The following is a 57427-nucleotide window of genomic DNA, read 5'->3' on the forward strand; positions in this document are numbered from 1 at the left end:
CCGCCATGACAAGGAAGCTGCCCGGACGCATTGTGGGGGAGACAACGGACAGCCGGGGTGAGAGGGCGTTTGTCCTTACGCTCCAGGCCAGGGAACAGCATATCCGCAGGGAAAAGGCCAGTTCCAATGTGTGCTCCAACCAGGCGTGGTGTGCCCTGACCGCATCGGTGTATATGACGGCCATGGGGGCAGACGGCATGGAAAAGGCTGCCATGCAGTGTATGTCCAAAGCGCATTATTTCAGGGATGTGCTGAAGCTTGCAGGATTAGAGCCCAGGTATGACCGTGAGTTTTTCCATGAGTTTGTAACAGTAAGCCCGGAGGGCGCATGCAGTGGCAGCGCCCATATCCTGGGCGCCCTTGAAAAACAGGGAATCCTGGGCGGCCTGCCCCTGTCCGACAGGGAGATACTCTGGTGTGCCACGGAGATGAACACAAAAGAGGAGATGGATGAAGCTGCATCCATTGTCCGGAATGTGCTGGAATGCGGACATAAGGAGGTGTGCGGCTCATGAAACTTGTATTTGAAAAAGGATCCCAGGGACGAAGGCTGGACCTGATCGGTGAATGGGATGTGCCCATGGTATCATTTGAACGGGACCATTTAAGAAAGTCAAAACCGCGCCTGCCCCATATGTCGGAAAATGAGATCAGCCGCCATTACACGGAGCTGGCAAAGCGCTCCCACGGTGTCAATGACGGGTTCTACCCCCTTGGCTCCTGTACTATGAAGTACAATCCCAAGGTAAATGAACAGGCCGCTGCATTAAAAGGCTTTCAGCGCGTCCACCCCCTGCAGCCCCAGGATACGGTCCAGGGCTCCATGGAGGTGCTGTATCTGGCTGAGAAATACCTCTGTGAGATCACCGGCATGGATGCCATGACCTTCCAGCCCGCGGCCGGCGCTCATGGGGAGTTTACCGGACTGCTTCTGATCAAGGCTTACCATGTGCACAGGAATGATACAAAGCGGACAAAGATCATTGTGCCGGATTCCGCTCACGGAACCAATCCTGCCAGCGCTTCCATGTGCGGCTATGACGTGGTCAGCATTCCGTCCAGGGAGGATGGATGCGTGGACCTGGAGCAGCTGAGGGCAGCCGTAGGTGAAGATACGGCAGGCCTTATGCTTACCAATCCCAATACAGTGGGGCTGTTTGACAAGAATATACTGGATATAACAAGAATCGTCCATGAGGCGGGGGGACTCTGCTATTATGACGGAGCAAACCTGAATGCGGTCATGGGGATCGTGCGTCCCGGCGACATGGGATTTGATGTGGTGCACCTGAACCTGCACAAGACATTTTCCACACCCCATGGCGGCGGCGGTCCGGGCAGCGGGCCTGTGGGCTGCAAATCATTCCTGGAGCCGTATCTGCCCGGTGTGAGAGCAGTGAGATGTGAGGATAAGGGACAGGGCAGGTACGTGTTCCAACGGGGCGGGGAATCCATCGGGGATGTTAAAATGTTCTACGGCAATTTCCTGGTGGTGGTAAAGGCCCTGGCATATATCATAACCCTTGGCAGGGAAGGAATCCCTGAAGCGTCCTCCAATGCGGTCCTGAATGCCAATTACATGAAGGTAAAGCTTTCCGATGTGTATGACATGGCATATGATGAGACATGTATGCATGAGTTTGTAATGAGCCTGGAGAACATGAAACATGAGAATGGTGTTACGGCCATGGATATTGCCAAGGCATTGCTGGATTACGGCATCCATCCGCCCACCATGTACTTCCCTCTGATCGTCCATGAGGCCCTGATGGTGGAGCCAACGGAGACAGAGTCAAGGGAGACATTGGATGAGGCCATTGAGGTATTCCACAGGATCTACCAGGATGCCCTGAGCGCGCCGGAGGAACTTCACGGCGCGCCTCACACCACGCCCATTGGAAGACCGGATGAAGTGACGGCTGCCCGCAAGCCGGTGCTGCGCTACACCTGGGAAAGTGAATGAACATAGGGTGAACTGTCTGCCCGGACAGCGGGATACGTTGTCCGGGCAGGTTTTTCATTCCATAGGTACGTGCTCCTATAACAGGATTCTTTTTATATGAAAGGTGACGGTATGATTGACAGGATCATGTGGATCGACACAGAGAATACATATCCCTACAGGAATCTGGCCATGGAGGAATATATGACTATCCATGTGCCGGAGGGGACCTGCATCCTTTTCCTGTGGCAGAACCGCCATACGGTGGTAATCGGCAGGAACCAGAATTGCTGGAGTGAATGCAAGGTGAATTTCCTGGAGGAGGAAGGGGGATATCTGGTCCGGCGCCTGTCCGGCGGCGGAGCGGTGTTCCACGATCTGGGGAACTTAAACTTTACATTTATTGTAAAGAAAAAAGACTATGACGTATCAAAGCAGCTGGATGTGATCCTGGAGGCGGTCAGAAGCCTGGGGCTGAAGGCGGAGAAAACAGGGCGCAACGACATTACCGTGGACGGGCGCAAATTCTCAGGCAATGCATTCTATCATTCCGGTGACTGCTGTTACCATCACGGAACCGTGCTTCTGAATGCGGACAAAGAGTATATGTCCCGGTATCTGAACGTGCCCAAGGAAAAGCTGGCATCCAAAGGGGTTTCCTCCGTGAAGGCGAGAGTGGCAAACCTGTGCGAATTCTGCCCGGACCTGACTGTGGGCAGGATGAAGGAAGCCCTGGTAGGAGCATTTTCCCGGGTTTATGGGCTGGATGCTGAAAGAATGTACGAAAGCAGCCTTCCGGAAGATGAGATCGGGACCATGACAGGAAAGTTTGAATCCTGGGAGTGGAAGTATGGAAGAAAGATCCCCTTTGAATATGAGATGGGACGCAGGTTTTCCTGGGGCGGTATCCAGATGCAGTTTCATGTGGATGAGGGAAAGATACGGGAAGTGAATGTGTTTTCCGATGCAATGGAGCAGGAGATGATCGGAGATCTGGCAGTCTGCCTTAAGGGCTGCCCCTATGATGAAGCCGCTGTGTGCGGTGGGATGGAGAAGGTGGGCCGGACTCATGGGGAGGGCGCCAAAATAAGTGACATCATAACACTTGTTAAAGAGTGTATGTAAGGAAAAAGGTGAGTAATTCTGTACATATAGGGTAAGCTTAAAGGGAAGAGAGGTTTGGATATATGGCGGACAGACTGAATCTGGTGGTGATCGGGGCCGGACCGGGAGGGTATGAGGCTGCGATCGAGGGTGCAAAAAAGGGAATGAAGGTCGCATTGGTGGAGAACAGGGAGTTGGGAGGTACCTGCCTGAACAGGGGGTGTATCCCTACAAAGACCATCCTGCACACGGCTGATCTGTACCATGAACTCCAGGCAGGGCCTTCCATAGGGCTTGCGGTATCCGGTGCGGAGGTTGATATGAATGCGGTCCAGATACGCAAAGGCGAGGTACTGGAACAGCTGCGAAAGGGCATTGCCTCGCTGATGAGAATGAATAAAATATCCGTGTATTACGGCACGGGCACCATTATAGACAGAAATATGGTAAAGGTAACCATGACAAAAGGGGAAGCTGCAGAGGACCCTGTGATGCTGGAGACGGATCACATTTTAATCGCAACCGGCTCCGTGCCCGCCTGCCCGCCTATCCCGGGTTCTGATCTGCCCGGGGTGGTGACCAGTGATGGACTGTTGGAAAAAACAGACATGTTTGAACATCTGGTCATCATAGGCGGCGGTGTTATTGGGATGGAGTTCGCCTCTGTTTACACCGCCCTTGGACGTAAGGTTACTGTGATCGAGGCACTGGACCGGATCCTTCCGGGAATGGATAAAGAGATTGCCCAGAACCTGAAAATGATCCTTAAGAAGCGCGGGGCAGAGATCCATGCCGGTGCAAAGGTGGAGTCCATCCAGGCAGCAGGGGATGGATCCGGCCTCATATGCCGGTATGTGGAAAAAGAAAAGCCCTGTGAAGCCAGGGCGGATGGAATCCTCATAGCCACGGGCAGGAAGGCATATACAGAGGGGCTTATTACACAGGAGAGCAGCCCTCAGATACAGTCCATGGCCATGGAACGGGGCAGGATCGTTATCAATGAATACTATGAAACCAGTGTTCCCGGTATATATGGGGTGGGTGATGTCACGGGCGGCATTCAGCTGGCCCATGCTGCCACTGCCCAGGGCCGAAACGCCGTATCCCATATGGCGGGAGAGATCATGGAGATCCGCACGGAGGTGGTGCCCTCCTGCGTTTACACCAGCCCTGAGATCGGATGCGTGGGCATCAGCGCGGATGAAGCAAAGGAGCAGGGGCGTCCGGTCATTACAAAGAAATACCTGATGTCTGCCAATGGGAAGTCCGTTCTGTCCCAGCAGGAGCGGGGATTGATCAAGGTGGTGGCTGACAGCGAAAGCCACAGGATCCTGGGCGCCCAGATGATGTGTGCCAGGGCAACGGACATGATCAGCCAGTTTGGGGTGGCTATTGTAAACGGCCTGACGCTGGAAGATGTGGCCAGGGCCATTTTCCCCCACCCCACGTTCAGTGAGGGGATCCTGGAGGCTGTGCGGGATTAAGAGTATATGACTGAGTAAATCTATGAATGATGACAGGAGGTGCCGGGATGTGCGGAAGATATCACTTCAGCTTTGATCTGATGGATGAGGTGGCAGGGCTGGTGGAAGGGACGGATTGGAAGCTGGAGCTGGGCCTGATGGATAAGGATATCCATCCAGGGGAAGTCGCTCCTGTGATCACGGTCCGGACAGAGGCGGCATATGGCGGGGAATATCAGAAAGGCGCCCCCGAAATCCAGAACCACAGGCAGGAAACCGGCGCCCCCGAAATCCAGGACCACAGGCAGGGAACCGGCGGTCCCGGACTTCAGATCCGCAGGCAGAGATGGGGATTTCCCGGACCGGGAGGCAAGGGGCTGGTCTTTAACGCCAGGTCGGAGTCGGTAACGGAAAAGCCCATGTTCCGGGAGGGCGTGGCCAGGAGACGCGTGGCTGTCCCGGTGTCCTGGTTTTATGAGTGGAATAAGAGCAAGGAAAAGTATACTTTTACCAGGGAGGGCAGCAGGGTGCTGTTCCTGGCGGGTTTTTATAATAGGTACCAGGACGGGGAGCATTTTGTGATTCTCACAACAGAGGCCAACAGTTCCATGGCTCCGGTCCACAGCCGTATGCCTCTGATCCTTGATAAGGACCAGGTCAGGGACTGGATCCTTGACAGTGACAGGACAAGGGAACTGCTGGGGCAGGTGCCCCCTGAGCTATTAAAGTCATGTGAGTATGAGCAGCAAACCCTTTTTTAGGGAAAAAATCAGTTAGTTGGAAAACTCTGTCATTGCCTTCCCGCCTTATTTCAATTATACTATTTGAAACGGCCGGGTTTTGGCCCGGGTATTAAGTGCCGGTGATCGCGGAGGATACTATGACAGAAGAGAAATCCAAGTTCCATGACCGGGAACAAAGGGCGGAAGGAAAGGCGGTCAATATGCAGTTTGCGCTCCTTTCCGCCCTGGGAATGTTCTTTGTGGTGGACGGACATCTGAATAACAGTTATCTGGATATTGGGGGTCTGTTTCCCTATTATTCATTCCATATGCCCTTGTTTGCTTTTATATCAGGGTATTTTTACAGGCCGGGCAGCGAGGAACGGATAGGGGAGTATGCCAGGAAAAAGATACTGCGCCTGCTGGGCCCGTATATGGCGTACAACCTGATCTACGGGATCGCGGCACAGTTCCTCCACGGGGCGGGCTTTTCTTTTGGGGGCAGCCTCAGCTTCAGGAGCCTGTTCCTGGAGCCGTTTATGACAGGGCATCAGTTTGAATATAACCTGGCGGCCTGGTTTGTTCCCGCCCTGTTCCTGGTGGAGATGGCCAATGTGCTGCTGCGCCGGGGAGTGAAAGGACTTAGAACGTCCGGGACCGCGTGGAATGAGTATGGTATCACGGTTCTGTACCTCCTCATCGGTGCAGGGGGGATCTCCATTGCCATGAGCGGACGGTTCCAGCAGGGATGGCTGACCCTGGTGCGCATGATGTTCCTGCTTCCCTGCTACCAGTGGGGAACTCTGTACAGGCAAAAACTGGAGGAAAAGGACCGGGCCGGAAGTCTCCTGTATATGGGAGTACTGATCGCCATCCAGTTCATTCTCGTGCTGTCGGGCCGGCCCCTGATCTACTCCGTGGCGTTCTGCAACGGCTTTACCGGGCTGCTGCTGCCTTATGTGACGGCTGCCACAGGGATCGCCTTCTGGCTGAGGGTGTCCCGCATAGGCGCCGGGGTGGTGAAGAACAGCGCCGCCCTGCGGTATTTCGGCGGACATACATATGCGGTGATGATGCACCATGTCATGGCACTGATGGTGTTAAAGACCCTATTTGCCGCATTTGCGAAATATACGTCCCTGTTTATGGGATTTAGTTTTGAACAGTATAAGACAGACCTTTGGTACTGTTATTTTCCCAAGGACCTGCCTCAGTTCCGTGTGCTATATTTAATCTGGGCCATTGCCCTGCCGCTTGTGTTCCAGTACCTGTTAGACCGGGTCAAAGGTGTGTGCCGGAAAGGGTGGATGCCCTCTTCCTGGGCTCCGCCGGCTTGAGAGGATAGCTGTGGTGGAGTACCAGATTATTCACCGTGTCCCGGCGTGTCTCATAATAGATCTTGATAACACGCCGGGCTATTTTTTCCGTATCTTCCCCGGATACGCCGGATACCATAACCAGATATTGGCAGCTGCTGTACTGGGTATAAATATCTCCCATGCGCAGGCTGTTTTGCAGTTCCTTACCAAGCAGGTCCATTTCCCGGTCGCGGATGTCCAGGGAAAGAAATTCATTATTCTGATCCGTTAAGGTAAAGAGAATGATGTATACGCTGCGCCGTTCCCTGGCCAGCCTTCGTTCAGTCAGACGGTATACCTGTTTAAATGTTTCGTAATCCTGGCAGTATGCGCCGGGTATGATATCTTTTTCTTCTATTTCCCCGGCGATCAGGTCCATATCCAGATTGATGCTGCCAGGGGCGGTTCCTGATTTTGTGCGGGGTGTCCCTGTGTTGCGCTGCCGTTTCATTTCCATTATTTTCTGATCCGCACAGTCAAAGATATTCTTATACCGTTGTTTCCCAAGACTGTCTGCACCTGCTATGGTGATAGATAGTTTGATGAGAATGGAGTTTTTCAGGCGGATCTCCTGGAAACGGCTTTTGATCCGCTCAAACAATTCTTCCATATCCTTCGCGGACATGAGACGGGGCATGAAGATAACAAACTCATCGCCGCCAACTCTTCCCACCAGGCTCTGACGGCCGGACATCTTGTTCAGGATCGTGGCCACACTGCAGAGAAGTTCGTCTCCTATGATGTGTCCGTATCTGTCATTGACTTGCTTAAAATGGTCCAGGTCCAAAACGATCATGGTTCCGGGCAGTTTCTTTTTCAGATATTCATCGACCCTGCATTCCATGGCGCCCCTGTTGTACAGGCCGGTAAGCCAATCACGGTCCGCAATATACTGAAGCCGGCTGTTTTCTGCCTCCAGCTGTTTTTTTGTCATCCTGCCGGGATCTGTGTATTTGGACTGTCTCATATCTCATTCCTCCTCATATATTCCCCCTTATGTCTTATTCCCCTCCATGCGGGACTGTTGGTTGCTGCCCGAAGGACTCCATACAGCGGTCCATAGCACGCTCCACTTTTGAATAGGATATAGGTTTCATACAAAAATAGGTGATGCCCATGCGGTAGGACTGGGCTGCAAAATCCAGGTCAGAGATCCAGATGAGGTCAGGAGCCAAAGGCTGGGCGCCGGTAACCGTATCCAGACCGCGGACACCGTCTTGAGCTACCAATACCACATCCGTCCGGCTCTGCTGCAGGGACTGGGCCAGGTCGGGCCAGTTTTTACATTGGTCAATGTGCACAGGGATATCCCTGGCTGTACAGTATTGGGTGATATGATCTGTGAGTACGTACAGTTCTGCTTTTTCCTGGGTGCAAATAATAATATTCAAGCCACGGTCCTCCTATACTCAGGTAATCTGTATCCTCAGCGTACAAGGGTACAATACCAACATAACGGATTCATCGGCATTTTTCAATCATGTGGCTTGAATCAGCAGATTTTGGCCTGTTTTTGCATTTGATTTAATGGGGAGATTTTTGTAGAATTGTAGTAGATGCAACTGTTTGTTAGGAGATGGGATTATGCGAGCTGCCATTATAGATGATCTTGCCATGTGCAGGAAAGATATAAAGGAATGTCTGATACGATACCTGGAGGATCATTATGCGGGGGAGCTTCCTGTGATAGAGGAGTTTGGGAGTGGAACTGCATTTCTGGACAAATTCCTCCCGGATGCCTATGATATCATCTTTATCGATCAGTATATGGAGGAGATTTCGGGAATTGAGACCGCAAAGCAGATCCGGCAAAGGGACAGCCTTACGGCACTGATCTTTGTCACTACCAGCCATGACCATGCGGTTGAAAGCTACGGGGTGAGGGCAAGCGGTTATCTGATAAAGCCCCTGTTGTACAAGGACTTTGAACAGGCTATGAGTCTGGCGCATGTGGAGAAGATCCTTCAGGCCAGGTTTATTTCCATTGACGGCAATAAACTTCTTTTGCGGGATATCCTGTGGTGTGACAGGGATGAGCACTATGTACGGATCCATATGGGCATTCATGGAATCATACGGTACCGTATTCCGTTCAACGGACTGGAGGCGCTTCTGGAGCCGTATCCCCAGTTTCTTTCCTGCTATCGCGGCCTGATCGTAAATATGGACCGGGTGCAGAGGATGGAGCAGATGGATTTTTGGATGGATACGGGGGAACGGGTTCCATTTCGCAAGCGGGACCGGGCAGATATCAAGGACCGGTTTTACCGCTATATGTTTCAAAAAGAGAGGGAGGGCAGTCTGCTATGACAAATACCCTGATGACACTTCTGTTTCCGTTTCTGGATTTTATTCCCTTTGGACTGCCCAGGTATTGGCTGCACCGGGAGCGGCTTCGTATCCCCTTTAGGTATGTTGTAGTGATGTTTCTGGTAATCTCATCTGTAAACAGTGCTGCATTTTATTATATAAATCTGGGCGGCTATGAGACGGCTGCCAAATATACCACGCTGATGCGCTATGGATTTATGCTTCTGAACCTGTTCCTTTCCTTTGCACTGATACGGGAAACATTTTCCAGAAACATGTTCTCCTATTTGCTTCTGCTGTCCTGGTCCTTTTTTGTATTTGGAAACGCAAATTTTATTGAGAGCCGTTTTTTCTGGGACTTCTCAGACCGGCATCCTTATCTGGTATACAATGTGTGCCGGATCATCCTTTTAATGGCGACCTATCCTTTTATGCTGCATTTCCTCAATAACACGGTGACCGCTGCCCTGAGGATCAGGGATGACGGCATGTGGAGATATATGTGGAAGATACCGCTTTTTTCCACCCTGTTCGGACTTTTGTACTGTACTGTTACGGATGTCTATGCCTTTGCATCCTGGCAGTTTCTTGTTTCACGGTACCTGATGCTGTTTGGCACCTGCTATGTATCCTATGTGGTGCTGAAAGTCCTGGAAATATCTGACCAGAGGACCGTTCTGGAGTCCGCCCTTAAATATGCGGACAGGAGCCTGATGGCCCAGAAAAAGCAGTTTGACAGCCTTGCAGCCCATATGGAGGAGATGAAAAAGGCCAGGCATGATCTGCGCCAGCACCTGGCCGTGGTGCAGTCCTATATCAGCCGGGATGACAGGGATGGCTTAAGGGAATATATTGAGATCTATAAGACGGAACTTCCTCCGGATATCACAGAGGTTTACTGCCGCAACCAGGTGATCAACGCTCTGGTCTGTTATTACGCGGCACTGGCCAGAAAGGACCGGATCCAGTTTGACGCCCAGGTGAGTTATCCGGATAACTGTCCGGTATCAGATACTGAGGCCACGGTGATCCTGGGTAATATGCTGGAAAATGCAGTGGAGGCGTGCCAACGGGAGAGTGGGACAAGGAAAATCATCCGTCTGCGCATCCGCCAGAGAAAGGAGAGCAGTCTGCTCTTTCTTACTGATAATACTTGTACCGTGCCGGACCGTTTTACCGAGGATATGAAAGTACCCCTTTCCTCCAAACGGAAAGGGGCGGGAATCGGTATTATGTCGATCCGGGAAATTGCAGATCGATATGACGGGGACGTTCGGTTTGAGCAGAAGGAGGGTATGTTCTATGCTTCCGTATCCCTGCAGTTTCCCTATGAGGATTCCTCTATATCTGGCTGTCATTCATGGGAATGATCAGCGCAGCGATGAAATAGGCGATGATTCCGGGACCGGAGCATATAAAGATGGCCCAGATCAGTCGGACGATGGTGGGGTCAATATTAAGGTATTCCCCCAGACCGCCGCATACGCCGCACAGCATTTTGTTGTTATTGGAACGGTATAATTTTCTATCCATAGTATTCACTCCTCGTATTATAAATGTTCATCAAAATTGACCAGTATGGACCCTACGCCGCATTCAAGTTCCATGGTGTAGGGGGCGTTATTGTTCACATGGGTCTCATGGGACAGCATGGTGTAGTGTGAGCTTCCCACCTGAATGGTCCCCACTCCACATTCGATCTTGTAATTGTAGTCACTTTGGCGGCCGGACAGGTTGAGGACCACGTCCCCCACGCCGGTCTCCAGTTCCACATCCCCGGTAACGGTTCCGGTAAAGGTAACGGCACCCACTCCGGTGTCAATATCCAGCTTGGATGTGTGGATCTGGCTGATCTGGCATGCGGCGGCGCCCATGTCCACGGATACCTTGTCAAACTGGTAACCGGAGGGAACCAGGACTTCTATCCGGGGATCGTCCACCCTGTGCCGCAGCTCATCCCGTTTGATTTTTAAGGTTTCTTTGTCCATATAGCACTGGGTTGCATTGAATCGGTCCGTGACATTGATCTCAATCTGGGAAATGCCCTCCGCTTCACGGATCCGGAGGGAACCGCGGTCCACATCCACATCCAGCTTCCTGGCATTCCTGAAGTCATCGTTTGCCCAAGTCTGCTGTGTTCCATTGATTCCGGAGACATCCGTAAAATCATCATCCGTGTAGTCATCATCCGTGTAATCATCATCTGTAAAATCCCAGTCATCCCACTGGGCCCAGTGGTGACCGCCTCCGTAATACCAGATCCTGTTCCATATACGCCGGGGAATACGGTTGGAAAAGCGGCCCCCAAGAGCAGCGGACACAGAGGTGATTCCAATGCCTGCCAGCAGTAGGATCAATCCGGTGAGTGCGCAGAATTTAGTAAACTTTTTCATGATTTGCACCTCCCTCTGTGGAGTAAGCGGTTAAAGGTGTTGATAATGCTGCGGATCAGGAAGGGAAGGAACCTTCCGTAAAACAGGACCGCAAGCGCCAGCAGCAGGACTCCGATCCCCAGGAGGATCAGCCCTGTGCCGGAAATAAAGAATCCGTCCAGGGGCTGGGTAAACATATGGATGATCCCAAAGGGGATCATGGCCACCCCGCTGATGAGCATGGCGGCAGTGAGGACGCCTATGAGTACCAGGGCACCCACCAGAAGCCCCAGAAGTCCTCCTGCAATACCCAGGACTCCGCCGCCCAGACCTATGAGCATGGGAGATATGATTATAATAAGGATGACCCAGAGTATGATCTTTAGGGTATTGCTTGTTTGGGGCCGGCTGTGTTTTGGATCATGGGACTGCTGCCCGCTCTGCCAGTCCCGACCGTGTCCTGTTTCGTCCTGCCAGTCCTGGCTGGGCTCTGTTTTGCTGTAGTCCGTTTTGCTGTTATCCCGCCCTTCCTGCTCCTGCCTTTCAGGCAGGTCAAAGCGCCTGGCTACCTGATAGTTGGGATCCCTGAACCGTTCGTCCTGATAGCCGCTCTCTGTAAATTCGCCGCCGTTTTCCAGGTGGCCGGCTATATCGGAACGGATGATAGCAGCGATCCGTTCCGGGCTTCCCAATTCCCGGATCACTTCATCTTCCCGCTCAGGTCCGGCTTCATCAAAATAATCCATATAATATTGAAGAGCATCTTCTTTGTCTTCATCCTGTATATCCTGTAAGAGATATGCAAGCTCTTTCATAAACCCATCCCTGGTCATAGACTAGCCTCCTTAAATATCTGGGATATCTTCTGTGAATAAGTTGCCCATTCACCCCGGTACAGATTCAGCTGCACCCGGCCTTTTTCCGTAATTTTATAATATCTGCGGTTTCTGCCGTCAATGGCCATGTCATATACCTCAAGGCAGTCTTCCTTCTGAAGCCGCCGAAGCACCGGATATAAGGTGGATTCGGATATATCGATGGCACACCGTACATCCTGGGTGATCTTGTAACCATAAGTCCCGTCCGCATCCCTGGACACCACTGCAAGCACCACAGCGTCCAAAAGTGCAGAGCCTGTGTTGAATATCATAAGCACCCCTCTGTTCTGTTGTTATTCATATTATTGGCTGCGTCATATTATATATCGTATAATATAACTATACTATACAGCATATAATATTATATGTCAATAAAAGAAAATCAAAAGATAATGTTATAATTTCTTAAATCTCTTTAGAAACTATTTAGCAACAGGTCAAATTTTTGTCACAAATTCCAGGTATACTTTAACCATAAACAAGCAGTCAGAGCTTTTAATATAGATTCATATATAAGCCGGTGGGATTGGCAGAGGGCCTTTCTTACCGGCTCAACCTATTTTATAGGGATTGGGATGTTGAAAATAAACGGGGAATCAGTTACAATGGATAGATCAATGTTTGATCAAAGAAGGTAAAAGAATGAATGCAGGAATTATTGCAAAGCAAATGCTGGTTCTGTTTCTTATAATGATGGCGGGATACGCCGCATTTAAGAAGGGTATTGTTTCTAAGGAAGGTGCAGGAAGTATTTCTTCAGCCATCATCAATATTTTTAATCCATGTCTGATCATTTCCGGAGTCCTGAACAAGACAATTACATACAGTACGGCGATGGTTACAGAGAACCTGGTTCTGGTGGCTCTGTTTTTTGTTGTGCTGATCATACTCAGCCGTTTATTTACACGGTTTATGAAGCTGGAACCGGGAGAGGTAAATTGTTACCGTCTAATGATGATCTTCCCTAATCTGGGATTTATGGGGATTCCGCTGGTGCGCAGCCTTTACGGCGAGGAGGCTGTTATTTTTGTGGCATTTTATATTGTGGGCTATAACCTGCTGGTTTATTCCTATGGTATCATGCTTGCCATGGGCGCGGAGGCGGGTGACAAGAAGGCTCTGCCCTGGAAAAAGGTATTTAATATTGGTACAGCGGCCTGTACAGTGGCTATCCTCATCTTTGCGTTCCATATACAGGTGCCTGAGGTGGTGGGAACATTTGTGGACACGGTGGGCAATGCGGCCGTGCCCTTGTCCATGATGACCGTGGGTATCATGGTGGCGCAGTCCGATCTGAAGGAACTGGTCACGGACAGGAAACAGCTGATGCTTTCCTTTATCTCCATGCTTGTGATACCGGCCCTGTGCATTCCCCTTATGAAGCTCCTGCCCATTGATCCTGTATCCTACGGCATATTCATCCTTTTGATCGCCATGCCCGTGGGCAGTGTGGTGATGATGGTGGAGAAGGAGTATGGCTCCACGGACGGGAGCATATCGGCCAAGAGCATTGCGCTCACCTCTGTGCTGTCAGTCATCACCATTCCGGTGATCACATTTCTGGCATAGGCCACAGGGGCGCAGCCGGCCTTTACAAATGGAATAGATAAGGACGGAAAAACGGGGGCCTGATGTTACGGCCTCCGTTTATGCCGTATTTTCCATAGGACTGACGGGATACACAGCAGGCACAGGATTGCCGTACAGATGACGGTCAAAAGCATTGCGTATTCCACAAAGGTTTCCGTGTCATGCTCATAGGCCCTGTTTAAGATGGGGATGATAAGCACGGCCAGGTAGTACCAGAATACAGGCGGGACGCACCTGAAGATCAGATCACGGAGCCAGGCACCGGATCTTTTTTGAAGATCCGTATCCATGGGGCTGTCCGGGGAGGACTGATCGACCGTAGGGGCAATGCGCCCGGAGGCATGGTCGGCCATTCGGTACAGGGCGAACAGGGAACTGAAATATATGGCAATGCCTATGGCGGTATGAAGTCTGCCCGGTGTGAGCCATCCATCGTACAACCCGTATTGGCGGGCATAGCCGGGGATATAAATAGATGCAGTAATACGGATACCGTTGATAAAAACAGTGGCCGCATAGGAAAAAGCCAGACTGAATGCCGTCCAGGCCGCCCCTTGCCAGGATGTCCTCATTCTGTGCACAAAGGAGAAGAGGAGGGCGGCTGTGGACAGGATCATAAAACGGACACCGGAGCAGGAGGATGCTATGATGAACCGATAGTCATAATTGATATATCCTGCATCCGGATCATATTTAAAGGGGATGCCGCTTAAGGTTCTGACCCACCAGGCAGTGGGGGCCAGAATCCATTGAAGCTGTCTGCAGCCTGCCTGGCTGTAAAAATATTTAATTCCGATCACAAGGATGAATCCGGCCAGATAGGATATCCAGTGTGTTCTAATGCAGCTGTTCCTGAAAAATTCCGCGATTTTTTTCAATGCCATATTCCTCTTATGAGTGGTTCTGTTTTTTGGCGTCGCCCTTTTTTCTGGACCGGATCAGGATGTTTCCGGCAATTATGGCTGTGGCTGCAGGAACCAGTATCATGGTTCCCGGCTCTGAGCCAATGGTATAACCGCCCCCCACGCTGAGGTCGGATACGCCCTGGGGCAGAGGCAGCGGCTGGTCCACGTCCCTGCCGGCCCCATCCGGATTTCGGACTTCCTCCATCACTGCGACAAAGGAGGTGTACGGGGTCATCATACTGTATTTAAGCCCCAGTTGTGTAACCTCTTTCTTTATGGAATCGTCCTCCTCCAGGCCGGTATTGTAATCCGTAAGGTTTTCCACCATGGTGCGGGCCCACAGGTAACTGATCCCAGGATTGGATCCAATGGACGCCTGGGACACCTGGATGTCCTGGACATAATCCCGGTTTCCGGACCTGCCTGTGACCTGTATGCTTCCCCCTGGTTCGCCCCGCCATTTTCCAAACAGGACAATGGGCCGCTGGGCAAACAGGGTTGGAAGGGCGGCGGGCTCCACATCATAGACCTCAAATCCATTATAAGAAACCTGGATATCGGTTAACAGAGGCGCCTGTATGTAGGTACAGAAACGTTTGGCCGTATCCAAGGCATCCTTGTCATCTGTCACCACAAAAGACTCCCCAAGGCCCACTTTGGCGATTCCGTCAATGAGATAGCGGTTTACGGAATCTCCAATTCCAAAGGAGAAGAAATCAGTGTCGGCCAGATTCTGGCTGATGATGCCAAATATCTCCTTTTCACCGGAAATATAACCGTCTGTGATGGTGATGATACTCCGGGACGTGCCTTCGGTTTTAGGAATGGCAAGGGCATCCCGGAGCGCGGGAGCCATCTCTGTCCCGCCGCCGCCCTCCTGGCGGTCGATGAGTTCAACCGCCCGCTGGATATTCTCAGCAGTGGCCGGCACCGACACAGGCGACATCCGGCTGGATGCGCCGGAGAACAGAATCAGGTTAAAGGTATCCGTATCACGGAGGCTGGTCACCAGATCCTTGATCAATCCCTTGGCAGTGTCCAGGGGAAAACCGTACATAGAACCGGAAACATCCATAAGGAATATATACTCACGGGGAGGGATATCTTCAGGATCATACCGTTTGGGAGGCTGTATCATCAGCATAAAGAAGTTCTCCTCCTCCCCCTGGTCCAACAAAAGTCCGCAGTTTACGTCCTGCCCGGTCAGCTTATAATCAAGGATGAAATCCCGGTCTCCTGCAAAATCCTCGGGATCTTCCAGGGTGATCCGGGCAGCCGAGGCGCTGCTTTTGTCAATTTTAATGGAATGGGACCTGCATGTGATGTCAGTGACAGGCACACCGGTGGAAAGGCTGACGGCTATATCGTACCGGCCCGAAGGTGTCTTTCCCTCTTTCAGGTAAGGTGTGCTTACCCACTGGTTGTCATCTTTTCCCGGATCCTCCGGGGAGCTTGTATAACGGGGACCTGTCACGGTGGGAAACACAAACTGGTATGATCCCTCCGTGGAAACGACCATTTCCGTGTAATGCAGTTCTATGACCACCGTATCGTTGGGCATTACATTGGCCACGTCCATGGAAAACACGTTGGGCCGCTGCTGTTCCAGAAGGGAAGCGCTCTTTCCCTGGTTCTTGGCCTCCTCAAACTCCTCCCTGGCCTCCTCCTTCTCCTTGATCCTGGCAGTGATCAGCCTGTTCCCGATCTGCATGGTCATGCCGTGTACGCTGGCTTTGGTGGATGCGGGAAAGATATATTTGGCATTGATGGGAGTCTTTCCCTCATTGATATAGGTCTGGGTTACATAGGTATCTGCAATGACCCCGTTGATTTGGGAGGATACCTTTGTTTCCTTCAAGGGAAAACTGTCCGGATCAGGATCCGCCCCTTCCACGAAAAAGTAGGGAGCCAGGGTTTTGTCCGGGTCATCCTCCTCTTCCATGCCATAAACCGCCCAGGCCTGGGACAGGACAAGGAGCAACGTAAAAAATACACACAGCCATTTCTTTTTCATCTTCATCTTGATACCTCTTTTGTTTTATGATGGATTGTTTATATCATATAAGTTACAATACACCGGCATCAAAATAGCATCAAAGATGCATCAAATTTGCATCATCATTCTCTTTTTCGCTTTAAAGCTTTGACTAATTGGCGTAAATGGGTTAGTATAATAAGGCCGGCTTATTAATATAATAAACATGCCGTCAAAATGTACATCTAAAGGAGAAGTCATGAGTAAGCATAAAGGTATGGAATCCTCGTCAGCCCCAGTGCATCAGAACGGCGGCTTTGGCAGCAGTTTTGGGTTTGTTCTGGCCTGCGTGGGTTCCGCGGTTGGAATGGGAAATATCTGGATGTTCCCATATAGGGTCGGGCAGTATGGAGGAGGAGCATTCCTGGTGCCCTATATCCTGTTTATAGTTTTATTCGGCCTGGTGGGCCTGTCGGCGGAGTTTGCCATAGGAAGGCGTGCAAAGACAGGGACCCTGGGGGCCTATGAATATTGCTGGAATGCAATAGGAAAGGGAAAGCTTGGATATATACTGGGATGGATCCCCCTTCTGGGCTCCCTGGGAATTGCGATCGGCTATGCCATCATTGTGGGCTGGGTGGTCCGCGCCCTGGCAGGCTCCCTTACAGGGGCGATCCTGACCCAGGATGCAGCGGCGTACTTCACCCAGGCAACCGGGAATTTCGGCAGCGTGCCGTGGCATGTGCTGGTGATCGTCACAGCAGCTGTGATCCTGATGTTCGGCGCCACCAAGGGAATCGAAAAGATCAATAAGGTACTGATGCCTTCCTTCTTTGTTTTATTTGCCATACTGGCTGTGCGCGTGGCATTTCTTCCAGGCGCTGTGGAGGGATATAAGTTCCTCTTTATGCCGGACTGGAAGGACCTTTTGAAAGTGGACACCTGGGTCATGGCCATGGGGCAGGCATTTTTCTCACTGTCCATAACCGGGTCGGGCATGATCGTGTACGGAACGTATCTGTCTAAGACAGAGGATATACCCAAGGCATCGATCCGCACTGCATTCTTTGACACCATTGCCGCCATGATGGCCGCGCTGGCGATCATGCCTGCCGTATTTGCCTTTGGCATTGAGCCTAACGCAGGCCCGCCCCTTATGTTCATCACACTGCCCAATATATTCAGGCAGATGCCCATGGGACGGCTGTTTGCAACACTGTTCTTCCTGTCCGTGGCCTTTGCGGGAATCACAAGCCTGATCAACATGTTTGAGGCCGTAAGCGAATCCTGGCAGACCAGGTTTAAGCTGTCCAGAAAAGGGGCGGTTGCCCTGTGTGGCTCCATTGCGCTGCTGGTGGGGATCTTTTTGGAAGCCGAGCCAAGCGTGGGCTCCTGGATGGACTTTATAACCATCATGGTAGTGCCCTTTGGCGCGGTTCTGGGCGCTGTGTCCATCTACTATATCCTGGGATATAAGGAGATAAAAAAGGAACTGGAGGAGGGACGGGAAAAACCATTGAAAAGCTGTTTTGGTCCCCTGGCCAAGTTTGTGTATGTACCTCTTGCGGTTGTGGTATTTATTTTGGGGATCATATATGGCGGGATCGGATGATCATTCTTGTCATTGACAAATACTGGGGACAAGCCGTATGATTTTCATGGTAAACGTATTATGAAAAGGGGAAATCGTATGGCAAGACCGAGAAGAAGCGCGGCCGCGGCAAGAGTTAAGGAAGAGGCCAGGGATCCGAAGATTTTGTGATTCAGCTGTAATATAAATGAATAATCAACCGCGAAAACGCCGTCTGTGGGATATGTTCCCCCAGGCGGCGTTTCTGCAGTACGCCAGGAGGCGCACGTTTCTTAAGGATTATGGGCGGTAGGTTATAATTTCATCAAAACATCCGGCATCCCGCTGTATGGTCCGGTGGTTTCCCACCGTGACAACGGGACCCTGTTCCAACAGGGCATGGATGATCTGCGATGCCCCGGCCTGGTGCTCCAGCCGGGCATTCTTGATGTCTGCGATCATTAGGTTGATCTGATCCGTATGGATTCCCGCCATGGCCCTGCGCATGTACCTCATCCGGTTGTTTAAGTTTCCGGAGGGCGGAAGGGCCTGGGCATAGGCGCTGAGGATATAACCGTCCAGGTCCTGCTGGGTCAGGGAAATGTCCATAAGCGCCCTTCCCGCATTGGAAAACAGGTCCAGGGTTGACCTGACATCGGGGTCCGCGGTGCTCCACAGGGTGAAGTAACCGGCCGGGATGTAAAAGTCGATTCCGCTGTCATATGCGCCTCCCTGATAACGGATGGCAGGTTTCAGGTATTTGTCCGCACATGCCATGAGGAAGGGCAGATGCCTGCCCTGAAAGGCTGTATTGTCACGGAAATCCCCCATCATGCGGGTTTCCTGGGTGGGAGCATCCACACATACGGCCAGCTTCCGCTTTCCGGGCAAAAGGATATAGGGTGAAACACGGGCCGGTGTCCCGTGACAGGATCCTTCTGATTCGGTTTGGCCAAGAAGGCCCAGCTGGCGAATGGCTTCCCTCTCTACTTCTTCCAGGGCATCCGCGGCAGCGGCTGCCATAAACACAAGGCGCTTTCCCTGTAATAGGGCGGAAGAGATATGCCTCAGTGCACCGGACACCTGAGCGGCAAATTCCGGCTCCGCCTTCAGCCTTTTACTTACATCCTTTAAAAAATAATAGACTTCCTGGCTGTTAAGAAGGTTCCTGAACCTGCACTCCTGCCTGATATAACCTTCCGCCAGGCTGAAGGAAAGGGAGGAGGCCAGGTCTGCCCTGGACAGGTCATAGTCTGGAAGATATTTTTCCAGCACACGCTGGATGGTGGGGATATCACTGTAGTCCCCTCCGCCCATAAGGTCCAGAAGAAAATCCAGGCTTTTGGCAAAATCCTCTGTCAGTCCATACCAGAACACGGTCATCATAGGATAGCTGCAGGCCCCTGCCCGGCTGTCCGGGAACACTTCGTCAAAGGTACAGTCGTGAAGATACTCCTGCTCCATGGTTTTTTGCTGCTCTACGGTATAGCGGGAGGTATCCAGCTCCGTGAGAAGCATCTGATACAGGGAGATGTAGTTAAGCTCATCCTGAGGGATCAGGCTTAAGTCAAAGTAGATCTGATAGCTTCCCACAGCGTCCGCAAAAGCGGGAGCCGTATAGCTGGTAATGGGGCCGAACTGTTTTTGCAAAAAAGGAGCGCCCGGCGTGGGGGCCGGAAGGTCCATGGGGCGTATGAGGAAATCCATGTTTCCCCAGTCCTTGGAATTCCACTGGCGGAAAGCGGCCGTGCACTGGCACAGACAAAGGCGCTCAGGACGCGTCATGGATTCCAGGGTGGCCTTCAGGTACTGTTCCTTATCAAGTTCCAGCGCCTCCGCCATTCCGGGACAGGGAACCGTTACCACCGTTGCAGTGGTTTTGGGGGTCAGGGCCCGGGCAGCCAGGGATTTCAGAATAGACTGGCTGCTGTCGGAGGCGAATTTACGGGCGGATACCTCATAGAGCTGAAAGTAGTCGGTCTTTCCAGTCTGGCTCCAGTACCTGCCGATCTCCTCGGAAATGTTAAATCCCAGATGGGAGCCCTCCCTGGTAAGGGCATCGGAAAGTTTGTTTTCCTTCATGGCGGCCTGGTATAGTTCCTGTGCAACACCAAGGGAGCTGACCTCCCTGAGAGCGGACTGAATGGTATGGCAGAATTCGTCCTTCTGGTGTTCATCCCCGTTGCGAAGACGGAATCGCAGGGATGGATTGGGCAGCAGAAGATCCAGGTACACCTCCATTATGTTGTTGATGCCCGACTCCCTTGCCAGCCGGTGCCAGGGGGAGGTGTCGCTGTCCAGTATATCCGCAAACAGATCCCAATAGATCAACTCTTCCTGGCTGCTTCCCGTAAGGTCGATGGCATAGTCAATGATGGAAGCCTGTTCCCCGGGGCTGTCCTCGTAGGCAGGGCTTTTGGCAACCAGGCAGCGGTGGCCCGGCTCAGGGATCTGGTTCATGGCAGAAAGGGAACGGTGATCTTCCTTTTGGGGCAAGGGGGGATTTTTGCGGGATGAATGCTTTTGGGCGTTCAGGTGTTCCCTGTGAAGGAAATCCAGCACGGGCCGGTAATCCATGTCGCCGTAAAGGACCATCAGGCAGTTGGAGTAGTCATAGTATTGCTCAAAGGCCTTTTGCACGCGTTCATAGGTAAGTTCCCTGTAGTGGAAGTGAAGCCGTCCCAACAGGTTGGAGGCGGGAAGATCCGGGTACAGGGTTTTGGCAGTAAAGCTGTCGGCATTTTCCTGGATATCCGTGAGATGTCCCCAGTCCTCACTGAGAACCGTGCCCTGCATGGCCAGCGGGCCGTCAGGCTGATCCAGCTCCAGGCGCAGCGCTTCCCTCAGATAGAAATTGCGTTCCTTCAGCGCATCCGGCGCCTCCATGCAGCACAGGTATACGTCCATAAGCTTAACCAGCTGTTCCTGGCTTTGGGTACAAATGGGATAGCAGGTATATGTATTGTCCGTAAGCCCGTTCATAAAGGTGGAATAGCTTTTGCTGTCCATATCAAAGAATATGTCCCGGCTGGGGTATTTCCCGCAGGAGGACAGAAGAAGGTGTTCCAGAATGTGGTTGGTGTCAGTCTCATCTGTCTGCGGTGTCCGGTAGATCAGGTTAAATCCCAGTTCGGGGTCATCGTTCTGTATGTATAAAAGCCGGGCGCCGCTGGCCTGGTGGTAAAACTCAGCGGTCTTTGCGCCCAGCATGTGTATGAATCCAAGTTCCGTTACGGTAAAACCCGATATGGTTTCACCGTGCCCTGGCAAAGATACCATGGTGAATCTCCTTTCAAATGCAAAACCTTTCTATACTATAGCATTGAGGGCGGCTGCTTTGCAAGGAGAATTGAGAATGTGGTTATTGGCGGCTCCCGCTGCAAGCTGGTTAGCTCTTAAAGCCGGAAAAATCAAAAAATAGGTACAGAAAAGCCGCCCTTGTAAAACACCGGCGTGTTAGATAGGGCGGCCAGGCACCTTACTGATACCGGTCCGCAAAACATATCCTGGGCAGCCCCATAAGCGCCGCGGCCCCTGCCAGCGTAGTGCCGTAAAACAGTATTTTGTCCTTCAGGTGCAGAAAATTTACAATACTTCCGTTACAGACCGTGCTGCCCGTGCACAGCACCAGGTCGGCCCAATCACAGACAGCAGTGCTGACGCCGTCCACACGGCCGTCTTCCACCAATACTCCATAGCGCTGCTGGCCGATATTTACAGGGCTTAAGTCCACAACACGAACTGGGAACTGGCCGGACAGGCGTTCCAGGAGGGAAGGCTGGTATCCGATCAGCCCGATCCTGGGATGGCCGTAGCTGGCTTCAATCAATCCGGCCGCGTCAACCGCGCATTGCTCCGGCCCATTGTTTCGGCAGTGGACCGTACATTCCACCTTGCCCAGGTGCTTCATGACAGCGTTGAGGGATGCGATAAAGAGTCCGCGGTCATGGGAACTGCCCTGTATGTCCAGTGCACATATTTCAGCCAGGGTCCCGCGAAACGCGGAGGGTGCATCTGTAAACGCCTGCCCCAAAGCGCCCATACATTCTGCCTGGACCATGACATCCTTCCCTGTAATGATGGGAAAGTCCCTGCGTTTTGTAATACCGATGGCTTCCTCGGGCGTGAGGGAGCGGGTATTGATAATAACCTGTTCTTCCAATATCCCTTCTGTTTTCAGAAGGTCAAAAAAGCGCTTTCTTAATTCACCGAAAAACTGTTCCGGACCCATACTGCCCGTTACGGCTGGTGTTGTTCCATTGTTCATGTTCATTCCCTCCCAAGAAATTGTTCCACTTCTTCACAATAATGTTCATCCGTCAGCCTGTCTGACGAAACAACGGCTTTAAGCTCACCGTTTAGCAGGATCCCCACCCTGTGGGCCAACAGCCTTGCCTCCACGAAATCGTGGGTGACAAAAATGATCGTACACCTGAAATGTTCATGGATCCTTGTTAACTCCAGGTAGAGCTGCTTTCTGGTTGCCGGGTCCAGTGCGGAGAACGGCTCGTCTAACAAAAGAACTTCCGGCTCCAGCGCCAGCGCCCTGGCCAGCGCGGTCCTTTGGCTTTCCCCTCCGCTGAGGGTGCCGGGGTACTGGTTCTTAATATGGGTGATGGACAGCATCTCCATAAGGTCTGATGTGCGTTTTCTCTGTTCCTCTTTGGAGAAACCGTGCATTTTCAGGCCGTAGGAAATATTATCACAGACCTTCATGTGGGGAAACAGGCCGTGATCCTGATATACAAAGCCCAGCCTGCGGCTGCGGGGCGGAATATCCATCACGTCAACGCCATCATACTGTATGGAACCGCCGGTGCCGGGGAACATACCCCCGATGGCTTCCAGAAGCACGGTCTTCCCGGACCCTGTACGTCCAAGTATAGCAAAAATTTCCCCTTTTTCAATGGTAAGGGACAGGGGTTTTAGTGTAAAACTTCCCCTTTTTACGGAAAAATTGTGGATAAGGATTTTTTTCATCTTTCCCTCCCATTGAGATTCCTGCACTTGGTGTAATTAATCTGTCCGCCTACCTGCCGTTCGTGCTGATACCAGGATTTTCCCATAAACTGGGCCAGAAACAGGGTGCATCCGGATATTAAAAGCATCAGCATCGCGGTAGCCATGGCCGTGGGATTATTCCCTGTTGATATACTCAGGTAAATGCTGCCCGGCAGGGTCTCGGTTTTAAAACGGGTGACTCCCACCAGCATAAGTGTGGCCCCGAACTCTCCCAATGCCCTGGACCAGGTGAGGATAAAGGCGCTGATCAGGCTGCCCCGGCACAGGGGAAGCAGGATGGTGAGAAAGCATTTCCAGGGAGAGGCACCCAGGGTCTGGGCAATGAATTCCAGCCGCTGGTCAGAGGCCTCAAAGGCAGTGCGGATCAGCCGGATCGCGTAGGGGAGGTTGACCAGGATATGGGCCATGACAATGCCAACAGGGGAAAAGACCACTTTGAAGCCGTGTCCTTTCAGCCATTTGCCGGCAGGGGAGGAGAAGATGATAAGAAGGCTGAGGCCTAGCAGTATGTAGGGCAGTGAGAGGGTGAGCTCGATCATCAGCCCGGATAATCGTTTAAATGGCATATCTGTCCGGGTAAGGGCATAGGCGGTGGGAAGAGCCAGAGCCATGACAATGATTGTGGATATGCTGGCAGTGGTAAAACTGAGCCGGAATGCAAACAGTACCTCCGGTGACCGGATGGTTTCGGCAAAACAGGGGATTCCGCTAACAATCACAGCACTGATAGCACTGCCGATGAAGAATATCACCAGCAGTGCTGTCATAATGGTTATGGCTGAGAATAAATCGAACCGTATATGCCGGTTTTTATTCCACGATTTCATATCCGTATTTCACCCATATTTCTTTGGCTGTGTCCATGTCCAGATACTGGTTAAAGGCTTCCAGGGCATCCTTGTCCGCGGCGCAGCTTAAGGAAGCGGCCGGAATGGTCTTAATATATGGATCCAGGTCCGTTGTGTTTACGATTTCCACGTCCTGGGCATCGCAGTTCTCCTTCCACACAATCGCCGCATCCGCCTCCTTGGCGGCCAGGGCAGTGGACATCTGGGGAGCAGTGGCGGTGGTTGCCTCAATCTGTACCTGGTCAAAGATACCTGCATCGGTCATTGCCTTTTTGGCGATCTTTCCAATGGGCGTGGAGTCCACATCTCCCATGATAAGCGTTACCCCATCCCCGGTCAGATCCGCCAGCCCCGTAATGTTTTTTGGATTGCCGCTTTGGACCGCCAGCACGGGTATATGTTTTACCAGTTCTTTTTTTCCTTCCACATAGGACTCTACCGGTTTTAACTCATCCCCGGATCCTGCGATAAACAGATCGCCCTCCTCGGAAGTGGTGATCTGTGACTGTATCTGGCCTGCATTGGCATAGGTCACGTTCATCTCACATCCGGTATGGCTTTTAAAGGCATCGGCAATTTCCTGGAATGGTTTTGTCATTCCCGCACCGCAGTAAATCATCAGGGTGTGGCCGGTCAGGTCGGGAAGCTGAATGCCGCTATCAGTACCGGACGCAGTACTGGAATCAGTGCTCTCCGCTGTTGTGGAAGCCGGGGGGGCAGATGCCCCTGCATCATTTCCCTTACCGCATCCCCATAGCATGGATGCACCCAGCGCTGCGGCCAGTAAAACTGCCAGTGTCTTTTTTTTCATTGTAATACCCTCCAATTAGTAGATTTAGTAACATTTACCATATTATACTGGAAAAGCGTTATTGTCAAGAAAAAATAACGGTGAGGATGTGAAAGCTTAAAGGCCCTGTATGGCGGGTGTGGATTTTAAAGAGTTGGTCCTGTCGGGGACAGGACTGGTCAAAGTGTCCAATCACTTACTAAAAGCACTGTGATAAAAATTGTAGAAACAAACGTATTCATAAAAAGGGTAAAGTGATATTTTATTAACAGATAGTTAAGTGATACAGTTCTCATGGAAAGTGAAGGTATGGATTATGAAAACAAGAATGACAGAAATATTGGGGATCAAATATCCGATCATGCAGGGAGGTATGCAGCATCTGGGTGTGCCGGAACTGGCTGGTGCCGTATCGGAGGCAGGAGGCCTGGGCACAATTAATGTGACTATTTATCCGGATCCAAAGGATCTGCGCAGAGCGATCCGGAAGGTGAAGGAGATGACGGGCCGCCCCTTTGCAGTCAACATTTCCCTGATCCCCAGCCTGCGCCCCGGAAAGGAGCTTTTTGACCAGGTAAATGTGATCCTGGAGGAGGGGGTGCCCGCAGTTGAGACAGCCGGAGCCAGTCCGCAGGAACTGGCAGATATCCTTAACGCCCATAAGGATCAGGTAAAATGGATCCATAAGGCAGCATGTGTAAAACATGCAAAAAAGGCTGAGAGCATGGGAGCGGACCTTATAACCATGGCAGGATTTGAGGTGGCGGGCCATCCCCATACGGACGGGGTGGGAACCATGGTCCTGGCTAACCGCACTGCCCGCGAGGTCAAGGTTCCGGTGCTGGCAGCCGGAGGGATCGCTGATGGGCGAGGTCTTTTGGCAGCGCTGAGTCTGGGCTGCGAAGGCATTGTTATGGGAACCCGCTTTGTGGCCAGCAAAGAATGCCTGATCCATCAAAACCAGAAGGAGTGGATCGTAAATTCCGATGAGAACAGAACGGTACTGTGCCAGAAAAGCATCCGGAACATGGTGCGTGTGGCGGATAATGAGGCTGCCAGAAAATGCCTTGAGCTGGAATCCAGGGGAGCTTCCCTGGAAGAGCTGATGCCTGTGATCTCAGGAAAGCGCGGCAAGGCAGCCTATGAGAGCGGTGATGTGGATGAAGGCATGTTTGCGGTGGGGCCGTCCTGCGGGCTGATCCATGAGGTAAAGACCTGCGGGGAGATCCTGGACAGTATCATGGAGGAAGCCGGGCAATGTCTGGATCGGCTTAACGCAATCCAGGGAAATAGATGACAAACACCAAAAGATACCATTAAGGAGGAAGGCATAATGAGTAAAAAAGCACTGGAGGGTATCAGGGTCCTGGATTTTACCACCATGGCGGCCGGTCCCACGGCAGGAGCCATGATGGCGGATTATGGAGCGGAAGTGATCAAAATTGAGCGGCCGGTCAGGGGAGAGGACGGCAGGAAGTTCCCGCCCATGGTGGATGGAGAGAGCTTATCCCACTGTTGGTTCAACCGGGGCAAGAAGTCTTTGGCAGTGGACCTTACGGATCCTGAGGGGTTGGAGGTTGTAAAAAAACTGCTCCCCACAGCCAATGTGATTTTGGAAAATTTCCGTCCCGGGACCATGAAAAAGTATGGGCTGGATTATGAGAGCGTACGGACCGTAAAAAAGGATATTGTATACGCATCCCTGACAACCTTTGGACAGACAGGAAAATACGTATCAAAGCCGGGCTATGATATTATCGCCCAGGCAATGTCCGGTATCATGAGTGTTACCGGGGAGGCGGACGGAGCACCGCAGAAAAGCGGATTCCCTCTGGGGGATCTTCTTGGAGGACTCAATATGTTTACCGGCGTCATGACGGCGCTGTATCACTGGCGTGATACCGGGGAGGGGCAATATGTGGATATTTCCCTGCTGCGCACCCTGATCTATATTAATACGCCGCTGATCCACTGTAACCTTGGGCCGGAACGGATGAGCAAAAGGCAGGGCAACCATCATCCCACCATGTGCCCCTACGGGGTGTTTCACTGCAAGGACGGGAATATCGTTATGGCAGCGGCAGGCAAGAGGATATGGGAGAGCCTGTGCGACCTGATGGGGCGTCCGGAATGGAAGGAGGATCCGGAGTATGCGGAGGTATCTGACCGGGCAAGGAATCAGATGACATTGATACCTCTTATCAATAAGTGGCTTACGGATGCTTATGGAGGCCAGGATGAGGCACTGAAAGCCCTGGACGCCGCAGGGGTGCCGTGCTGCCGGGTCTACAACGAATATCAGGTGTGGAGTGATGAGGAATTCCGTCTCAACGGCTGGCTGCAGGAGCAGCCCACCATGCCGGGTATGGACTCCAAGCCGTCCTTTATCACCAGGACCGGAAACTGCGGCATGTCCGAGACGCCGGCTGAGTTCAGACGCGCCCCCCTCCTGGGAGAGCAGAATGAGGAGATCCTGAGGGAACTTGGATACAGCAGCGAGAAGATTGCCCAGCTGGAACAACGGTGGCCGCACCAGAGCCTGGACAGACACGGGAAAGGAGGTTTATAAGCCTGAATGGATGGATTATATGATATGACTGAGGACCAGCAGAGTCTGGTGGAGTTGATACGGGATTTTATGACCAGGGAGGTCAAGCCCCATGTCCTGGAATGGGAAAAAGAAGGGCATTATCCCAAGGAGATCATACAGATGGGGATCGATATGGGACTGCATATGATGCAGGTGCCCGAGGAATACGGAGGCATGGGGCTGGATACCACCACCACGGCCATGATGATCGAGGAGGGGGCCAAGGTGGAGAGCACCTATATGGGGATGTTTAATGTGACCAGTATGGGCGGCAAGATTGTTATGGCGGCGGGAAACGAGGAGCAGAAGCAATATTACGCGGGCCTTTTAAATAAAGGATCCATAAGCGCGTTCTGCCTGACGGAGCCCGGGGCAGGGTCTGACAGCGCCGCGGTCCGCACAACGGCTGTGCGCAGAGGCGGTTCCTATGTTATTAACGGGACCAAGATGTTTATCACCAATGCCTCCCTGGCGGACATGTTCCTGGTGGTTGCATCCGTGGATCCCTCCAAGGGATCCAGAGGCCTGGCCACGTTTATCGTGGAGCGGGACCGCAAAGGGGTCAATGTCAGCAAAAAGATCGATAAATTCGGAATGCGCCTGTCCAACACGGCAGAGGTGATCTTTGAAGATGTGGAGATCCCTGCATGCAACCTGGTGGGAACGGAGGAGAGCGGATTTGCAAATGCCATGAAGGTACTGACCGCCTCCAGGCCCATGATCGCGGCTTCCAGCCTGGGCGCCTGCCAGCTTGCCCGGGATCTGGCCGTCCAGTACTCCAAGGAACGGGTGGCCTTTGGAAAGCCCATCTGCGCAAAACAGATGATACAGGAAAAACTGGCTGATATGGAGATGCTGATCCAGGCCAGCCGCGGCCTTGTCTATCACGCCACCATGCTTCTTGACCAGGGGAAACCATGTAATACGGAGGCCTCCGTTGCCAAATGCTTTGTGACGGAAGCTTTTGGAAGGATTACCGATCAGGCGCTGCAGATTTTTGGAGGCTATGGGCTGTGCGATGAATATCTGATCTCCAAGCTGTACCGGGATGCCCGGGTGAACCGGATCGTGGAGGGGACCAATGAGATCCAGCGTGTGGTGATCTCAAAAGCAATGCTCCGTTAAAACTGACCAGGCCCACTGGTTGTTTTAACCAGAAAGCAGGGGTTATAAAAATGTTATTTTTGTGACAAGTGCAGTGGGTGTTTGAGGCCGGCTTTGTTATTATTATAACATCATAAGATACAGTACGAAAGGGGAAGAAAATGCTTAGTTTATTTGGTATTGTGGTTGGTCTGGCTCTGTTTATCCTGTTGGCCTACATAGGTTACAACACGATCATTGTGGCCATTGCCGCCGGTATGGTTGTAGCTGTCTTTGGGGGCATGAATCCATTCTCACTGCTGTCGGAAGCATTTATGCCAAAGGCCGTAGGTTTCATGCAGGGCTATTTCCTGATTTTTCTGTTCAGTGCGTTGTTTGCGCGCTTTATGGGGGATTCGGGCGCTGCTCCCTCCATTGCCATCAAGGTGGCCCGCATTGCAAAAAGGGCAAAAAACCGGAATGTACAACGGTGGCTGGCAGTTATGGTACTGCCCATCATCCAGCTGATCCTGACTTACGGAGGCGTAAACGTATTTGTTGTTGTGTTTATTCTGGTTGCCATTGCACGATCCCTGTTTAAGGAACTGGATATACCATGGTGGATGTACTCCTGTTCCTGTCTGGGTTCCTCAACAGTGACCATCGGTATGCTGCCCGGATCCCCACAGATCCAGAATATCATACCCATTGAATATTTTGGCTCCACCACAATGGCTGCTCCGGTCCTTGGGATCCTGTGTTCACTGCTCACATTCGCCCTGGGTTCAGGATATATCTGGTGGCAGTGCAAGCGGACCAACCGGAAGGGGGAGAGCTTTCTTCCCACAGGAGAACTGATTGACAAAGAGCAGCTGGTGGAAGTTAAGGTAGATGATGAAAAGCCTTTATGGCAGTGCCTTCTTCCCATGATCGTTGTGATCCTTGTGCTCAATGTGTTAAAGATGTCCGCGGTTATCTCCCTGTTCAGCGGATGTGTGGTCGCATGGCTGTTATATGATCCCCGCAAGCAGGACCTGAAAAAGATATTTTCCGGCGCCATGCCTCAGGCCATCATGCCTCTGATCACGGTGTGCTGTGCATCGGGATTTGGCGGTATCGTATCAGCTGTTCCTGGTTTTCAGGCCATTGTAGGCAGCCTGGACGCCCTGGGCACCAATCCCCTGACCATTGTTCTGGTAGTGAATGTATGCGCCGGCATCTGCGGCTCCGCATCCTCCGGTGAGAATATTGCCCTTCAGAACTTTGCCGACCGTTTTATCGCCACCGGGATCCCGGCAGATCAGCTGCACAGGCTGGTTGCCATGTCCTCCATCGGCCTGGATACCCTTCCCCACAGCGCGGGTGTCATCACCATGCTGTCCACCACAAAGCTGACCCATAAGCAGGCATATATCAACAACTTTATCCTGTCCCTGGTGCTCCCTATTGTGATGGCATGCTTTGCCGCACTGCTGATCTCCATGGGTTTCTACCTGTAAACACAGTTACATATAAACACAGCTGCATTTCCATAACGGGGATGACATTCCCGGCAGGAATAAAAAATGGAACGCATGGCTCCCTTGCAGAGGGGCTGGTGCGTTCCATTTTTAAGCGTTTCATTGTTATACTGCCTGTAAAAGCCGGGCGGTCATGTTCCGGAAAAACGGGGAGCCCTTTTTTCCAGGAAGGCATAGACGGCCTCCGCATGGTCAGCCGTGTGGGTCAGCCGGTCCACATAATCCGATTCCATAGCCATGCACTGGTATAGGTCCGGATAGAGGATGCGGTTGACGGCCCCTTTGATCTCGCGGTAGGAGACTGCCGGCCCTGCGGCCAGTTTGGCTGCCAGAGCGTTTACTGTCTGCTCCAGATCGCCTGCAGGCACGGCCTGTGTGATAATATCCAGCCTGGCCGCCTCCCCGCCGGTAAAACGGCGTCCGGTCATAAAAAGATCCGTTGCCCTTGCCGGACCCACGCGCCGCATAAGCATGAGAGAACTTCCCATGTCCGGGGCCAGTCCTACATTGACAAAGGCAAATGTCATCTTGCAGCTTTCATCGGCAATGGAAAAGTCGGATGCCATGGCAATACTCAGGCCGCCGCCCGCGCAGGCTCCTTCGATCCAGCTTACAACCGGTTTTTCTATCTGGCGGATGGCCAGGATCAGACGGTTAAAACCAGCCATGTTTTCCTTTGTCTGGGTTTCGGGCCTCAGACCCCGGGCGTAACAATCCACACGTTTTTTCATGGAAGTGATATCACCGCCTGCACTGAAATACCCGCCTGCACCGCGGAGCACGACCACCCGGACATCCGGGTTGAACCGATAGGATTCCAGTGCCTGGCAGAGTTCGGACGCCATGGCCTTGCTTAGGGCATTCCTCTTTTCCGGGTCATTCAGGATAATGGTCCCCACCTTATCCTTCAGGGAAGTAACAATATAGTGGCACATAGGAAGACCTCCTTTTCTTTAAAGTGTACTCTCGGAGACTTCGAGAGTACACTTTAAGGGAATCTTAGCGTAAAACAAGGGGAAAGCATATGGAGGAACATACGAAAATCGGGTGGGGAACAGAGGGTGTTCTTTGTGCAAAATCGCATAGATAATTTTTTGACAAATTGATAGAGTTATACCATAACCACAGACTCTGTGAACGTATAAGGAGGGGACTATGATAAAAACAAAATTTACAGAAATGTTCGGGATTGAAAAGCCCATTGTCCAGGGAGGAATGCAGCATCTGGGAATTGCTGATTTTGCATCGCTGGTGAGCAACGCAGGCGGCATGGGGACCATGAACATTACCTGTTATCCTGGTATTGATGAGTTCCGCGAAGATATCATCAAGATGAAGGAACTGACAGACAAACCATTTATTGTGAATATTTCCCTGGTGCCGGACCTGACCAAGGGCGAGGAGATTTTTCAATATATTGATGTGTGTGCCCGGGAACAGGTGGCTGCCATTGAGTTTGCAGGCGCGTCTCCGGTAGAGTTCATGCCCGCGTGTAAGGAAGCGGGGATCCGGATCATCCACAAAAGCCCAAATGCAAAGGTGGCGGCCAGCATGGCGAGAAAGGGCGCGGATGTGATAACCATTGCGGGATATGAGGTTGCAGGCCATCCAAGCCTGGATGGGATCGGGACATTTGTGATCGCCAATAAGGCGGCTGCGGTGTGCGGGGAGTACGGCGTGCCGGTGCTGGCAGCAGGCGGAGTGGCGGACGGAAAAGGGCTGGCGGCGGCTTTGGCCCTTGGAGCCCAGGGCGTGGTAATGGGCACCCGGTTTGTGGCAACAAAAGAATGCCCTATATCGGATAATCACAAGCAGTGGCTGCTGGAACATACGGAAAAGGATACGGTCCTGGTACAGAAATCCATCCACAATGCGGCCCGTGTTGCCAATAATCTGGCAGCTAAACTGACACTGGAAATGGAAGCCAGGGGCACCACGCTGCAGGAACTGATGACGGTGATCTCCGGCAAGCTCAGCAGACAGTGCTATAAAAACGGAAATATTGACGGCGGTATCTACGCACTGGGACCGGCAATGGGACTAATCCGGGACATCAAAACGGTTCAGGAACTGATGGATGGAATGGTGGACGAAGCAGAAGCAGTGATCAACGGCTTGCGATCAGGCATCTGCTAGTCTATGAAATGGGATAAGGAGACGATCAAGCATGGGAGAGAGTACAGATTACAGACCATTGGAGGGTATTAAGGTGGTGGAGCTTTCCACCATGGTGGCGGCCGGTTCCTGCGGCAGGATGCTGGCGGACTGGGGAGCAGAGGTGATCAAGGTGGAAAGCGCGGGCGGGGATATGTTCCGGAGTTTTCCAAAGACATTTTTTGTACCGTGCACCATGGATGAAAACCCGCTGTTTGACAACCTGAACGCGGGAAAAAGAGGCATTGTGCTGAACTTGAAGACACAGGGGGGAATGGATGCCATGCACAGGCTGCTGGCAGATGCGGACATTTTCCTGACCAATACAAGGCCCAAGGCCCTGGAACGCCTTGGACTGGACTATGCGTCCCTGAAGGAGGCATATCCAAAGCTGATCATGGCTAATGTAAATGGCTTTGGGGAAAAGGGACCCAAAAAGGATAATCCGGGATTTGATACGGTTGCATTTTGGGCAAGCTCCGGCTTTAACGCTGATATGATGGTGGACGGACCGGACAGCTACCCGGTGTACAGCTCCGCCGGGCCGGGGGACATTGTAACGGCCATGGGCCTGTGTTATGCGATCACCGCAGCCCTTTATAAGAGGAGCCAGACCGGGCTGGGGGATCATGTGTCCAGTTCCCTGTACGGCACAGCCCTGTGGTGTTTCCATATAATGGCAGTTGCCACGGAGAAGCAATATGGTTACACTTATCCCAAGACGCGTGAAAACAGCGCGCCTACAGGGGCGCCCTTTCGCACCAAGGACAATGAGTGGGTGATGACCACCATCCTGCAGATAGAGAAGCAGTGGCCGATTCTTTGCAACGCCCTGGGAGTTCCGGAACTGGGAACAGACCCCAGGTATAACACGGCCATAAAGCAAAGGGATCCGGAAGTGAGAAAGTATCTGATGAAACGCTTTGAGGAGATTTACAAGACCAAAACAGCGGACGAATGGTGCAGGATCCTGACCGATGCGGATATTGTAAATGACAGGCTTGCACACTATAAGGATATGGAGACCAGTGAACAGGCATGGGCCAATGAGTATATCCATGAGGTGACCTGTCCCAATGGCAAAAAGTCAATTCTTGTCCGCCCTGCCATGCGCAGTGAAAAAATGGGGATCCCCCAGTGGAAAAGAGGGCCCATGCTGGGAGAGCATACAGAGGAAGTTCTGAGGGAATACGGCTATACGGATGAACAGATCGAAGAGATGAAAAAAGAAGAAGCGGCCGTCCAGCTGGATGTATCCGGCTATCCCCACCTGGATCAGTCATCCATCCTTCCGGATGGGATGACCGGCTTTTCAGATGGCGGGCAATCATAAAATTGTCTTGGCGGGATATGGCAGCGGTGTTCTGCAAAGATACAGGAGTTTGACATGGAGAAAAAGTTCGAGTCATTCATAGGTATTTTCAAAAAAGCAATGGAGGAGCATCCGGACAAGACAGCGGTGATCGTGGATGACAGGAGGCGCACCTATGGGGAAATTTTTGAACATGCAGCAAAGATAGCAGGCCATCTCAGCCGCTGCAATATTAGGAAAGGGGATCCGGTTGCAATCATCTCCGTCAACCATGCTGACTATGTGGAGACAGTGCTTGGATGTATTATGGCAGGGGCCGTGGCTGTAAAGCTTAACTGGCGTCTGGCTGCCCCGGAACTCCATTACCTGCTGTCCTTTAACCATGTAAAGTATATGTTCTTCCGTTCCGGGGATGCGAAGATCCGCGGGGAGATGAAGGAACTTACATTCTCGCTGTGCCCTGCCATGGACATGGACCTGATGGACAAAATCCTGGAACAATGGGAACCTCTGGAGGAGTTCGTAAAACGGGATGACGACCATATACTGATGCATCTGCACACCAGCGGCACCACCGGTTTTCCAAAGGTGGTGCGCTATACCAACGGGGAGTTTTTAAGGCAGATGGAATCCTGCATCGGTTCCCTGCTCTTTGAGAGCAGCACAATTTTCCAGATGATGAGCCAGATGTTCCACTCCGCCAGCATGGGGACCTATGCATGTCTTGCATGCGGCGGCACTGTTGTGGGGTTTAGCAGATTTGATCCCGTCCGGTATATGGCCAGTGTTGAAGTCAACCGGGTGACCAGGTTAAGCGCGATTCCCACAGTGCTCACAGCCCTTCTGAATCATCCGGATCTCGGCAGATATGACATGAGCAGCATACGTATGATCAGCTACTCCACCTGTCCCATGCCCCCGGAACTGATACGGCGCGCCATTGACCGGTTCCACTGTGATTTCCAGCAGTCATACGGGATGACGGAAATGTGTTCCATTGTGACGATCCTGTCCCCGGAGGATCATCTGCGCTGCAACATGCGGTATCTGAACTCAGTGGGCAAACCCATTGCCGGACATGAGGTGAAGATCGTCCATGAGAACGGCGGGGAGTGCAGCGCGGGAGAGGTCGGGGAAATCTGCGTAAAAGGTCCCGGCATGATGAAGGACTATTATCAGATGGAGGAGGAGACCATGGCGTCCATCAGGTGCGGATGGTATCATACCAGGGATATGGGAAGCCTGGACAAGGAGGGATACCTGTATGTGCGTGGCAGGAAAAATGATATGATTATATCCGGGGGAGAGAATATATTTCCACTGGAGATCGAGAATGTGCTGAGCACCCACCCTGACATTGCGGAGGCTTCCGTGATGGGTGTCAGGGATGACTACTGGGGGGAGGCGGTCCACGCCTGTGTGATCCTGAAGCATCAGGGAACGCTGAACGGACAGGACATCCGCGACTACTGCCGCGGAAAGATCGCCGGATATAAAATTCCCAAAAAGGTACATATCTATGAAGAATTTCCCCGGACAGCCACCGGAAAGGTGATGAAGGCAGGGCTGGTTGAACGGATCGAGAAGGAGACGGGGAGTTGAGGGAGAGATAGGAAGGGGGCAGATGGCGCTATTTTAGTTTGGCCTTTTGCCGGAAATGATCCCGGCGGTTTCTGTCTATTATTATAACAGTTCAGGACGGCTCATCTTCTTGGCCGTCCTGAACTGTTGCCTATTATTTATTGTATTCAGGCGTTCTTTTTTCCAGGAACGCATTGACTGCTTCTGTAAAATCAGACAGGCGGGAAGCTGCTGCAATTTCTTTTCCCTCATCTACGGCAAAATCAGCCAGTCCCCCATAAAAATATTTTTTAATAAGACGCTTTTGGCCTGCATGGGCGGCGCTGGACTTTCCGGCAAGCTTTGACGCCAGATTGTAGGTGGTTTCCTGCAGCCTGCCCTCCTCGGCCAGAAGAGTGGCAAGCCCCATACGGACACAGTCCTCCCCGCGGCAGGCGTCCCCGGTCATCATCAAAAGCTCTGCCTTGTCAGGACCGATAAGGCGGATCAGGTTATAAATGCTTCCCGTATCCCCGCAAAGGCCCATGTTTACAAAGGCCATGATCATTTTGCTGGAGGGCGCCACCACCCGGAAATCACAGGCAAGGGCGCAGCTTAAGCCTGCACCGGTGGCCACGCCGTTGATCATGGCAATAACCGGTTTAGGGCATTCGCGGATAGCGATGGACATGTTACCCGCATCAGCTACACTGTCCCCGTCCAGATACTCTTTGCTGTCTATGAGTGCCTTAAAACGTTTGATATCCCCTCCTGCGGAGAAGTGCCTTCCCGCCCCGGTGACGACAATGGAACCCACATCCCTGCGGGAACCCAGGTCCTTCATGGCGTTTGCTATTTCCACATAGGATTCCCTGGCAAATGCGTTGCTGTATTCCGGACGGTTCAATGTCACGGTGGCGATCCTGTTTTTTACAGTTACAAGAATGGTCTGATAATCCATGGCTTCCTCCTATTAATTAAACATCTATTCCAAATTCTTTAAAGATAGCTTCGTTGTCAGCGCCTATGGGGCGCGCCTGCTGGGCTGCGGGCATGTCCATGCATCCCATTTTAACCGGGGGTACGGCCAGTGTGACGGCATCCCCGTTGGGGTAGGTGATGGGACTCATGTAGCCATTGACCAGGGCCTGTTCACTGCTGTGGTTATCCTTAAAATGTCCCAGCTCGCTGGCAATGATATCTGCGTCCACCAGCTTGGGAAGGATTTCGTCAGCATTTTTCCCGGCAAAGCATGTTTCAAAATAGCGGATACAGTCCTCCCGGTTTTTAGGGTCAAAGGTGGCCTGTTTGGTGCAGAACCGGGGATCTTCCATGATCTCCTCAGCCCCCACGGCCAGGCAGAAATCCTTCCAGTACCGTTCGTATTCATTGACCACCGGAAGGATCCAGCGGTTATCTTTGGTTTTGTATGGAACCCCCATGGGTCCGCCCTGGTACCGGCCCCGGGGCCACTGGTAGCCAAACTGGGTCCCTGTGGACATAACGCTGAAAAGCCACATGGCAGCCCCGTACAGGGAGAGGGATACATAATCACCCTTGCCGCTCTTTTCCCTTGCGTACAGGGCGGTTCCGATGGCGCCGGAAAGGATGGTCCCGCAGATCAGATCCCCGAAACCCATGGGAAGGTAAACAGGGTAAGCCTGGTCGGAATCCACCATCATGTCCTGGATAAAACCGCCTGTGGCAAACATGGCAATGGCGTCAAAACCCGGATAATTGGTCTTTGGCCCCTTTTCCCCGTAGCCCAGCAGCACTGCATAGATGAGCCCGGGGTAACGTGACTCTAAACTGTCATAGTCCAGGCCCATTTTCTTCAATGCCTGAGGACGGTTATTGCTGAGAAATACATCAGCTTTTGCCAGGATTTCATGAAATATTTCCATGTCCCTGGGTTTCTTTAAATCCAGCATTAAAGCTTCCTTGCCTCCGTTTAAGGTGTCATAGATTGGGTTTTCCTCGTCTGTGGCAGGTGCAAAGAGAGTGGGGCCGAACGTCCGCTCCACATCTCCTCTGGGGGATTCCACTTTAATTACACGGGCGCCCTGAGTGGCCAGGATACGTCCGCAGGAAGGGGCCGCAATGTAGGTTGACAGTTCTACAACGGTAATGCCTTCTAAAGGTTTCATAGGTTTAGGTCCTCCTTATTTTAGGGGTATAAAATGATGCATACCAACATGTTTCTACCATTGTATCAAAACAGGAAAAAGGAACAAACTGTAATTGCTCCAAAACCGGGTTTGTGAAACAGAGCGCAGATTGTGCACTACAACCACAGAAAAGGAGAAAAGAAAACTTAAGGTTAAAAAGCACAAAGAGAACGGACGGCGGAGACGCATTTTTTGGAATTTATGAAGGTGAAACATGAAGGGGTGATGATATAAAATGTTAGCATACTTAAAGTATATTCTGATAGGGAAAGGAGGATTTGTTGTGGAATATGAAAATTTTAAGCTGGAGATAGATGAGCAGGGGATTGCTCTTTTTACAGCGGACCGGCCGGAAAAAATGAACGCGCTTAATGATAAGTCATGGGCGGAGATAAATGATTTCTTTTTTTGGGCGGATCAATCGGACGAAGTAAAGGTTGTGATTATCACAGGGGCGGGCAGCAAGGCATTTATTGCAGGTGCGGATCTAAATTCCCTGAAAGTGAAAAAGCCCACGGATTGCCTGGGCGGAGCGGGGCAGAAGGCGTTAAACAGGATCCAGAAATGCTCCAAGCCGGTCATTGCGGCGGTAAATGGATATGCCTTTGGAGGGGGATGCGAAACAGCTATAGCCTGTGATTTCCGGGTGGTCTCGGAGAACGCGTTGTTTGCCTTGCCGGAAACCGGACTGGGCATCCTTCCCGGCGCCGGCGGCACCCAGAGACTGTCACGGCTGATCGGACTGGGAAGGGCCATGGATGTGATCCTTATGGGCCGGAAGATCGGGGCCGAGGAGGCCGTTGAGATCGGGTTGGCCACCAAATGTGTGCCGCAGCAGGAGCTGCTTTTGGAGGCAAAAAAAATGGCGGGCAAGCTGATTGCAAAGGGGCCGGTGGCGCTCCGGATTGCAAAACAGGTGGTGATTGCTTCCCTTTCCAGCAGCCAGGAAACAGGGGAACTGCTGGAGATGCTGGCGCTGAGCACGCTCTGCGGCACGGAGGACAAGATGGAGGGCGTATCTTCCTTTTTGGAAAAACGGACGCCTGATTATAGAGGAAAATAAAACAGTAGAGGTGAAATTATATGAATATTCTGGTTTGCATTAAGCAGGTGCCGGACACGACTGAGATCAAGATCGATCCGGTAAAGCATACTTTGATCCGTGAGGGCGTGCCAAGTATAGTCAATCCTTTTGACGCATGTGCCCTTGAGATGGCGGTCCGCTTAAAGGAAAAAGAAGGCGGGAAGGTCATGGTTGTCAGCATGGGGCCGGCCCAGGCCAAAAATGCGCTTAAGGAATGCCTTTCAGTGGGGGCGGATCAGGCCTTTCTGGTAACGGACCGGGCCTTTGGCGGCTCAGATACGCTGGCTACCAGCTATATACTGAGCAGGGCGGTCAGGGCAGTGGAACAAAAGACAGGGGAATCTGTGGATGTGATCTTTTGCGGCAAGCAGGCCATTGACGGGGATACCGCACAGGTGGGGCCTGAGATGGCAGAGCATATGGACCTTCCCCATGTGACACTGGCAACCGGCGTGGAAATGGCAGATGGAAAGCTCCGGGTGCAGAGGGACACGGATGAGGGCCATGATATCATTGAGGTGGACCTTCCCGCCCTGGTCACTGTCACCAAAACCTCATACGATCCCCGTTATCCCTCCATTAAAAGCAAGATGGCTGCAAACAGGGCGGTTATCACTGAGATCACAAACAGCGATCCTGATATGATCTGTGACCAGGAACGGCTGGGGCTCAATGGTTCCCCCACAAAGGTAAAGAAGACCTTTACCCCGGACCAGACTAAGAACGGTGTTATCATCAGCAATGAGACAGGCCCGGATGCTGCTGCCAAACTGGCCGCCATGCTTAGCGATGCCAAGATTATTTGAGAGGTGTAGGGATTATGAGTGAGTTTAAAAACAGGGATATATGGGTGTTTATCGAGACAGATGAAGGAAAGGTAAAAAGCGTGGGACTGGAGCTTTTAAACCCCGGCCGCATGCTGGCGGATAAGGCCGGTGAGGAACTGGTGGCAGTGATATTGGGCCGGGATAATGAGGAAGCGGTTGCCCAGGTCCGCCAATACGGAGCGGACAGGATCATCAGCGTGGAAGGGCCTGAGTATGGGAAATACAGTTTTGACGCATATACATACGCCATGGCCGAGCTGGTCCAAACCTATGGGCCGTCCGCCGTCCTGATCGGCGCCACCAACAATGGCAGGGATTTTGGACCGCGCCTGTCCTGCAGGCTGCGCACCGGGCTGACCGCGGATTGTACCAGCCTGGACTATGATGCGGAGAGCGGCAATGTGGCCTGGACAAGACCTGCCTTTGGAGGCAATCTCATGGCAGTTATCATGTGTCCCAATACGCGTCCGCAGATCGGTACAGTACGCCCCGGCGTATTTAAGAAGCTGCCGGTGGATCAAAAAGAAGTGCAGGTCATCAGGGAGAACATTTCCGTGCCGGCAGAAAAAATCCGTACAAGACTGGTGGATTCCGTGCGGGAAGCTGCATCAGGCATTGTCAATCTGGAGGATGCCGAAATCATAATATCCGGCGGGCGCGGCATGGGCGGACCGGAGAATTTTAAGCTGCTGGAGGAACTGGCAGGTGTTCTGGGAGCTGCCGTAGGCGCATCCCGCGCTGCGGTAGATGCAGGGTGGATCGGCCATGCCCGTCAGGTGGGACAGACCGGAAAGACCGTGGGACCCAAGCTGTACATTGCATGCGGTATCTCCGGCGCCATTCAGCACCTGGCGGGCATGTCGGGATCCGATTGTATAGTGGCTGTTAATAAAGATCCGGAAGCCCCCATTTTTAAAGCGGCTGACTATGGCATTGTAGGCAACCTGTTTGAGGTGCTTCCGGTCCTCACAGAAGAAATCAGAAAATTAAAGGCGTGATCCTTATTCATAAAAGCTGATGGCTCCGTTTGACGGTGCCTCGATCGCGGGAGCCGGCTGGATGTGCCCTGACTGCAGTTCCAGGATCTTAAAGGAGATCAGAAGTCTTAGGCGCACATCCGGGTCGTTCAGATCCAGGCCCAGGATCTCCTGGATCTTGTTCAGCCGGTAAATCACGCTGTTGCGGTGCATATGCATGATCTTGGCAGTGCTGGATATGCTCCTCTCGGTCAGCAGATAGTTGCGCAGGAGTGCCAGGTTATCATACCGATCTTCCGCCGGATCACTGAGAAGGGCCAGCTTCTGTACGGACATATCCTCCAGAGCGTACCGTTTTTTATAATCATCCAGCATCTCATAGATATAATAGTGGGAATAGAAGTAAATACCTGTCTCGGGGTTTAGCATCATGCCGTATCTTGCGGCTGTAACAGCCTGGCGGTAGGCGATATTCATCTTGAGGAGAGGAAAATTGGCAGTGGAGAATCCTGCATGTCCCTGGCATATTTTTAAAAGCTCCCCGAATTCATCAAAGGATTCATTGATCTCCTCAATCAGTCTCAGGCTGGAAATATCCCCCTTCAGAAGGAGGAGAACGGACTGATGATACAGAAGGACCCGGAAAAAGGGAAACTTCAGACAGGATCTCAGCCTGTTCATGATGTAGTCGGCCTGGGGAAGCACGAATTTATCCCACTGTATGACACAGAGCCGGTAGGAAGCGTCCAGGGGAAGGCGCAAGGAGCGGGCGCGGTCTTTCAGGAAGGTTTCATCTTCGCGGGTATGGTCAATGAGATCTGCCATAAAAACCTCCAGCGGGGTGGGGGTGGATGCGTTTTCGCCGCTGTTTTCCAGATAATATTTGCGCACCTTGCGTGCAAAGTAGGAAAACAGCTGGAACTGAGCCTCAGTGGGCTCATCCTCAATAAAATAAATGGTGATAAAGCCGAGGAATATGCCGTTGTCCGCATGGGTGGAAAGCACCATGAGAGGACAGTCCATATAGTTGGGCGGATAGAGGACGGTCGGGGTGGTATATTTGATCCCATTGGCCTGATAGCCCATGCGTGCCAGACCGTCCGTCATGTCCTTGGAGTAATAACCGTTCTTCAGGATCGCATTAATACGCTCATGGGAAGGCGAGGAAGGCATGCTTCCTGCGATAAGGTTATAGGATGAATTTACCATTATGATCGGATTCTTACCAAAGAACCGGGTGCCAATGGAGATGATGGTCTGATAGTCCTTTTTGGCAAGGATCGCCATTTCCAGATCGCTGCTCCATTTCCGGATCTCGTCAAAGCCCGTATACAGCCGGTTTGCCACAGAGGCCAGGGAATAGAAATCTGGTATGATGATCAGGTTGGAATCGTGCCGCTCCGCCAGGGGGAGGATTTCATCCCTGGAACCCATGCAGACAATACAGGTCATCTCCCAAAAAGAGGGGTCCAGTGTCTGCACCTGCTTCCATGTGCCCACATAGAGAACGGATTCCTCCGGTGAGATCGGGATATCATCCAGCAGGTGGATCTGCCGGAAGGAAAAAGAAGCGCTCTCCGGGATCAATGATTCTGGTTCAAATGGTTTTAACAGATCAAGAATAATGCTTTGTGCTATTTGCATAATGCCCCCCCTTCGGCTGCTGAAAAAAACAGGACGTTTGTGATTAATAATATCAGAAAAAGATAGAAAATTCCATATAAATTTGTATTTAAGACAGGCACCTTCAGTGTATGGTTATTTTAACCACAAAGGGCATAAGAAGAAAATGGCTTTTTTGTAGCCCGCACCGTAGGTCACATGCAGTTGTTCTGTTATGATAAGGACAAAGCGGCAGGCTTTATTTCACTTTAGGAAAGGATGGTAACAGTATGGTAGATGTAGCAGCAGCGGGATTGGTATTAACTGGTGAAGACAAGGAGATCGTGGATATGGTCCATGATTTTGTGATGAAGGAGGTCCGCCCAAAGGCCGCTGAGCACGATATCAGCGGAGAGCTGGACTGGGATGCATACAACAAAGCGTTTGAGATGGGACTGATCTGTGCAGACCTGCCTGCGGAGTATGGCGGACAGGGGCTGAGCAATGTGACCGCTGCATGGATACGTGAGGAATTAATGTATGGGGATGCAGGATTCGGACTGACCTGCGGAACAAATAATCTGGGCATCAAACCCGTTCTTCTGGCCGGAACCGAGGAGCAGAAGAAGTGGTGTGTGGACATACTTACAAGTGACAGGCCGGGCAGAGATCCGCGCTGGCCCCAAAAGCGCAGTGGTTTTGCCGCATTTGCCCTGACAGAGCCTGATGCGGGATCTGATGCGGGGTCTTGCAAAACCTTGGCGCAAAAAGTCCTGGACGGGGACGGCAGTGTAAAGGAATATATTTTAAACGGCCGCAAGTGCTTTATCACCAATGCCTGTTACGCGGATTTCATGTGTGTGGTCGCCTCCGTGGACCGTTCCCTGGGATACAAGGGACTGACCATGTTCCTGGTTGACGCCCATCTTCCCGGCGTAAGCATTGGCAAACATGAGGATAAGATGGGAATCCGCCAGTCCGCCACCTGTGATGTGATATTTGAGGATGTACATATCCCGGCATCGGCTCTGATCGGCAAGGAGGGGGAGGGATTTAAGATAGCTATGAAGACCCTGGAGCAGGGCCGCGCCGGTGTGGGCAGCGGCTGCGTGGGTATTATGAAGGCGGCCAAGGACGTCTGCGTTAAATATGTCCAGGAACGGGTGAGCATGGGCAAACCGATCTATAAGAACCAGGCGATCGGATTCAAGATTGCGGATATGGAGATTGCAATTGAGACCAGCCGGGCCATCGGCATGAAGGTTGCGGCCCTTTTGGACGCAGGGGACCCGTCTGCAGCCACGCTGGGCCCCATTGCCAAGTGCTACTGCTCAGATGCCCTGAACCATGTGGTGACAGAGGCGGTCCAGATCCTTGGCGGTTACGGCTATATGAGGGATTACCCGGTGGAAAAGCTGATGCGTGACGCCAAGATCTTCCAGATATTTGAGGGGACAAACGAGATACAAAGGGTAGTGATCAGCGGCAATGTGATCCGCGCTAACAGAATAAAATAAAACTTGCCTGGTACTGCGTTGCATGAAAAAATACGCTTAAGGGGAGGAAAGAGAATGCTGAATGAATCTGCCGTAGGATTATCCCTGAAACAGAAGTTTACATACTCCTGGAGGGACCTGATCTTATATAATCTGAGTGTGGGAGCCGGGCAGGATGAACTGGACTATGTCTATGAGAAGGGGCTGAAAGCAATCCCCACATTTGGTGTAATCCCCTGTGCCGGGACATTTGGGATGGATCCCTATGATCCCTAGCCACAGATGCCAACCAGGATGATCCCGGGACTGCGCACGGACGGAACCCTGCACATGGACCACAAGCTGGTACTGCACAAGCCCATAGCTGTTAAGGGGGCACTTATGATCGAGAAGGTGATCAGCGCTGTCTATGACCGGGGGGAAGGCAAGGGCGCCAAGATCCAGGTGGATGTGATCGGAAGGGATGAGAATGGTGAGCCTGTATTTACCAACACCATGGGCTATTTAAACCGCTGGACCGGAGGATTTGGCGGGCCGAAGGCAGCCTGCAGCACGGTGGAGATTCCGGATCGGAAACCGGATCATGTGTGCAGGAATGGATATCCACTCAATGCACCGCTGCTGTACCGCCTGACCGGGGACACATACCCTCTTCACGCGGATCCGGAATTTGCCGCAAAATGTGGGTTTGAGAGGCCGATCATCCATGGGCTCTGCAGCCTGGGATATGCCTGCCGTATGATGGTGGGAGCTTTATTTCCCGGGGAGCCGGAGCGCATGGTTTCCATTGAGAACCAGTTCAGGAGCGTTGCCATGCCGGGAGAATGTTTTTCCCTCCACATCTGGGAGACCGGATCCGGGAAGGCGGTATTCCGTATGGTAAAGGATACGGATGGGAAGGCGATCCTGGATTTCGGGCAGATGACCTGGGTCTGACAGATGGATAATATAAAACGGAAAGGCTGGATACGCAGTGAAGACTGCAGTCCGGCCTTTCCTGGAAACAGACGGCTCATCAAGATTTATTCAGTCATGCTGTTTGACCGAATGTTCCGCCAGGAGAGCCTGGATCTCATCATTCGTATAACCCAGCTCCCCTAATATGCCCACCGTGTGTTCACCCAGCATGGGGCCGCGCTTAAACGGGGGAAGTCCCATGCGTTTGCTGTTCAGGCAGCTGCGTACCAGGGCGGCCTCCTGCCCGTTGGGATATTTCATCTGATAGATAAAATCATTGGCCAGCGCCTGGGGATCGGTCAGTATGTCATCATAGCGGTACAGGATCTCGCAGCAGAGACCGGCCTCGCCAAACAGGCGCTTCCATTCATCGGCAGTCTTGGCCGCAAAAATCCCCTCAAACCGTCTGATCACAGGGCCGCAGACCTCCACACGATTAAAGCTGGCACGTGACGCGTACAGCGGATCATCCGCCATGTCATCGGCCCCCAGCAGTTTGTAGAAGACCGGCGCGTCCCGGCTGAAGTTGACGATCTGGGGCATGAACCACCGCCCATCGCTGCACTTGAAAGGCGCTCCAAATGGACTGGAGTCTTCACGGCGTTTGGGAAGGCGGAAGCCGTACTGGGAACCGGAAACCAGAATATTGGCAAGCCATACCGCGGTTCCGTACAGGCTTAAGGATACGCGGTCCCCTTTTCCGGTCTGGCGGGCGGCCAGTACCGCAGACACGGTGGCGGCCATCATTCCCATTGCGCAGGTCACATCCCCAAACCCCATAGGCATGTACACGGGATATGCCTGTTCATTGTCCCCATAGATACTCTGGCTGAACAGGAATCCGCCCCTTGCCCAGAATGCCGTGTTGTCGTATCCGGGGCGGGAAGCTTCATCGCCCTTTTCCCCATATCCGTCCAGCTGGCTCATTACCAGTTTTGGAAAACGGTCCTTCAGACTGTCGTAATCCAGACCGGATTTCTGCAGGGTACTTGTGCGCAGGTTTGTCAGAAATACGTCCGCTTGTTCCAAAAGCCGGAACATGACTTCGCGGCCGGATTTGGTTCCGGTATCCAGGCTGATGGCACGCTTGTTGGCATTCAGGTTGTCAAACAGGGGATCAAAATCATCATCAGCCGGAGCTCCGATCCCCAGAGGCCATTTCCGGAACGTGTCCCCTCCTTTGGTATTTTCCACCTTGATGACATCCGCTCCCCAGTCTGCCATCATACGCCCGCAGGATGCAGATGCCACCATCAGGGATAACTCCACAACCTTCACACCTTTTAATGGTTTATATTGCTCCATACAACTCCTCCTTTATGTACGTTCAGATAGGTTAATCTTATACAAATACAGGAGGAAAAACAATTGCCATGGAATACAAAAGATTTTACCGGTTTTGCTGAAGATTGTGGTTGTTTTAACTACAAGATACAGAATTGCACCAAATAAAGATGTTAAAGAGAAAAGGAGAATGAATATGCATTACTCACCTGTAAATGAAACATGCCCTTTATCGTTAAATCCGTTTAAGGCCTGTGTGGCGCCCCGGCCGATTGGGTGGATTTCCACGGTGAGCAGGGAGGGTGTGGATAACCTTGCGCCCTTCAGCCAGTTCCAGAACCTGTCCTATGATCCTCCCATGGTAATGATCGCCGTAAACCAGGGCGGGGATGAAGATGCAGTGCGCCGAAAGGATACGGTAAATAACATTGAGTCCATGGGCTGCTTTGTATACAATGCAGTACCCTGCGAATTGAAGGATGCGATGAACATTACAGCCTCAGGGTTTGGGCCGCAGGAGGATGAGTTTGAAAAGGCCGGCCTGCACAAGGCTGACAGCGTGCGTGTGGCTGCAAAGCGTGTGGCGGAATCTCCCATCCAGTTTGAATGTGAGTATATGCAGACCATACGGATTCCGGGGAGGACTGCAGGGGGAAAGGGGACCGTGGATATGATTATCGGGAGAGTGGTGGAGATCCATGTATCAGATGAGATCATTCTCCCGGACGGAAAGCTGGACTATAAAAAGCTGCGATTGCTTGGAAGGGCTGGATACTGGGACTACTCGGTGATGGAGGACACATTTTCCATGCGGGTCCCGGGTGTCAGTGCAGCGCGCATGGCCGCGATGGAGGGAAGGCGTCCTAATGAGAATGGCAGGGATTAGAAACGGAGACAGGGTATGCTGAGTTTTGCTGGCATTGTTGTGGGACTGGCGCTGCTTGTGGTATTACGCGCCTTGTCCGGAAGGGATTTATATATTCCCTTTACATTACTTTTACAGTACTCTGGTAACATAGATCCGATATTTAGGATATGATGGTCCCATAAGCAAAAATCCTGGCAGAAGCGCTTCTGGGTGAGGTGTTTCAGGGGGAAACGCTTAAAAATAATTGTAAAGGAGTCCTGTGAATGATAAAAACCTATGTGCTGGATACCAATATTCTGATACAGGCGCCCTACGCCGTCCATTGTTTTGAGGACAACCAGATCGTCCTGCCCGTGGCCGTACTGGAGGAACTGGACAATCTGAAAAAATCAGAAGGCGAGAAAGGTGCCAATGCCAGAACGGCCATCCGGCTTTTGGAAGGGCTGCGCCAAAAAGGGGACCTGCTGTCGGGCGTCATGCTGGAACGTGGGGGAAGCCTGCGGGTGGAGAAAAATTTCGTGGATATTGTACTGCCTCCCGATCTTCCTGATGATAAGATGGATAACCGCATCCTCAAGGTATGCAGGGGGCTGGCAGGCCAGCAACAGGACGGAAGGGTGATCCTTGTGACCAAGGATATCCTTTTGCGGATCAAGGCCCAGATAATTGGGATCCAGGCAGAGGATTTTCTAACTGAGCAGGTTTCCGACAAGGAGGAACAGTATACGGGCCGAATTGAGGTATATGCGCCTGAGGATTGTTTTAAGGATTTTAAGAAAAAGGGAATCCCTGTAAATATTGTTTACACTTCCAGCCAGGAAGGCGTGCATACCACTCCAAAACTCTGGGAAAACCAGTTTGTGATACTGAAAGCGGACCAGTCTGCTAAAAAAACAGTACTGGGGCGGGTGGAGGGAGAGCGGATCGTGGGGCTGGACTACAAAAAAGCCAGACCCTACGGAATCGCACCAAAAAATTCCGGCCAATATTTTCTCCAGGAAGCCCTGATGCAGTCCGCCGACCGGGCCCCTCTTGTGATTGTAAAGGGAATGGCGGGCACTGCAAAGACCTTTTACTCCCTGGCGGTAGGGCTTGAGAAGCTGCTGAACGACCCTTCCGGCGAATACCGGAAGATCCTTATCAGCCGTCCCAATGCTCAGTTTGACTCAGACATCGGTTTCCTTCCCGGGGATGAACAGGAAAAGATCTCGCCCCTGATGCGCCCCATCATAGACAACCTGGAGCAGCTCATTGATTCCTGCGAGGAAAAACGCTATGAGAATGAATCTGAGCTGAAAGGGAAGATCGATGAGATATTTGACCGGGGACTGGTTCAGGCAGAGGCGCTGAACTTTATAAGAGGAAGGTCCATTGTAAGGACCTACTTGATCATTGATGAGGCCCAGAACATGACACCTGCCCAGGTCAAGGGGATCATTACAAGGGCAGGAAAAGGCACTAAGATCATCCTTTTAGGCGACCCCAACCAGATAGACCGCAGTTTCCTGGACGAGCGGACCAATGGATTGAGCTATGCGGCAGAGCACATGAAGGGGAGTTCCCTGTGCTGGCAGATTACCCTATGCGCGGAGGAATGCCAGCGCTCCCAGCTGGCCATGGATGCAGTGAAGAGAATGCAGTGAGGAGAATGCAGTGGGGAGAATGCAGTGGGGAGTACGCATGCCTCCCGGCCACAGTTTCTAAAAATACCATTAAGAATCCCGCGGCCGCATTGATTTTAAGCGGAAATTAGGTTATAGTTACTGTCATGCGAAGGGCTGATCCCAGTGGCGCCGTCCGGTACCGGAACAGGCAGAGCTCCGGTATCAGGGCTGCCGGTTGACCGGCATCAAAACCGGCAGAGAGCCGGCACCAGGACAGCCGGCGGGAAAGGAAATGGATAGGGATGAACCGGTTAAGAGAGAAATTTCAGCGTTTTATGATAGGCAGGTACGGGATGGACCAGCTGGGCCAGTTTATGGTATGGGCAGTTCTAGTATTGATCGTGATTAATTTGTTTGTGCGGGCTTCGCTCCCGTCCACGATCCTTGACACATTGGAACTGGTGGGGCTTATCACCATGTATTTCCGTATGTTCTCAAAGAACGTGGGAAAGCGTTATCAGGAAAACCAGGTGTTTCTCAGGATGCGTTTTTATGTGACTGAGTACTGGCGCAAAGTGAAATTCAGTTTTACACAAGGGCGCAAATACCGGATTTTTAAGTGCCCAAACTGCGGTCAGAAGATCCGCATTCCCAGAGGGCATGGGAAAGTCAGCATCCACTGCCCCAAATGTAAGACGGATTTTATTAAAAAGACGTGAACCTGCCTTACAGTATCACGGCTTTTCCGACAGCAGCTGTATGGATGTGGCGTATTCCGATGGCGTCATGGTCGTCAGTTTTTTGAACTGCCTGGAAAAGTAGTGAATGGACGTGTATCCAAGTTTATCTGAAATCTGCGTAAAATTCAGCTGGTGGTCACGGATCATCTGTTTGGCCGTGTCCACCTTCATCATGGAGAAGAATTCAATCACCCCGCAGCCCTGGGCATCCCGGAACAGCTTTTGCAGTTGGGAACGCCCCACCAGGTTATCCTTACAGATCTTATCAATGGTGAGCTGCTCATTGATATGCTCCTCCATATACCGTACGATCCGGTTATAGGTATCGCTGCCTGTTCCTGACTTTGCGGTCAAAAAGTCCGTGGAGTGCACGGGCAGTGGATAGGAAAAATACCTTCGGTACAAATGGATCATAAGCTGCTCCAGGTAGTGGCTGATCAGCTGTGCGGACCCAAAAGAAACAGGATGGTTCAGAAACACCAGTTTCTCCTGGTAGGGATCATCCAGACGGCCGTCAAAGATGTTGCGGGCCTCCACGATGATCTGGGCCAGCAGCTCTTTTTCCGTATCCTGTATGGTCATGAGCTGGTTTTCAAATGCCTTCATGCAGGGGGAATGGCAGTCAAATCCAATTACCACCAGACTGGGCGATACCAGGCCGTTGGTAAGTACGTTGTGGAATTCATTGGGCTTGTGGAACAAAATGCTGCCCTTTTTCAGCGTCAGCCGCCGGTCATCGGCAATTGCGTCTATTTCTCCACGGTCCACACAGACCAGCTCCCAGAAATCATGGCTTTCCCCTGGAAAGGAAAAGTCGCTCATATACTGGAAATAGTGGATGGATATGATATTTTCTATGGTGATGCTGTCCTCCAGGTGCACACTTTCATATGCCATAAATCCTTCCCCCTTCTTATTGGGTTTACTCTTGTCCCATTGATTCTATTGTATCATACAAATATTCCATGTAAAGAAAGATAATGCAAATAAAAGAATAGAATGTGCAAATATAATTAGCCGATCCATCTTGTGCCAATTTCCCGATTTGTATATACTGAGGTTATTGAACAATTACCATCTGTGTACAAGGAGGAACTATATGTCCAAGACAAAAGGCAGGGTGACACTGCCCAGCGAATCACATTTTCTTGAGGAGACAAAGGAATTAATGGAGCGTTGGGGGGCGGATGCCATCCGTGACAGTGACGGCACAAAACTGGACCAGGAGATCAAATCCCTGGATGCGAAGATATATACCACATATTTTGTGGCCAGAGGGCACAATGAGTTTGCCGGGGAGCACATGGAGGAATGCCAGCAGCTCTATCTTATGTCCAGACGGCATACCGCGGCGGGGGCAGGGTTAAGGATCCGGTTTATGGAGGGATATTTTGACCAGCAGGTGGTTCCTGACCTGGATCACGATCCGAAGAAATGGTGGGAGGTTATGGACAGGACCACAGGAGAGCCGGTTCCGGCAGAGGGCTGGGAACTGTCCGCAGAGGATGGGGACATGGCGGCGGTCATCCTCCGGGCGGAGCCTTTTCATGAGTATACGGTATCCTTTCTTGTGTATGCCATATGGGATCCCACGCAGATGTACAACCACATCACCAACCATTGGGGAGATAAACCACATGAGATACCCTTTGACGTGCGCCAGGCAGCTTCCGGAGCATTTGCAAAGAAGTATCTGATCCAGTGGCTAAAGGACAATCCTGACACGGACGTGGTGCGCTTTACCACGTTTTTTTATCATTTCACCCTGGTGTTTGGCAGTGATGCAAAGGAAAAGTTCGTGGATTGGTTTGGATACGGGGCCACTGTGTCCGTGAAGGCCCTGGAAGAGTTTGAGCAGGAATATGGCTACAGACTGCGTCCCGAGGATATTGTGGACAACGGTTACTACAATTCCACATTCCGGATGCCCACAAAACATTACAGGGACTATATGGATTTTATCCAGCGCTTTGTGGCCGGAAAGGCTAAGGAACTGGTCAGCCTGGTCCATGAGGCAGGCCGGGAGGCCATGATGTTCCTGGGGGACAACTGGATCGGCACGGAACCTTACGGTAAATATTTTCCTGGAATAGGGCTGGACGCGGTGGTGGGAAGTGTGGGCGGAGGAGCCACCCTGCGCCTGATCTCCGATATTCCAGGCGTGAAGTATACAGAAGGACGGTTCCTCCCCTACTTTTTCCCCGACACCTTTTATGAGGGAAATGATCCTGTCCCGGAAGCGGTTGAGAACTGGCTGTGCGCCCGCCGTGCCCTGATGCGCAAGCCGGTGGACCGCATTGGATACGGAGGATATCTAAGCCTGGCTTATAAATTCCCCGCCTTTGTGGATTATATTGAAAAGGTAACGGATGAATTCCGGGAGATATATGGGAATATCGGGGGAAGCAAACCCTACTGCGGGCTGAAGGCGGCCGTACTTAACAGCTGGGGACGGCTGCGGTCCTGGCAGTCCTATATGGTAGCCCATGCGCTGTGGTATAAGCAGACCTATACGTATTTCGGCATACTGGAGGCATTAAGCGGCGCCGGTGTGGATGTGGTCTTTATCAGCTTTGACGACATCAGGGAGCAGGGCATCCCGGAGGATGTGGATGTGATCATCAATGCAGGCGATGCGGGAACGGCCTGGTCCGGCGGGGATGAGTGGCTGGATGGGAAGCTGGTGGCCGCGATCCGCAGATGGGTCCATGAGGGCGGCGGTTTTGTGGGTGTGGGCGAACCCAGCGCGGTTCATCACGCAGGCCGTTTCTTCCAGTTGGCCGATGTGCTGGGAGTTGACAAAGAACTGGGATATTCCCTTTCCACGGATAAGTACTATGTGAAACAGGCGGAGAGACATTTTATCACAGAGGACCTGATCCGGCAGCCAGGGCAGTGGGTTCCCACAGGCGGGCAGGCGGTTTCACAGGACGGCAAACCAGGCCCGGCGGACAGGATATTACCCATTGATTTCGGCGAAGGTATGAAGAACGTCTACGCCCTTGGCCCGGACACGGAAATTGTGGAATATTCCAACCATGAAGTGCATCTGAGTGCCCACTCTTACGGAAAAGGCCGCAGTGTGTATCTGGCAGGGCTTCCTTACAGCCGGGAGAATACAAGGATCCTGCTGCGAAGCATGTTCTATGCAGCGTCCAGGGAGAAGGACATGAAGAAATGGTACGGGGATAACGTGTACTGTGAGGTACACGCTTACCCGCAGACCGGACGGTATGCGGTGGTGAATAATTCCAGTACACTTCAGGATACCGTGGTGTACGATGGACAGGGGAATGCACGGGAAATAAAGCTAAATGCCTGTGAAATACGCTGGTTTACGATCTGATATGGATGTATTCTTTTGATTGGGCAGCAGGATGGCGTCCCTTAACGCAGCCAGTTTAAGGGTGTGACCGTGGATCACGCAACCGTGTGCACTTCCTTCCCGGCGCCTGTTCCCTACCTTGTGATTGCCGGAACTCAATGCAAGGGATACCGCGTTTTTAACGGAGGCGGTATCCTTTTTTTAATTGGTTAGATCAGGCCTTTGACGAATAATGGTCTGGGTTAATTCCAAAAAAGTAGAGACAATGGGGGAAAGCACTTCATCAGTACGGGTTGCAATGGAGATGGAACGGGTAGGATAACCCTCCAGATATTTGATTGCTGCTCTACGAGAGTAATTGTTTAGAATCAGTTTGGGAAGGACGGTACAGCCAAGGCCGTTTTCAACCATGGCTAACAAAGCAAGATCATCGTGCATGGTAAAGGCCACAGAAGGATTGAAATTGTGTTTATGACACAGATAAAGGATATCTGTATTGCTTCCGTCCGTAGGCATTAAAAATGGTACCCCATTCAACTGTTGGAACGTTATGGGGGAATCAGAAGATGACAGCGGATGGTCAGGCGGAAGTACCAGGCACAGGGAATCATCAAATAAATGGATTTGATTCAGCCCTTGAGCGTTAGAGCCGCTGACAAAGCTGCAGTCAGCAATTCCATCTATAAGAAACTGTTCCATTTCAGGATAGCTTCCCTCGCCGGTCAGCATTTCAATCTGCACATTGGGATAAAGCTGATGAAACTGACCTATGATAATAGGCAGAAGCACAAGGGATACGCTGGTAAAAGCACCGACCTTAAGGGAACCAATCTGCATTCCGATAATGGAGTTGGCGGTAGCCAGGATTTTATCTTCACATGAAATAGCTTCGCGGATATAAGGCAGAAGCAATTTTCCTTCGGTGGTCAGTTTGGTACCGGAACGGTCACGCTGTAAGATTTTAATCCCAAGTTCTTCTTCCACCGACTTAATCTGGTGACTGGCTCCGGATTGGGTGTATCCCAGCTCGGATGCTGCTTTTGTCAGATTTCCTAATTCAATCGCTTTGACCAGTAACCGGTATTTAATGATATTCATAGAAGCTTCTCCTTATTTTTATATGATAATGATGTCTCTATTATTCTTTCATGGATTATGCTGAGTGTCAATAGAATAACCTAAATTACATGAAAAAAATTAATGGAATATAAGAAATATATGAATTTTACATATTGTAAAAAGTGATATATAATAACAAAAGAAAAGAACGGAAAATGTATTTATTGCATAAAAATGTGTTTTGCCGTCAAACAAAATGAAATGGAGCAAGGAGGCTGAATATGGGCAAAGATATGGGGAGATATATTGTCAAGCGTGTACTGATCGCAGCAGTAACGCTCCTGGCGATCACTTTTTTGCTTTTCTTATTAATGGATCTGTTGCCGGGATCGCCATTTAATAATGAAAAGCTGAATGAAGCGCAGAAGGCGCTTCTGGAACATAAATATGGTCTGGACAAACCATTTTTTGTCCGGTATTGGATTTATTTGAAGAATCTGTTCCACGGGGATTTTGGAATATCTTATGTGATTGCCGTTGACCAGCCGGTATCAAATATGATGGCCACACGATTACCGATCACAATACGTATGGGTGTTCAGGCCATGCTGATCGGTGTTGTCATCGGACTGGTTCTAGGAATTATTGCAGCACTGAAGAAAAATACCTGGATCGATACGGTCGCAACCGTATGTTCTGTGATTGGATTCAGCGTACCTGCTTATGTGTTCGCACTATTTCTGGTATTTTTTGCTGCATTTAAAATGGGGTGGTTTCCCATTCGGTTCGCGATCGATCAGCCGGTCTTTTCCAGTATCCTTCCAACCTTATCGTTATCTGCTTATATCATAGCAACCATGGCACGGTATGCAAGGTCGGAGATGATTGAATGTCTGAGCAGTGATTACATTATTCTTGCAAAAGCCAAGGGAATTAATGAACGTAAAGTGATTGTACGGCATGCGTTACGAAATACCCTGGTTCCTATTATTACTGTATTATCTCCTCTGATGATTGGGCTGATTACTGGAAGTGTTGTTGTAGAACAGATTTTTGGAGTTCCCGGACTTGGACAGATGCTGCTTTCCGGTGTACAAAATAATGATTACAATGTGATCATGGCGGTGGCACTTGTTTACAGCTTTTTGTATATTGTAATCATGCTGGTGGTTGATGTATTATACGGATTTATAGATCCGAGGATTCGCGTGTCTGGAGGTAAAGCATAATGCAGGAAATCAATATGAATATACCGGATATTCCAGCGGAGAAACTGAAACTGGTACATAAAGATCCTTCTGATTTTCATGAGGTTTCTGAAGTATATGAGAATACCTCATATGGAAAAGATGTGGCTTTAAAAATGCTTCATAACAGAGGTGCCATGGTGGGACTTGCCATGATTGTGGTAATTATTTTGTTTGCAATGTTTGCACCGGTCGTATCTGCCAGGGCATATGATCAGGTAATATTGGAACATAATTCTCTCTCGCCCAGAATACCGGTACTTGAGAATTTTGGTATTTTCAATGGTGTAAAGGACGGGGTTGATGTTTACGCACAGCGGGGAATACCGGATGATGTTTATTATTATTTTGGTACAGATTCCCTGGGAAGGGATTTGTGGACAAGACTCTGGAGCGGAACCCGCCTCTCCCTTTTGATTGCGGTGATTGCGGTTGTGATTGATCTGGCCATAGGAATGAGCTACGGGTTAATTTCCGGGTATTTTGGAAAAAAGGTGGATTTTCTGATGCAGCGTTTTGTTGAAATATTGAACGGGATTCCGCAGGTGGTTCTGGTCACGCTGTTTGCGCTTGTATTGGAACCTGGAATTGCATCGATTATCCTGGCGCTTCTTGTAAGCGGCTGGATTCCCATGAGCCGGGTTGCAAGGGCGCAGATGCTGAAGCAGAAAAGCCAGGAATATGTACTGGCTTCCCACACCCTGGGAACCAATAACCGCAAAACAATTTTTGGAGAAATTGTTCCGAATGTTCTCGGTCAGGTAGTTACCATGAGTATGTTCTCCATCCCCAGTGCCATCTTTACGGAGTCTTATCTTTCCTATATTGGTCTTGGAGTAAGAGCTCCCATGGCATCCCTGGGGTCCCTGGTCAGTGACGGGTACGGTTCATTCCTGTCATATCCGTATCTGGTAATTGCGCCGGTTACGGTTCTGGCCATATTGATGATCAGCTTCAATCTGTTTGCGGACGGGCTGCGGGATGCGGTTGATCCGACCATGAAGGATATGTAGGAGGAAATGAAAAGATGGAACGAGAACGAGTTTTATCAATTAGAGATCTGGAAATTTCCTTTGATACGGTGCATGGGAAGGCAACGGCTATCCGGGGAATGCGGTTTGATCTGTACAGAGGGGAAACAGTGGCAATTGTGGGGGAAAGCGGCAGTGGGAAGTCTGTTACCATGAAAGCCGTTATGGGTATTATCAGTAATAATCAGCATATTGACCATGGCTCCATCAACTACAGCTGGTGGGATGAGAACGGACAGAAGCAGACCGTAGATATTGCGAAGATGTCGGAACGGGATGTACGCAGCAAAATATGCGGACGCCATATTTCCATGGTATTTCAGGATTCCATGACATCCCTTAATCCCACCGTGACCATTGGAAACCAGATCATGGAAGGAATGCTGGAACACTATAAGCTGAGCCGGGAAGAAGCAAAAGCACGGGCAATCAAGCTTCTGGAAGAGGTTGGAATTAAAAACCCGGAAAAGAGGTTTAAACAATATCCTCATCAGCTTTCCGGAGGAATGTGCCAGAGGGGCGGCATCGCAATCGCGCTGGCCTGCGATCCGGATATTCTGATCTGTGATGAGCCTACAACGGCACTGGATGTTACGATTCAGCTGAAGATACTGAATCTGATTAAGAAGATCCAGAAGGAGAAGCAGATATCGGTTGTCTACATTACGCATGATCTTGGTGTTGTAGCCAAGGTGGCGGATTATGTGTGCGTGATGTACGCCGGCAGAATGATCGAAAAGGGAAGTGCAGAGGAAATATTCTATGATCCAAGGCATCCCTACACATGGGGCCTGCTTTCCTCTATGCCGGATCTTACCACAGACTCGCCGCGTCTGTTTGCTATTCCGGGGGAGCCGGTCAACCTTCTGCGCGAAATCAAAGGAGATGCCTTTGCGCCCCGTAATCCGTATGCGCTTAAAATTGATTTTGAGCAGGCGCCTCCGATGTTTAATGTGGGCGGAAAGCACAGGGTTGCCTCATGGCTGTGCCATCCCAACGCGGAAAAGGTCCGGATGCCGGAATCCCTGCGTACCAAAATTGACCGGATGCTGAAGGGGGTGAGCTGATATGGAAGAGAGGGATGTGATTTTAGAAGTAAAGCATTTAAAACAATATTTTAAAATCAACCATAAGTTTACCGTAAAAGGTGTGGATGATATTTCCTTTAAGATTTACCGTGGAGAGACGTATGGCCTGGTAGGCGAGAGCGGAAGCGGTAAAACTACAACGGGACGTTCGATCATACGGTTGTATGATGCCACAGACGGAGAAGTTATTTTTAATGGTAAAAAGATCAGCGGTCCCATTGACAAAGCCACAAGGGATTATCTTCGCACCAATATGCAGATGATTTTCCAGAATCCGATGTCATGCCTGAACCCGCGAAAAAAGGTGATCGACATTATAGGGGAAGGGCTGGACGCCCATCACAGCTATAAGAGCAGAGAAGAACGGGAAGAAAAGATCTATGCGATACTGGAAAAGGTGGGGCTTGACAGGGAGCATGCCACCAGATTTCCACATCAGTTTTCAGGCGGGCAAAGGCAGAGAATCGGCATTGCCAGAGCGCTGGTCATGCTTCCCCAGCTGGTGATTGCAGATGAGTGTATCAGCGCACTGGATGTTTCGATCCAGGCGCAGGTGGTGAATCTGATGCGGGACCTTCAGGATGAATTGGGGATCACCTATTTATTCATTGCCCATGATCTTTCCATGGTGAAATATATCAGTGACCGTCTTGGAATCATGCATCTGGGCCATATTGTGGAGACCGGGACAACGGATGAGATTTTTGCCGATCCGGTACACCCCTATACCAGGTCGCTGCTTTCCGCTATTCTGGAGCCGAATCCCAGGGTGGCGGCGGCTAAGGTTCCCGTATTTTATGACCCAGGGGAGTTGGGAATCGATTATACAAAAGGTACGGTTCATGCATTAAGCGAGACACATCAGGTACTTGCTGCGGAGGAAGAATTTACAAAGTGGATAAATAATTTAAATAAAGGAGGATCATTATGAGAAAAGGTAGAAAGGTATTGGCGTTGCTTGCAATGGCGGCGATTACTGCCGGAGCATTGGCAGGCTGCGGA

The 57427-nt window shown here is 51.4% G+C and carries 51 protein-coding genes and 1 pseudogene (1 of these 52 cut by a window edge); 32 read left to right on the forward strand and 20 right to left on the reverse strand.

Features of this window, described 5'->3' with window-relative positions; all coding sequences use genetic code 11:
• The 6 genes and pseudogenes from CLFS41_RS26720 to CLFS41_RS26745 all read left to right on the forward strand — a co-directional run.
• A pseudogene (locus CLFS41_RS26720) lies at positions 1-515 on the forward strand (aminomethyl-transferring glycine dehydrogenase); the annotation flags it as partial.
• Complete coding sequence (gcvPB, locus tag CLFS41_RS26725) at positions 512-1963, forward strand: aminomethyl-transferring glycine dehydrogenase subunit GcvPB (RefSeq protein WP_045094101.1); 1452 nt, start codon at positions 512-514, stop codon at positions 1961-1963. The pseudogene CLFS41_RS26720 and the gene gcvPB, both read left to right, overlap by 4 nt.
• 96 nt (positions 1964-2059) lie before the next feature.
• The gene (locus tag CLFS41_RS26730; protein ID WP_243003422.1) at positions 2060-3067 is read left to right on the forward strand and encodes a lipoate--protein ligase; all 1008 of its coding nucleotides are present in this window, start codon (positions 2060-2062) and stop codon (positions 3065-3067) included.
• 62 nt (positions 3068-3129) lie between these two features.
• A complete protein-coding gene (gene lpdA / locus CLFS41_RS26735; RefSeq protein ID WP_045094102.1) occupies positions 3130-4530 on the forward strand; it encodes a dihydrolipoyl dehydrogenase in 1401 nt (466 codons plus the stop codon).
• Between the two features lie 47 nt (positions 4531-4577).
• A complete protein-coding gene (locus CLFS41_RS26740; protein ID WP_045094103.1) occupies positions 4578-5270 on the forward strand; it encodes an SOS response-associated peptidase family protein in 693 nt (230 codons plus the stop codon).
• Positions 5271-5389: 119 nt separating this feature from the next.
• On the forward strand, positions 5390-6568 hold the full coding sequence (locus tag CLFS41_RS26745) for an acyltransferase family protein (RefSeq protein WP_045094104.1): 1179 nt from the start codon (positions 5390-5392) through the stop codon (positions 6566-6568).
• On the opposite strand, the gene CLFS41_RS26750 is transcribed toward CLFS41_RS26745, so the two are convergent.
• A complete protein-coding gene (locus CLFS41_RS26750; protein WP_045094105.1) occupies positions 6513-7556 on the reverse strand; it encodes a GGDEF domain-containing protein in 1044 nt (347 codons plus the stop codon). The genes CLFS41_RS26745 and CLFS41_RS26750 overlap by 56 nt on opposite strands.
• A 34-nt stretch (positions 7557-7590) precedes the next feature.
• Complete coding sequence (locus tag CLFS41_RS26755) at positions 7591-7980, reverse strand: hypothetical protein (protein WP_045094106.1); 390 nt, start codon at positions 7978-7980, stop codon at positions 7591-7593.
• Positions 7981-8173: 193 nt separating this feature from the next.
• Here CLFS41_RS26755 and CLFS41_RS26760 point away from each other — a divergent pair, with 193 nt between their 5' ends.
• A complete protein-coding gene (locus tag CLFS41_RS26760; protein WP_045094107.1) occupies positions 8174-8899 on the forward strand; it encodes a LytTR family DNA-binding domain-containing protein in 726 nt (241 codons plus the stop codon).
• The gene (locus CLFS41_RS26765; RefSeq protein ID WP_045094108.1) at positions 8896-10269 is read left to right on the forward strand and encodes a GHKL domain-containing protein; all 1374 of its coding nucleotides are present in this window, start codon (positions 8896-8898) and stop codon (positions 10267-10269) included. The genes CLFS41_RS26760 and CLFS41_RS26765 overlap by 4 nt, the downstream gene beginning before the upstream one ends.
• Here CLFS41_RS26765 and CLFS41_RS26770 read toward each other — a convergent pair.
• The 4 genes from CLFS41_RS26770 to CLFS41_RS26785 are packed head-to-tail and all read right to left on the reverse strand — an operon-like array spanning position 10241 to position 12421.
• The gene (locus tag CLFS41_RS26770; RefSeq protein WP_007862327.1) at positions 10241-10432 is read right to left on the reverse strand and encodes a PspC domain-containing protein; all 192 of its coding nucleotides are present in this window, start codon (positions 10430-10432) and stop codon (positions 10241-10243) included. The genes CLFS41_RS26765 and CLFS41_RS26770 overlap by 29 nt on opposite strands.
• Before the next feature lie 17 nt (positions 10433-10449).
• Entirely contained in the window at positions 10450-11292 is an 843-nt protein-coding gene (locus CLFS41_RS26775; protein WP_045094109.1) for a DUF4097 family beta strand repeat-containing protein, read from the reverse strand.
• Positions 11289-12104 carry a DUF1700 domain-containing protein gene (locus tag CLFS41_RS26780; RefSeq protein ID WP_007862325.1) on the reverse strand — a complete coding sequence of 272 codons (816 nt, stop codon included), beginning with the start codon at positions 12102-12104 and terminating at the stop codon, positions 11289-11291. Before CLFS41_RS26780 ends, CLFS41_RS26775 begins: the two co-directional genes overlap by 4 nt.
• The gene (locus CLFS41_RS26785) at positions 12101-12421 is read right to left on the reverse strand and encodes a PadR family transcriptional regulator (protein WP_007862324.1); all 321 of its coding nucleotides are present in this window, start codon (positions 12419-12421) and stop codon (positions 12101-12103) included. Before CLFS41_RS26785 ends, CLFS41_RS26780 begins: the two co-directional genes overlap by 4 nt.
• Positions 12422-12791: 370 nt before the next feature.
• Between CLFS41_RS26785 and CLFS41_RS26790 the strand changes: the two genes are divergently transcribed.
• Positions 12792-13718, forward strand: a complete 927-nt coding sequence (locus tag CLFS41_RS26790) for an AEC family transporter (RefSeq protein ID WP_045094110.1) — start codon at positions 12792-12794, stop codon at positions 13716-13718.
• Positions 13719-13783: 65 nt separating this feature from the next.
• Here CLFS41_RS26790 and xrtK read toward each other — a convergent pair whose 3' ends face one another.
• Together xrtK and CLFS41_RS26800 are read right to left on the reverse strand one after the other, a co-directional pair.
• Positions 13784-14623, reverse strand: coding sequence for an exosortase K (gene xrtK, locus CLFS41_RS26795; RefSeq protein WP_242856930.1), 840 nt, complete (start codon positions 14621-14623; stop codon positions 13784-13786).
• 7 nt (positions 14624-14630) lie between these two features.
• Complete coding sequence (locus tag CLFS41_RS26800; RefSeq protein WP_045094111.1) at positions 14631-16664, reverse strand: VIT and VWA domain-containing protein; 2034 nt, start codon at positions 16662-16664, stop codon at positions 14631-14633.
• A gap of 214 nt (positions 16665-16878) precedes the next feature.
• On the opposite strand from CLFS41_RS26800, the gene CLFS41_RS26805 reads away from it, so the two are divergent.
• The gene (locus CLFS41_RS26805; RefSeq protein WP_007862319.1) at positions 16879-18231 is read left to right on the forward strand and encodes a sodium-dependent transporter; all 1353 of its coding nucleotides are present in this window, start codon (positions 16879-16881) and stop codon (positions 18229-18231) included.
• A 258-nt stretch (positions 18232-18489) separates the two neighbouring features.
• Here the strand turns inward: CLFS41_RS26805 and CLFS41_RS26810 are convergent, their stop codons facing one another.
• From CLFS41_RS26810 to modA, 5 genes are all read right to left on the reverse strand, one after another.
• Positions 18490-21468, reverse strand: coding sequence for a peptidase M16 (locus CLFS41_RS26810; RefSeq protein ID WP_045094112.1), 2979 nt, complete (start codon positions 21466-21468; stop codon positions 18490-18492).
• A gap of 199 nt (positions 21469-21667) precedes the next feature.
• Entirely contained in the window at positions 21668-22456 is a 789-nt protein-coding gene (locus tag CLFS41_RS26815) for a DUF364 domain-containing protein (RefSeq protein ID WP_007862316.1), read from the reverse strand.
• Between the two features lie 2 nt (positions 22457-22458).
• Positions 22459-23169: an ATP-binding cassette domain-containing protein gene (locus tag CLFS41_RS26820; RefSeq protein WP_045094113.1), complete on the reverse strand. Its 711-nt coding sequence runs from the start codon at positions 23167-23169 to the stop codon at positions 22459-22461.
• Positions 23166-24038 carry an ABC transporter permease gene (locus CLFS41_RS26825; protein WP_045094114.1) on the reverse strand — a complete coding sequence of 291 codons (873 nt, stop codon included), beginning with the start codon at positions 24036-24038 and terminating at the stop codon, positions 23166-23168. Before CLFS41_RS26825 ends, CLFS41_RS26820 begins: the two co-directional genes overlap by 4 nt.
• On the reverse strand, positions 24022-24870 hold the full coding sequence (gene modA / locus CLFS41_RS26830) for a molybdate ABC transporter substrate-binding protein (RefSeq protein WP_045094115.1): 849 nt from the start codon (positions 24868-24870) through the stop codon (positions 24022-24024). Before modA ends, CLFS41_RS26825 begins: the two co-directional genes overlap by 17 nt.
• Positions 24871-25165: 295 nt before the next feature.
• Between modA and CLFS41_RS26835 the strand changes: the two genes are divergently transcribed.
• The 4 genes from CLFS41_RS26835 (at position 25166) to CLFS41_RS26850 (ending at position 30021) form a co-directional block, all read left to right on the forward strand.
• Positions 25166-26146, forward strand: a complete 981-nt coding sequence (locus CLFS41_RS26835; protein WP_045094116.1) for a nitronate monooxygenase — start codon at positions 25166-25168, stop codon at positions 26144-26146.
• Between the two features lie 36 nt (positions 26147-26182).
• Positions 26183-27418 carry a CoA transferase gene (locus tag CLFS41_RS26840; RefSeq protein ID WP_045094117.1) on the forward strand — a complete coding sequence of 412 codons (1236 nt, stop codon included), beginning with the start codon at positions 26183-26185 and terminating at the stop codon, positions 27416-27418.
• Positions 27419-27424: 6 nt separating this feature from the next.
• Positions 27425-28564, forward strand: coding sequence for an acyl-CoA dehydrogenase family protein (locus CLFS41_RS26845; RefSeq protein ID WP_007862310.1), 1140 nt, complete (start codon positions 27425-27427; stop codon positions 28562-28564).
• Positions 28565-28704: 140 nt separating this feature from the next.
• On the forward strand, positions 28705-30021 hold the full coding sequence (locus CLFS41_RS26850; protein ID WP_007862308.1) for a GntP family permease: 1317 nt from the start codon (positions 28705-28707) through the stop codon (positions 30019-30021).
• Between the two features lie 152 nt (positions 30022-30173).
• Here CLFS41_RS26850 and CLFS41_RS26855 read toward each other — a convergent pair whose 3' ends face one another.
• Positions 30174-30977 carry an enoyl-CoA hydratase gene (locus CLFS41_RS26855; protein ID WP_045094118.1) on the reverse strand — a complete coding sequence of 268 codons (804 nt, stop codon included), beginning with the start codon at positions 30975-30977 and terminating at the stop codon, positions 30174-30176.
• Positions 30978-31197: 220 nt separating this feature from the next.
• On the opposite strand from CLFS41_RS26855, the gene CLFS41_RS26860 reads away from it, so the two are divergent.
• Genes CLFS41_RS26860 through CLFS41_RS26870 form a run of 3 tightly spaced genes read left to right on the forward strand, consistent with a single transcriptional unit; the run spans position 31198 to position 35110 of the window.
• Positions 31198-32178 carry a nitronate monooxygenase family protein gene (locus CLFS41_RS26860; protein WP_007862306.1) on the forward strand — a complete coding sequence of 327 codons (981 nt, stop codon included), beginning with the start codon at positions 31198-31200 and terminating at the stop codon, positions 32176-32178.
• Between the two features lie 31 nt (positions 32179-32209).
• Positions 32210-33529, forward strand: coding sequence for a CaiB/BaiF CoA-transferase family protein (locus tag CLFS41_RS26865; RefSeq protein ID WP_007862305.1), 1320 nt, complete (start codon positions 32210-32212; stop codon positions 33527-33529).
• Between the two features lie 54 nt (positions 33530-33583).
• Positions 33584-35110: an AMP-binding protein gene (locus tag CLFS41_RS26870; RefSeq protein ID WP_007862304.1), complete on the forward strand. Its 1527-nt coding sequence runs from the start codon at positions 33584-33586 to the stop codon at positions 35108-35110.
• 133 nt (positions 35111-35243) lie between these two features.
• Here CLFS41_RS26870 and CLFS41_RS26875 read toward each other — a convergent pair whose 3' ends face one another.
• Complete coding sequence (locus CLFS41_RS26875; RefSeq protein ID WP_007862303.1) at positions 35244-36029, reverse strand: enoyl-CoA hydratase/isomerase family protein; 786 nt, start codon at positions 36027-36029, stop codon at positions 35244-35246.
• A 16-nt stretch (positions 36030-36045) separates the two neighbouring features.
• Positions 36046-37215, reverse strand: a complete 1170-nt coding sequence (locus CLFS41_RS26880) for a CoA transferase (RefSeq protein ID WP_007862301.1) — start codon at positions 37213-37215, stop codon at positions 36046-36048.
• 304 nt (positions 37216-37519) lie between these two features.
• Here CLFS41_RS26880 and CLFS41_RS26885 point away from each other — a divergent pair, with 304 nt between their 5' ends.
• The 3 genes from CLFS41_RS26885 to CLFS41_RS26895 are packed head-to-tail and all read left to right on the forward strand — an operon-like array spanning position 37520 to position 40145.
• Positions 37520-38299 (forward strand): enoyl-CoA hydratase-related protein, encoded by a 780-nt coding sequence (locus CLFS41_RS26885; protein WP_007862300.1) that lies wholly within the window; start codon positions 37520-37522, stop codon positions 38297-38299.
• 20 nt (positions 38300-38319) lie between these two features.
• The gene (locus CLFS41_RS26890) at positions 38320-39126 is read left to right on the forward strand and encodes an electron transfer flavoprotein subunit beta/FixA family protein (protein WP_007862299.1); all 807 of its coding nucleotides are present in this window, start codon (positions 38320-38322) and stop codon (positions 39124-39126) included.
• A gap of 14 nt (positions 39127-39140) precedes the next feature.
• On the forward strand, positions 39141-40145 hold the full coding sequence (locus tag CLFS41_RS26895; RefSeq protein ID WP_045094119.1) for an electron transfer flavoprotein subunit alpha/FixB family protein: 1005 nt from the start codon (positions 39141-39143) through the stop codon (positions 40143-40145).
• 3 nt (positions 40146-40148) lie between these two features.
• Here CLFS41_RS26895 and CLFS41_RS26900 read toward each other — a convergent pair whose 3' ends face one another.
• Complete coding sequence (locus tag CLFS41_RS26900) at positions 40149-41768, reverse strand: PucR family transcriptional regulator (protein WP_045094120.1); 1620 nt, start codon at positions 41766-41768, stop codon at positions 40149-40151.
• 248 nt (positions 41769-42016) lie between these two features.
• Between CLFS41_RS26900 and CLFS41_RS26905 the strand changes: the two genes are divergently transcribed.
• The 3 genes from CLFS41_RS26905 to CLFS41_RS26910 are packed head-to-tail and all read left to right on the forward strand — an operon-like array spanning position 42017 to position 44158.
• A complete protein-coding gene (locus CLFS41_RS26905) occupies positions 42017-43243 on the forward strand; it encodes an acyl-CoA dehydrogenase family protein (RefSeq protein ID WP_045094121.1) in 1227 nt (408 codons plus the stop codon).
• A 54-nt stretch (positions 43244-43297) separates the two neighbouring features.
• Complete coding sequence (locus CLFS41_RS29210) at positions 43298-43498, forward strand: hypothetical protein (protein ID WP_052665898.1); 201 nt, start codon at positions 43298-43300, stop codon at positions 43496-43498.
• 6 nt (positions 43499-43504) lie between these two features.
• Positions 43505-44158: a MaoC/PaaZ C-terminal domain-containing protein gene (locus CLFS41_RS26910; protein ID WP_052665900.1), complete on the forward strand. Its 654-nt coding sequence runs from the start codon at positions 43505-43507 to the stop codon at positions 44156-44158.
• Positions 44159-44248: 90 nt separating this feature from the next.
• On the opposite strand, the gene CLFS41_RS26915 is transcribed toward CLFS41_RS26910, so the two are convergent.
• Positions 44249-45484 (reverse strand): CaiB/BaiF CoA-transferase family protein, encoded by a 1236-nt coding sequence (locus CLFS41_RS26915; protein ID WP_048929168.1) that lies wholly within the window; start codon positions 45482-45484, stop codon positions 44249-44251.
• A 175-nt stretch (positions 45485-45659) separates the two neighbouring features.
• Here CLFS41_RS26915 and CLFS41_RS26920 point away from each other — a divergent pair, with 175 nt between their 5' ends.
• From CLFS41_RS26920 to CLFS41_RS26930, 3 genes are all read left to right on the forward strand, one after another.
• Positions 45660-46349, forward strand: coding sequence for a flavin reductase family protein (locus CLFS41_RS26920; RefSeq protein WP_007862293.1), 690 nt, complete (start codon positions 45660-45662; stop codon positions 46347-46349).
• A gap of 245 nt (positions 46350-46594) precedes the next feature.
• Positions 46595-47974: a PhoH family protein gene (locus tag CLFS41_RS26925; protein ID WP_007862287.1), complete on the forward strand. Its 1380-nt coding sequence runs from the start codon at positions 46595-46597 to the stop codon at positions 47972-47974.
• Positions 47975-48237: 263 nt separating this feature from the next.
• Positions 48238-48654: a hypothetical protein gene (locus tag CLFS41_RS26930; RefSeq protein ID WP_007862286.1), complete on the forward strand. Its 417-nt coding sequence runs from the start codon at positions 48238-48240 to the stop codon at positions 48652-48654.
• A gap of 15 nt (positions 48655-48669) precedes the next feature.
• Here CLFS41_RS26930 and CLFS41_RS26935 read toward each other — a convergent pair whose 3' ends face one another.
• Entirely contained in the window at positions 48670-49572 is a 903-nt protein-coding gene (locus tag CLFS41_RS26935) for an AraC family transcriptional regulator (RefSeq protein WP_045094122.1), read from the reverse strand.
• Between the two features lie 202 nt (positions 49573-49774).
• On the opposite strand from CLFS41_RS26935, the gene gnpA reads away from it, so the two are divergent.
• Positions 49775-52021 (forward strand): 1,3-beta-galactosyl-N-acetylhexosamine phosphorylase, encoded by a 2247-nt coding sequence (gene gnpA / locus CLFS41_RS26940; RefSeq protein ID WP_045094123.1) that lies wholly within the window; start codon positions 49775-49777, stop codon positions 52019-52021.
• 180 nt (positions 52022-52201) lie between these two features.
• Here gnpA and CLFS41_RS26945 read toward each other — a convergent pair whose 3' ends face one another.
• Entirely contained in the window at positions 52202-53098 is an 897-nt protein-coding gene (locus CLFS41_RS26945; RefSeq protein WP_007862283.1) for a LysR family transcriptional regulator, read from the reverse strand.
• A 242-nt stretch (positions 53099-53340) separates the two neighbouring features.
• Between CLFS41_RS26945 and CLFS41_RS26950 the strand changes: the two genes are divergently transcribed.
• The 5 genes in view from CLFS41_RS26950 to CLFS41_RS26970 are tightly spaced (at most 14 nt apart) and all read left to right on the forward strand, a layout consistent with a single transcriptional unit that may run on beyond the window.
• Positions 53341-54288 (forward strand): ABC transporter permease, encoded by a 948-nt coding sequence (locus tag CLFS41_RS26950; RefSeq protein WP_007862282.1) that lies wholly within the window; start codon positions 53341-53343, stop codon positions 54286-54288.
• Positions 54288-55319: an ABC transporter permease gene (locus tag CLFS41_RS26955; RefSeq protein WP_007862281.1), complete on the forward strand. Its 1032-nt coding sequence runs from the start codon at positions 54288-54290 to the stop codon at positions 55317-55319. The genes CLFS41_RS26950 and CLFS41_RS26955 overlap by 1 nt, the downstream gene beginning before the upstream one ends.
• A 14-nt stretch (positions 55320-55333) precedes the next feature.
• Complete coding sequence (locus CLFS41_RS26960) at positions 55334-56404, forward strand: ABC transporter ATP-binding protein (protein ID WP_045094124.1); 1071 nt, start codon at positions 55334-55336, stop codon at positions 56402-56404.
• 1 nt (position 56405) lies between these two features.
• Positions 56406-57356 carry an ATP-binding cassette domain-containing protein gene (locus tag CLFS41_RS26965; RefSeq protein WP_007862279.1) on the forward strand — a complete coding sequence of 317 codons (951 nt, stop codon included), beginning with the start codon at positions 56406-56408 and terminating at the stop codon, positions 57354-57356.
• Positions 57353-57427: the 5' end (the start) of a peptide ABC transporter substrate-binding protein gene (locus tag CLFS41_RS26970; RefSeq protein ID WP_007862278.1), read on the forward strand. It continues 1629 nt past the right edge of the window; only the first 75 of its 1704 coding nucleotides appear in the window; it begins with the start codon at positions 57353-57355; its stop codon lies off the right edge, out of view. Before CLFS41_RS26965 ends, CLFS41_RS26970 begins: the two co-directional genes overlap by 4 nt.

The sequence above is a fragment of the Clostridium sp. FS41 genome (assembly GCF_000954015.1).
Classification (GTDB): Bacteria; Bacillota; Clostridia; order Lachnospirales; family Lachnospiraceae; genus Enterocloster; species Enterocloster citroniae.

What these genes read in the sequence shown, in the direction of transcription:
- gcvPB (WP_045094101.1), top strand. Translation starts at nt 512, where the DNA reads ATGAAACTTGTATTTGAAAAAGGATCCCAGGGACGAAGGCTGGACCTG.
- CLFS41_RS26730 (WP_243003422.1), top strand. Translation starts at nt 2,060, where the DNA reads ATGAAAGGTGACGGTATGATTGACAGGATCATGTGGATCGACACAGAG.
- lpdA (WP_045094102.1), top strand. Translation starts at nt 3,130, where the DNA reads ATGGCGGACAGACTGAATCTGGTGGTGATCGGGGCCGGACCGGGAGGG.
- CLFS41_RS26740 (WP_045094103.1), top strand. Translation starts at nt 4,578, where the DNA reads ATGTGCGGAAGATATCACTTCAGCTTTGATCTGATGGATGAGGTGGCA.
- CLFS41_RS26745 (WP_045094104.1), top strand. Translation starts at nt 5,390, where the DNA reads ATGACAGAAGAGAAATCCAAGTTCCATGACCGGGAACAAAGGGCGGAA.
- CLFS41_RS26750 (WP_045094105.1), bottom strand. Translation starts at nt 7,556, where the DNA reads ATGAGACAGTCCAAATACACAGATCCCGGCAGGATGACAAAAAAACAG.
- CLFS41_RS26760 (WP_045094107.1), top strand. Translation starts at nt 8,174, where the DNA reads ATGCGAGCTGCCATTATAGATGATCTTGCCATGTGCAGGAAAGATATA.
- CLFS41_RS26765 (WP_045094108.1), top strand. Translation starts at nt 8,896, where the DNA reads ATGACAAATACCCTGATGACACTTCTGTTTCCGTTTCTGGATTTTATT.
- CLFS41_RS26770 (WP_007862327.1), bottom strand. Translation starts at nt 10,432, where the DNA reads ATGGATAGAAAATTATACCGTTCCAATAACAACAAAATGCTGTGCGGC.
- CLFS41_RS26775 (WP_045094109.1), bottom strand. Translation starts at nt 11,292, where the DNA reads ATGAAAAAGTTTACTAAATTCTGCGCACTCACCGGATTGATCCTACTG.
- CLFS41_RS26780 (WP_007862325.1), bottom strand. Translation starts at nt 12,104, where the DNA reads ATGACCAGGGATGGGTTTATGAAAGAGCTTGCATATCTCTTACAGGAT.
- CLFS41_RS26785 (WP_007862324.1), bottom strand. Translation starts at nt 12,421, where the DNA reads ATGATATTCAACACAGGCTCTGCACTTTTGGACGCTGTGGTGCTTGCA.
- CLFS41_RS26790 (WP_045094110.1), top strand. Translation starts at nt 12,792, where the DNA reads ATGAATGCAGGAATTATTGCAAAGCAAATGCTGGTTCTGTTTCTTATA.
- xrtK (WP_242856930.1), bottom strand. Translation starts at nt 14,623, where the DNA reads ATGGCATTGAAAAAAATCGCGGAATTTTTCAGGAACAGCTGCATTAGA.
- CLFS41_RS26800 (WP_045094111.1), bottom strand. Translation starts at nt 16,664, where the DNA reads ATGAAGATGAAAAAGAAATGGCTGTGTGTATTTTTTACGTTGCTCCTT.
- CLFS41_RS26805 (WP_007862319.1), top strand. Translation starts at nt 16,879, where the DNA reads ATGAGTAAGCATAAAGGTATGGAATCCTCGTCAGCCCCAGTGCATCAG.
- CLFS41_RS26810 (WP_045094112.1), bottom strand. Translation starts at nt 21,468, where the DNA reads ATGGTATCTTTGCCAGGGCACGGTGAAACCATATCGGGTTTTACCGTA.
- CLFS41_RS26815 (WP_007862316.1), bottom strand. Translation starts at nt 22,456, where the DNA reads ATGAACAATGGAACAACACCAGCCGTAACGGGCAGTATGGGTCCGGAA.
- CLFS41_RS26820 (WP_045094113.1), bottom strand. Translation starts at nt 23,169, where the DNA reads ATGAAAAAAATCCTTATCCACAATTTTTCCGTAAAAAGGGGAAGTTTT.
- CLFS41_RS26825 (WP_045094114.1), bottom strand. Translation starts at nt 24,038, where the DNA reads ATGAAATCGTGGAATAAAAACCGGCATATACGGTTCGATTTATTCTCA.
- modA (WP_045094115.1), bottom strand. Translation starts at nt 24,870, where the DNA reads ATGAAAAAAAAGACACTGGCAGTTTTACTGGCCGCAGCGCTGGGTGCA.
- CLFS41_RS26835 (WP_045094116.1), top strand. Translation starts at nt 25,166, where the DNA reads ATGAAAACAAGAATGACAGAAATATTGGGGATCAAATATCCGATCATG.
- CLFS41_RS26840 (WP_045094117.1), top strand. Translation starts at nt 26,183, where the DNA reads ATGAGTAAAAAAGCACTGGAGGGTATCAGGGTCCTGGATTTTACCACC.
- CLFS41_RS26845 (WP_007862310.1), top strand. Translation starts at nt 27,425, where the DNA reads ATGGATGGATTATATGATATGACTGAGGACCAGCAGAGTCTGGTGGAG.
- CLFS41_RS26850 (WP_007862308.1), top strand. Translation starts at nt 28,705, where the DNA reads ATGCTTAGTTTATTTGGTATTGTGGTTGGTCTGGCTCTGTTTATCCTG.
- CLFS41_RS26855 (WP_045094118.1), bottom strand. Translation starts at nt 30,977, where the DNA reads ATGTGCCACTATATTGTTACTTCCCTGAAGGATAAGGTGGGGACCATT.
- CLFS41_RS26860 (WP_007862306.1), top strand. Translation starts at nt 31,198, where the DNA reads ATGATAAAAACAAAATTTACAGAAATGTTCGGGATTGAAAAGCCCATT.
- CLFS41_RS26865 (WP_007862305.1), top strand. Translation starts at nt 32,210, where the DNA reads ATGGGAGAGAGTACAGATTACAGACCATTGGAGGGTATTAAGGTGGTG.
- CLFS41_RS26870 (WP_007862304.1), top strand. Translation starts at nt 33,584, where the DNA reads ATGGAGAAAAAGTTCGAGTCATTCATAGGTATTTTCAAAAAAGCAATG.
- CLFS41_RS26875 (WP_007862303.1), bottom strand. Translation starts at nt 36,029, where the DNA reads ATGGATTATCAGACCATTCTTGTAACTGTAAAAAACAGGATCGCCACC.
- CLFS41_RS26880 (WP_007862301.1), bottom strand. Translation starts at nt 37,215, where the DNA reads ATGAAACCTTTAGAAGGCATTACCGTTGTAGAACTGTCAACCTACATT.
- CLFS41_RS26890 (WP_007862299.1), top strand. Translation starts at nt 38,320, where the DNA reads ATGAATATTCTGGTTTGCATTAAGCAGGTGCCGGACACGACTGAGATC.
- CLFS41_RS26895 (WP_045094119.1), top strand. Translation starts at nt 39,141, where the DNA reads ATGAGTGAGTTTAAAAACAGGGATATATGGGTGTTTATCGAGACAGAT.
- CLFS41_RS26900 (WP_045094120.1), bottom strand. Translation starts at nt 41,768, where the DNA reads ATGCAAATAGCACAAAGCATTATTCTTGATCTGTTAAAACCATTTGAA.
- CLFS41_RS26905 (WP_045094121.1), top strand. Translation starts at nt 42,017, where the DNA reads ATGGTAGATGTAGCAGCAGCGGGATTGGTATTAACTGGTGAAGACAAG.
- CLFS41_RS29210 (WP_052665898.1), top strand. Translation starts at nt 43,298, where the DNA reads ATGCTGAATGAATCTGCCGTAGGATTATCCCTGAAACAGAAGTTTACA.
- CLFS41_RS26910 (WP_052665900.1), top strand. Translation starts at nt 43,505, where the DNA reads ATGCCAACCAGGATGATCCCGGGACTGCGCACGGACGGAACCCTGCAC.
- CLFS41_RS26915 (WP_048929168.1), bottom strand. Translation starts at nt 45,484, where the DNA reads ATGGAGCAATATAAACCATTAAAAGGTGTGAAGGTTGTGGAGTTATCC.
- CLFS41_RS26920 (WP_007862293.1), top strand. Translation starts at nt 45,660, where the DNA reads ATGCATTACTCACCTGTAAATGAAACATGCCCTTTATCGTTAAATCCG.
- CLFS41_RS26925 (WP_007862287.1), top strand. Translation starts at nt 46,595, where the DNA reads ATGATAAAAACCTATGTGCTGGATACCAATATTCTGATACAGGCGCCC.
- CLFS41_RS26930 (WP_007862286.1), top strand. Translation starts at nt 48,238, where the DNA reads ATGAACCGGTTAAGAGAGAAATTTCAGCGTTTTATGATAGGCAGGTAC.
- CLFS41_RS26935 (WP_045094122.1), bottom strand. Translation starts at nt 49,572, where the DNA reads ATGGCATATGAAAGTGTGCACCTGGAGGACAGCATCACCATAGAAAAT.
- gnpA (WP_045094123.1), top strand. Translation starts at nt 49,775, where the DNA reads ATGTCCAAGACAAAAGGCAGGGTGACACTGCCCAGCGAATCACATTTT.
- CLFS41_RS26945 (WP_007862283.1), bottom strand. Translation starts at nt 53,098, where the DNA reads ATGAATATCATTAAATACCGGTTACTGGTCAAAGCGATTGAATTAGGA.
- CLFS41_RS26950 (WP_007862282.1), top strand. Translation starts at nt 53,341, where the DNA reads ATGGGCAAAGATATGGGGAGATATATTGTCAAGCGTGTACTGATCGCA.
- CLFS41_RS26955 (WP_007862281.1), top strand. Translation starts at nt 54,288, where the DNA reads ATGCAGGAAATCAATATGAATATACCGGATATTCCAGCGGAGAAACTG.
- CLFS41_RS26960 (WP_045094124.1), top strand. Translation starts at nt 55,334, where the DNA reads ATGGAACGAGAACGAGTTTTATCAATTAGAGATCTGGAAATTTCCTTT.
- CLFS41_RS26965 (WP_007862279.1), top strand. Translation starts at nt 56,406, where the DNA reads ATGGAAGAGAGGGATGTGATTTTAGAAGTAAAGCATTTAAAACAATAT.